Genomic DNA, 49545 nt, shown 5'->3' with positions numbered 1-49545 from the left:
CCAACACTCGAACAATAAAGCTGCTATAAAAAATATCGCGATCGCAGCCTTCGGCTGCTAGAAAAAATAAACCCCTCTGAAAAAAGAGGGGTTTATCATCAATCTGCCACCTTCTAAAGAAGGTGGCTTTGTGTTAACCCCCTAAAAGGGGGCCTTCTATTCAAGGGCGAGCTGAGCTTGCTCTTGTCTTTCAACTTTCTCTTGGTGACGAACATATCGTCTTATGATCTCTTCGTTTATCCCAACTGAATCAACGAAGTAACCTCTCTGCCAAAAATGATTGCCCCACATCTTATTCTTTCTCAAATGCGGATATTTACTAAATAGCTTCAGTGCTATTTTTCCCTTTAAAGCTCCCATTAAGTTCGATATGGATAGCTTCGGAGGGATTTTTACAACCAAATGTACATGGTCTATTTGCACATTCAACTCCATTACTATACAACCGAGTTGTTTACAATAAACGTGAATACATCTATAAACATCTTTGCCTAGTTTATTCTTCAATACCCTAAACCGATATTTCGGCGTCCAAACTATGTGATATTGACATCGCCAAAACACGTGCGATGCTTGCTCGTATCTACTCATGTTAATTTCCTTTTTGACTTCGCTAAAAATCAAAGGGAGATTTAACATGGGTAGGTATACGGGCAAAGCCCTACCACTAATGATAACCACCTACTGAAGTAGGTGGTTTAGGGCTGAAAACAAAAAAGCCCCGCACTTTCGTGCAGGGCTTTCGGAATAATGGTGCCTCGACCCGGGATCGAACCAGGGACACGCGGATTTTCAAAAGTAAAACTCACTAAAAATTCTTTAATATCATTAATTTATAATTACGATTTCAAACTTTGCAAAAACTTTGCAAATTTGCCCACCAAGTTTTACACTAATCCAATGACCAAACAAATAGATCGTCTAGATATCAGCGAACACTTATATATCTATTTGCAAGATAATAGTACTCGCTGGTACGCTCGCTACAGCGTTAAGCCAAGCAAATGGATCTCACAGTCCACTAAGCTTAGGGATAAGCAAAAAGCTGCGGAGAAAGCGCGGGAGCTTTATTTTGAAGCCAAATTAAAGCATAAGCACGGCATTCCTACAGAATCAAGAAAGTTCAGTCATGTTGCAGAGCTTGCAATTACACGAATGGAAGATGAACTTGCAGCTGGCACTGGTAAAGACAACTATAATCAATATATCTCTATCCTAAACAACTATTACATTCCCTTCTTCGAAAGATATAAAATCACTTCAATCAACAGAGAACTACTGTTAAGTTTTGATTCTTGGCGTCAGGAGAAGCTGGGACGGAGACCGAAAAAAAGTACAGTGACCCAGCATAATGTCGCACTGAATAGGGTATTTGAAGAGGCTTCACTAAGAGGCTGGATGTCGCCCTTAGAGATACCTAAGCTTGCCAACACAGGTGAAGACGGGAAAAGAGTCACCGCGTTTACACAAGATGAATTCTCTCAATTGATTTTGGCGATGTCTCAGTGGATACCAAGAGCCCATACAAAAAAGTCACGTTTAATAAGAGAGCTGCTCTATGAATATATTTTCTTCGCTGTATACACAGGCATGCGACCAGGCGAAGAAATTGATAATTTAACATGGGGTGACTTAAAAGAGGTCAGAAAAGGTAAGAATACATATCTTCTCGCGACAATAACCTCTGGTAAAACCATAAAACACACTGGTCCAAGAACTGTAGTATGTCAAGCCGGAGCAGTCCATGCCATCAATCGATTACGGAAAACTTTCCCAAACAGCAAGAAAAACGATCTGATATTTCGTTTACAGGATGGAACACAAACAAAGCAACTCAGCAAAGCTTTCACAAACCTATTGGAGTATGCAAAGCTTAAAAAAAGTAAATACGGTGAGCGCAGATTATATTCGCTGAGACACACTTATATAACGTGGCAATTGAGAGAAAAGCGCAATATACATGTGCTCGCAACACAATGTGGCAACAGCGCGGCTATCATCGAAAAAACGTACAAACACCTCGTACCAGAAATGCACATCGAAGAACTATCGGCTCAACCTGACAGCTCATTAAGCGATAGTTTACTAGAGATAGCCGACAGTCAGACACAGGCATCAGTAATAATAAAATAAACAGATATTCAAATACTTATATAACACCTCAACAAGCTTTCACTCCTTTGCTTAGTCTCTTCGCTAAATACGTTTAAACAACGATTTAGGAAGCTTATGAATAGCAATATTCGCGAGGTTGGGGCTGAGTGGTTTGAAAAGCTTGGGGTAGGAAAAGCTATGTTAGCGGTTACTTTGACCACTGATCCATCAAAGTTAGATTTCAAACGACTAGGCAAGTTTAAAACGGACAAAAAAGTCAAAGAAGATCTAAATTACTTGCACTGTAAACTGAACGATTTCGTCTACGGTAAAAACTGGTTTAGAAAAAAGCTCAGCACTGATATTTATGCCGTTAGAGAAGAAAAAAGTGGACACCCACATATCCACATGGCGGTTGCATTCGATGATCCAAAATATGCAGGTTTAGTTGGCAATTACCTTAAGGGCATATGGAAAGACACACGATGTGGAGGTGACTTTAACCATGTTACCTTAATTACCGAATCTGCAGGCTGGATAGATTATTGTTTTAAGCATGTTAAAAACACAGATACAGACGCCATTTATGCATGCAAGCGGGTTATCGACCTAAATATATGAGATAAGGGAATCTGCCGGACAGCTGAAAGGATTCAGCTGAAAATCGATTTCCGTAAGTTTGTTGTCATACAGCACTACTGAGATGGTTAAAAAGAGAGAATTTTAGACTGAAGGGATTCAGTACTTTAATAGGTTAGTAATGCTTAAAGAAAGGTAAACACTCAAGACAGTAGAGCATAATTAGCAATAAAAACATAATGATAAGGATATTGATATGTACTTCACAATGGATGAAATAATAAAACCGAACAAGAAATATGATGGGAAAAAAAAGCAGAAAAACAAAACGCCCCGATAGGGCAGGCCAATTGGTTTAGACCAAATCCTCACTTTCAATCAGGCCTGTTCTTAGGGCTAATTGGGTGAGCTCGAAGCTACTGGTGCAGTTGAGCTTTTCAAAGATATTACGACGGTGTGAATGCGCCGTTTTCGTCATAATATCCAGCTCTTTGGCGACTTCTTTAACCAGCTTGCCTTTCGCTAATAACAGGAATATTTCACGTTCACGGGTGGTAAGCGAATCTAAATTGGTGCTTTTTCGTCCCTTAATATTATTGCTTAGATTGATAAGTACATCAGGACTCAAAAACGAGTTGCCGTTTACCACTTCATTGATGGCTGTAGCAATATCGTCTGCCGCAGTGCGCTTTGAAAGATAACCATTTGCACCGGCATTAATTGCTTCTGATATATGGGGCTCGCGGTCATATATGCTAAACACAATAGATTTTGCTGCTAGCTCATGTAAGGATATAAAGCGTAATATATCTGAGCCGTTGCCGTCAGGGAGTGATAAGTCTGTGATTACTAAATCAAATTCTAATTCAGTTAACGTACTTTTTGCCTCAGATACAGTTGACGCCTCAGCGCAAACCTCTAAGTGTTCTTCTGCGTTAATTAAGGCTTTGAAGCCTCGTCGCACAATTTCATGATCATCAACCAGCAGAATTTTTATGTTGTTTCTATCCAAACTCACGCGTCCTAGTATGTCACCTTTCCGTAATGCGGGTAGCAATAATTCTTTGCTAATCGCTAGCTTAAAACAACTCGTTTGCTGTGTCATTTTTGGATTCGCGATTGTCGGAAGTTATTTTTTATCTCGCAACATGGAGGCGATTGATGACACGACGAGTTGGTACTTACCAGCTGGCGTTCGTTTACTTGCTTATTGGTATACAGACAAAAAGTATTGGCCCAGTCTTCTGTTAGGCGAATATACGATTCATCTATTCTTTACTATGTGGCTTCATCATGGTGTGTTCATAGACACTTTTGCCCTGTATCTGGATGAAGTACTCGACCCGCTCCGTATTATTCCCCCCCTGGTCACAATGAGCGGGGTGCTTTTTATTCGTGCCCGACACTTATCTCGCTATTCACTGCAAGATAACTGGTGGTTGATTGCCATCGTGCTTGCAACCACGTTTATGCAGAGCTTTTTAAGAGCCCTAATCTATTTCATCGAACCAGAATTTAGTAAGTTGCAGGTAGCGGAACTTACTATAGGGTATTGGATTGGCGATTTCATTGGCTGCTGTATCGTATTGTCTGTTGCGTTTATTCTTACTCATGTCAGTAGCACAAGGTCGCTTGTAGCCAGAGCGATTGCACTATTGATACTTATTAGCTTTTTGGTTAGTAGCTGTGAACTATTTAACTGGATCACCAATACGTCCAATCCATTCTACTTATTCAAGCTACTAACCTTACTCTCGGTTCCAGTCCTTATTTTAATTTACAACTTACAAGGGGCTATGCTGTCACTGCTTGGCGCATGTATTGCGCTGGTTATTTTGCAGCCGCAAGCCGTGGATTTTTGGGACTTGCAAATCTATGTATTAGCACTTGCCATTAGCGGTTTACTAACGGGAAGTGCTTTTGAAGCGATACAGGATAAAACAAAAAAGTTAGGTGAAAGTGTAGTAGCGCTGGAGCGCACCAACGCTGATATTAAGCGCTTAACACAACAATTATCCACTGCTACAGAGAAAGAACGCGACAGGCTTGCACAGGAGCTACACGATGACGTTGGACAGTCTATTATCGGCTTAAAAACCGAAGTCAAAATGGGCGAAAAGTTAGGCATTCCTAACGAATTTCTACAGTCGCTAAAAATACAGATAGATCAGATATATACCAGTGTGTATCAGATACTATTTCAATTAAAACCCAAGGAGCTTGAGGACGTGGGTATTGTTGACGTACTTAAAGGCGATAAGTTCTGTTCCCTGCTGAATAAAAACAGTATTGAATATATTCCTAACGTTAATCTATCCAACGAGCCAGACAAGGAAGTGGCAACAGAGTTGTTCCGCATAACACAGGAAGCCATAAACAACGTTATTAAACACAGTGCCGCTTCCAAATGTATTGTCGAGCTAAGAGAAAATGAACAGGCATGGCTGTTGTCAATTAAAGATAATGGTAAGGGCTTTAATCCAACAACAATCCAGTCTGGGCTTGGGCTGCAATCTATGCAGGACAGAACGAATATGCTAGGGGGACATTTCACGGCTCATTGCGAGGGAGATCGCACGGTCATCAATATTCAAATTCCCAAAGTATAGGGCAACTAAGAATTTTTCTTAGTTTTTATGCTACTAATCTGCATGATAGTTGTTGTGACTGGCAGTAGGCTTTTTAAAGTTATGTCCATTGCAAGGGACTGTAGTGAGCCTGTTCGTCAATACCAACACATCCAGCCTGAATGCTACAAGACAGCTGTTTAACTCAAATAGTAGCCTAGATAAATCATTTCAGCGCTTATCTTCCGGCTTTAGAATCAATAGTGCTGCCGACGACGCTGCGGGATTGCAGATCAGCGATCGCATGACTAGCCAAGTTATGGGCTTAAAGGAGGCGACAAAAAATGCTAATCATGGAATTTCTGTTGTTCAAACCGCTGAGAGTGCCCTTAAAGAAACCACACGAGCACTGCAACGTATACGCCAACTAGCTGTTCAATCTCAGAGCGGAATAAATTCAATTGCCGACAAAGAAGCGTTGGATGCTGAGGTGCAAGGTTTACTCTCTGAAATTAACCGTATAAACGAAACTACCCAGTTCGCGGGCATTAATTTATTGGATGGATCTTATAGCCGACAATTCTTAGTTGGGGCTAATGCTGGTCAAAATATCGCTGTGAGCTTTAATGATTTTATCGGATCTTCTTTAGGATTATCCAATATAGATTTAACAAAGTCCGGAATTATAGTCTCTAGTTTTGAACGTGAGCCTATTTCTATGGCTAATCTTGCACCCAGCCCCATATTAAATCTTTATGCAGGAAACCCTCTAACTAAGCCTGTCCATATATTAGTTTCTACCGATCATGGTAAAACATATAGTGCTATTGATGTCTCAGTCGGCACTTCTTTAACGGATGCAGCAGAACATGTCGCGGAAGAGTTGGGGCGGCTTTCGGGTGTAAATGCATTTCGAAGTTTGGGTAGTACCATATATGACGATAATGGTCCGAGTATTCCTGATAACGTGAGGATTTCTGTTGCTGATTATGGTACTAACTCGGGGGTGGGCACAATAGGCACATCAGCGATAGGCATACACTCATCGAAAAATGAATCTGATGTTTTAGGTGTTTTAGATGGCGCGTTATCTTCTGTTGCAGGCATTAGGGCAGAAATGGGGGCTTTAGAAAATAGATTTAGAGCCACATTGAGAAGCTTATCAAACATCGAAGAAAAAACATCTGCAGCCAGAAGCCAGATTACAGATACCGATTACGCCTTGGAAACGGCAAATCTCACCAAACATCAAATTATCCAACAAGCAGCAACATCTGTTTTAGCTCAAGCAAACACCCGCCCACAAATTGCATTAACATTACTGCAAAACTAAGTATTTAAATTACATTCTTTGCCAAGGTAATTGCTGATTGAAAGCGAGCTTAGCGCACAATACAAAGTCTTGCTCTTCTTCCAGCAAATGGGTAAAGCGACTAAGCAAGGCAAGACGTTTTTCGAAATCAACCTTTTCAGTTATGTGGCGTTGATTGTTCAAGCAATCCTCAAGCTGATCTAGTAGGTTCGCAAGCTTGCTCTGCTTCTTCATATAACATTCACCGCATCCACTAGTTGCTGCTGATTTACTTCTATATATCGCTGTGTCGTGCCAAGGTGCTTATGCCCAGCTAACGACATAATAACTTTTGCGTTGACTGAGCGGTTGGCTAGCTTAGTAATGAATGTACGCCTACCACTATGCGAACTAGCCCCTGCTATACCAGTACGTTGATATATTCGACCAAACAACTGGCATAAACTGTTAGCAGAGAAGTGCTTGCCGCTTTTTTGGGATGGTATTAGCGGCTTACCTGTATCAATATGTGTGATGCGTGAGCGGTATTGTTCAAGCAATCGCTTTAACCTATTGCTTAAAATGATCTGACGCCCCTGATTGCCTTTGGTTTGTTTGTTAGTAAGTGCAACGCAAGTGCGGGCTTTACCATCCTGTTCGTAGACGTCACCTATTGTTAGTGAGGCAATTTCACACACCCGTAATCCAGCCCAATAACTTAAACATAGGGCTACTTCATTTCGAGCAGCATGGTGTCCATTGCGGACAATAGCTATTACCCTTCTAAATTCACTCTCATTTAGTACCAATGCTTGTTTCATATCGTAACCACCAGAAAAATATAACCTTTTGTTACTGTTAAGTGTATTTCCTTATGATCTTCGCCGCTAGGAAAGGTTGAGTGATTTTTGAGCGCAGTAATGGCAAGGGGTAGAGCAAGAATATAATGTTTTATGTAAAAAGTTACATTTACAAGTGGTCTGACCTGCATATATGTATGGATTTTTTAGATTAGAAAAAAAATAAAGATTGATTTTGTTGATTTACTATTGTGCTTATGATAACTTGAACGTGTTACTTGAATATCGAGATGTGTAACCTGGCATGGCAATATCATGATTGAAGGTTACCTGCAGCAAAGTCCTCCCAACAAGTAACAAAATTTAGTGCAACTTTATCGTTGCTTAACTTAATTTTGCTCGCTATGCGAAAGCGAGCTTGGAGGCGTTTATGTCAAATGTGTTAACAAACCATCTGTTTTACGGACTTCGTCAAGAAGATCGTGTCGAAAATGTAATCCGTGATTCTCATCTTGTGAAAAGGCAACCAAGTGCACATGGTTTCTTAATGGGCTCAAAGACTAGACTCACTAAGTTAGATCCTATCAGAGAGCTAATGGATAGCAGCGTTTTCTCTGCTCAAAGACTCAGTATGAACGATTCTTATATAGGTGATGGGTTACTATTTTTAAAACCATCTAGAGATGTAGTCGACTCAGATTTGGTCGAGCTTGCATCTGCAATCTATCGCTGTGGCAATAAAAATGGTTTCTCCGTCATTGCCTGCCAAGGCTATAACGGAAATTATGAAAACCGAGCTTTATGTTTTTATCGACCCCAAAAATACGCGATTTTCAGTGATACTGGTGTTAGAAATGCACGACTGCAGTTTGAAGTTGGCAGTGAAATCAGCACACTGGATTATTGGTTAATACACCAACTAGATTACTACAAAACACTGCAAAAGAGAGAATTAGATAACCAAGCTTGATTGGCTAATTAGTTACTGCTGATAGCAGATCCAATATCAGCAGTACTTTTTCTTAAAAAAATTGTAGGAATTATCATGTCGCTGAAAAAAGTAAGAGAACATTTGTTCGCATCTGAAATGATACTGGATACATCAGGAATTAAAGTAATAAGAGAAGCTGTAAAAAGTCACACAGATAAACTAATTCGTAACCTTGAAGACGAATTAAATCCACTTGATTACACTGAGAACTCACTGTGTGATCAAATAGATTTTGAGGAATACCAATCACTTCTCAGCAAATATAAAGCCATTAGAGTCACTGTTAATGAGCTTTGTATAAGTTTTTTATACGTTGAAACTGAGTCTCTATTAAAAGATCATGTCTTGAAAAAAATTCCAAACGCTCTAGAAGGAAAGCGTTCGTCTATGGAAAAGTTACTTAGAAACCTTCCTTTTGATTTGGAACATGTAAGTGGGCACAAATATTTTACTGAGCTTCGTTTAATCAACAACTGTATAAAACACGATAATGGTATAGTTTCTAAACGACTCGCCAAAGTTCTACCTAATTACAAAGTGGGTCAAAAGCTAACCAAACTCGAAGAGAAGTATAATCAGCTAGAACCCAAAGTAAGGCATTTTGCTTCACAGTTCTTAGTTACTCTGAATAACTTAAAGTAATATATACAGCGTAGAAGAAATTGCCTATGCTTTAATTTATTTTCGCATAGGCAAAACTCTGTAGAAATAGCATTGTAGATGAGAAAAACTGAATATTAACTAAACACTTTTCTATGATTGCTACATTGAATATTCATTGCGCATATTTATTGCTTCAATACTTACATAACTTGGAATTTCTATCTTGGTAGGGATAGAATTTTTATAGTAACCGTCTCGCGCAAGATAAGCGGAAAGCCTAACACTACCATCAGCAAAAATACGAATGTGGCCTTTGTCAAAAAGTGTATGTAAATCAGCTCGGAGTACAATACCATTAGATACTACGTCTGTTCCCTTACTTTTTACAGGTATAATATGGCATGCCTGCAAAGCCTCTTTGACTTTTGTTTTCGAAAGGACACAAGTGAAATTTCCAGCCTCAAGAACTTGCTTTCGGAATTTAGCTTGATTTGGTCTTGATAATACCTCTACAAATTTTCGCTCTCGCGCAGCATCTATTACTTGAGTACTTTCATCAATGAATATAGCTTTTTCTATTTCAGTTGTATCATCGTTAGTTGCAACTGAAGGTGCAGATATGTCCAAGTCAATTAAAGACTCTATCTCGACAGCTTGCTCTTCATAAATGAAGAATTCTTGATTTGAATTTGTCTCTCTGACACCAGTATCTTGAGTAGGTCGTCTACCTAAAAAGTCATAGAAGTGCAAGAAAAGTAAAAATTCTCTGGCAATCCTATGATCGTTTTCACCATCGGTTGCAACCCATGAGCCCGAGAACTGACTTTTATTTTGTCTATAACTCTGGACTCCATTTGTAATTTCTTCAACATTGAACTTATTTCCTGTCATAGGAATCACAACGTGCAGAAGTTCTTCAGTAGTAATATAACCGCTTGAACGAGAATGGCGATAAAGGGAAAGTATTACGCTTAGTATTATCTCAAGCGGTTTAAAATTTAACCCCCTCGCTACCCAACTTGATACTTCAGTGGATGTTTGAGTATTAACATTAGGTAATTCAAAGTTTTTAACAACATAAGAAGCGAATTCACTACGAGTAATTTGACCCGAAGCGTATCCTTTTCCGAGTTCAGTTAAAACGATCTCTGGTGAAGTAGATTCAAGTAGCCCAGTTAACTTCCAGTACTGCCCAGAATTTCTAAAGAGATTTCGCTCCCTTCCTCTTGCTAAGTTTAAAGGTCGCGTTCCTTCCCTTAACTCATTAAGATCTTCTTGAACGACTTGAAGAGCATCTTCAACTTCTTGGCTATTTGCTGGTAATCCTTGGTTTTGATATAAAACGTTTAGACATCCAAAGTAAATCTCTGGGACATTTAAACTTTCAGTTAGAGTCTGTGCGCCCCACTTCCATTTGTAACTGGGGAACGGCTTAGCGATACGATTGTAGTCCATTTCATCTCTGCAAGTTTGTATACTCGCAGAAATGATATCAAGCACATAACTTATTGTAAATTAAGCTAAAGCCAATTTCTTCTCAATAGGTAAATGACTGCATTGCTCTGCCTCCAACAACATATCGCCTAAAGCTCTGCCTAGTAGAGGCGGAACCGCATTCGCAATTTGTCTATACCCAGAAGTCTTCGCTCCAAAAAATTCAAAATCATCTGGAAAGGTTTGTACTGCAGCAGTTTCTCTTACTGTCATTCTTCGATTATTGCTGGGGTGATGTAACACAACGACCCCCCCTTTTTCATCCCCTCTTGCAGTAATTGTTGGAGAAGGCTTGTTAGGGTTTATTTCTCTATGGCCCAAGTGACCATTGAAGCGAAGTTTATATTGAGAATATACATGATTAGGAACAGTATTCACTTCATCAGGGTCTGGGAAGTGCGCTAGAGCCTCTCCTACAGTAACCCAAGGAGGCAAAAATTCGCTTTCCTTAGAATGAGTTTTGCGTGGAGGAAATTCTATATTTATATCCAGATCAGCTCTGACTCCGAGTATTATCACTCTCATTCTAGTTTGCGGTACACCATAATCTGCGCAATTTAAAAGCTTGTATTGGACTTTATACCCCAAAGATTCGAAGTCTTGCGCTATTTTCTTAATTACCTCTCCCTTATCCAACGACAATATTCCTTTCACATTCTCTGCAATAAAATACTTAGGTTTTTTGTCTTTGATTACCCTCACCATTTCCAAATACAACTTATTCCGCGGATCTTCTGATTTCCTTGACATATTTGCTACAGAAAAACCTTGGCAGGGGAATCCGCCAACAATGACGTCAGCATCGGGAATTTCAGAAGATGGTATGTTAGCAATATCATCTAACACCACGTGATCGCCAATATTTTGTTTGTACGTTTCTACTGCATCTGCATAGAGGTCATTTGCCCAGATAACTTTTAGACCCGCATTTATGAGACCAAGATCTAATCCGCCTGCACCGGAAAAAAGAGAGACTACTTTCATACTTCTAGCTACACTGCTTCAGTTGTTTTGCAACATGATACGCAAATTCCGAAGGAACCGCATTCCCAACTTGTCGGTAGCATGATGTCATACTCCCGATAAACTCATAATCTATGGGAAAAGACTGGACGATTGCAGATTCTCTAATTGACATTCTTCTATGGTTTCTGGGGTGTTGAATAGCACAAACCCCTCCTTTACCATTACCTCTTGCCAATATTGTAGGGGAAGGTTTATCTGGATTTGTTGTACGGTGCCCTGTGAAATTTCTATTCGTCACTTTATACTGAGAATAAACGTGATTGACGAGGTTGTGATTTTCTTCTGGCTCAGGAATTTCTTCTAATGCTTGTCCGATAGTGGTCCACGGTTTAAGGCCTTCTTTTAAGCACTTACTTGGTGATGCGTGTGACGCTTTTGGATATTCGTATTCAAAGTCTACATCATTACGGGTACCCACGAGAATAACCCGCCATCTAGCCTGTGGTACACCGTAGTCCGCCGTATTAAAAAGTCTTTTTTGCATTCTATATCCAGCTGACTCAAAATCACTTTCAATTTTCTTTATAGCCGCCCCTTTACCTAAACTCAGTATACCTCTTACATTTTCAGCAAAGAAAAATTTAGGTTGCTTATCATTAACAACCCTAAGAAATTCAAGATAAAGTTTGTTACGCTCATCCTCTTCAAAACGCAGCATATTTGCTTGTGAAAATCCTTGGCATGGAAACCCACCTATTACGACATCGCAGTCAGGTATCGAATCTGTAGGGATATCTTCTATTTTGCCGTGAACAATATGATCACCGATATTACGTTTATAGGTTGCAACTGCATCCTCATCAAAATCATTTGCCCAAACTATTCTAAAACCAGCCTTTATAAATCCTAAATCTAAACCACCAGCACCGGAAAATAACGAAACTACTTTCATAAGTCGACCATATCATCACTGTATATAAAACCATATAAAAATAACAAACCTAACCCCGATAATAAATAGACTTTTGCACGCCGAATCACAACTGAACCATAGGACGTTTTGCTTCGGCAAGCTTAATAATATAAGGCTCTATTATCGCTAATATGGCAATCGAGCTTACACCAAGCCTTTCAATAGAATAGAAACGAGTACAATGTAGTAGTTTGCTTTAAATAAAATGTAAGGCTAAAAACAAAAAAACCCCGACCATTTCTGATCAGGGCTTTTGTATGAATGGTGCCTCGACCCGGGATCGAACCAGGGACACGCGGATTTTCAATCCGCTGCTCTACCAACTGAGCTATCGAGGCACATAAACTGTGCTCATTAAGCTTCGAATTTCTTTGCAAAACTTTGCAAGTCATTTCTAAGTGCTTAGCAACTTACTTCTCATTATATCTCAGTTACTTGCGTGAATGAAAGCAAAAGACACTTTGCATTTTCAATCCGCTGCTCTACCAACTGAGCTATCGAGGCACATAAACTGTGCTCATTAAGCTTCGAATTTCTTTGCAAAACTTTGCAAGTAATTTCTAAGTGCTTAGCAACTTACTTCTCATTATATCTCAGTAACTTGCGTGAATGAAAGCAAAAGACACTTTGCATTTTCAATCCGCTGCTCTACCAACTGAGCTATCGAGGCAAAATCTTTTGCGCGTTAGGTTTGTTACAACCCGTTGCGTCGTGGGTGCGTATTTAACGGTTTTCTCGAAGCCAAGTCAACCGCTTTTTTCAAAAAAATCACCAACTGCGCACTCTTTAAGCAAATCGATTAAATAATCACTTTTTAGGCGGTGGCACATAGCCTTCGATGGTGGGTTCTTTGCCTTCAAACAAAAATGCTTCCATCTGCTCTTCTAGGAATTTGCGGTCAGTCGGCTCCATCATGTTCAACTTTTTCTCGTTGATCAGCATGGTTTGCTTTTTTTGCCATTCTGAAAAAGCTTGCTTCGAAATATTATCGAAAATACGTTTGCCCAATTCTCCTGGGTATAACTGAAAATCTAAACCGTCGGCCTCTTGATTGAGATGCTGACAAAATACTGTTCTACTCATGTTTCCTCTCTTCGCTTATAAGCGAGATTTAAGCTCTTCAATAATTCGTTTTACTGGCGCAGCTAAGCCTACCGGTATAGTTTCGTGAATATCAAACCATCGCGCATCACTGTCATTCACTTCAGGCCGAGGAGGCTTGGCTAAAAACAAAACCGCGGGCGTTATATCCAAATGAAAATGACTAAATGTATGCCGAAATGGCGTTAAGGCCGAATGGTCGTAGTCTAGCACACCTAATTGCTGCACGGCGGCTTCTGCTTGAGCGTGATCTTCTCCGTCGATCAACCCCCATAATCCACCCCATATGCCTGCTGAAGGGCGTGGAGCCAAGCGTATTTTGCCGTTATAGAACAACACCCACATTGTTGATTGCTTCACCGGAATTGCCTTCTTGGGCTTTTTACCCGGAAATTCACTTTGTCGGCCTTGTGCATAAGCTAAACAATCACTTTGCAGTGGACAATGGTCACAATCAGGTTTTGACCGTGTACACGTCATGGCCCCTAGGTCCATCATCGCTTGGGTATAGTTGTTCGCGCGCTCAACGGGAGTGTGCTTGGCAGCATATTCCCACAGCGTATTTTCCACCTTTTTTTGCCCCGGCCACCCTTCTACGGCATAAAACCGAGCCAATACACGCTTTACATTACCATCTAAAATCGGGTGTGATTGCCCGCCAGCTATCGACAAAATAGCCCCCGCCGTAGAACGCCCAATCCCCGGTAACGCAATAACATCGTCAATGTAGGTAGGAAATTCTCCTTCATATTGGGCCACCATCATTTGTGCGGCTTTATGCAGGTTACGCGCTCTGGCGTAGTAACCTAGCCCAGTCCAATGATGCAGTACGTCATCCTGCGGCGCATCAGCTAATGCCTTTATCGACGGGAAACGCTGCATAAAAGCATTAAAGTAGGGGATCACGGTCGTCACTTGTGTTTGCTGCAACATGATTTCCGAAATCCATACGCGGTAAGGCGATATTGATTGTTGCCACGGCAAATGCTTTCGGCCGTGCTGATCAAACCAGGTTAAAACCCGCTTTGAAAAACTGTCTTGCATGCTATGTTTATTCTGCACTATGAGTTTGCACGAAGTGTATCAATGTTTCGCTGAACACCGTATAGTTTGGCCGCAAAAATCCATCAAAGATCGAAAAGATAAGAGCAATATTACATGACCGCGACTGTTTTCTTACCCGGCACCTTATGTGATGAACGTGTTTGGTTGCCTGTTTGGCGCAAGTTAAATCTCTATCAACGTCGCTATGTACCATTGCAGTGGGCCACCAGCTTTGACGATATGATGGCATTGACCAGTGACAGAGTATTACCCGACGAAAAGGTTCATATGGTAGGGTTTTCGATGGGAGGCTATGTTGCTACTGAATGGGCCAAGCGAAATCCTGATTCACTCGCATCACTCACTTTAGTGGGTTATGCCGCCCAAGGCTTTGACGAGAGTGAAGTAAAGCGCAGAAAGCAGTTAGTGCACATATTGGAGAAGGGGCAATTTAAAGCCGATGAAATGAGCTATATCGAAAGTTTGGTGCATCCTAGCTTTCACTCAGACTCTATGTTCATGAATTACATAAAAGAAATGTCTGCAGATTTAGGTGGGAAAACCTTACTTGCTCACGTTAAAAGCACAACGCCACGACAAAACCGCATTAGTGAACTTAACACCTTATCTTGCCCAATACATATTGTTGCCGGTGACAACGACCCACTCACGCCACGGCCTAAACTAGAAGAAATGGAAACAATGATAAAAGGCGCGTCTTTGCATTTACTCAAAGACACCTCGCACATGTCATTGCTTGAAAGGCCTCAAGCGGTAGCAAATTTATTGCAAAGCTGGCTTGCTTAGTCTTTTTTATTTTGTCACTTAAGTCACTGTGATCACACTAATATTGAGTTAAATAGTGGCTCAAGGCATACTGACAGTGATAAAAAATCATACAATTAAGTGAGGCTAAGCGTTGCAATCAGGCGCGTAGCCTGCATAATGCGCGACAATTTTTAACTAGCAGAGCTGTGAGTAATGGGACAGTTTAAATCAGAAGCTGAAGCAGAAGCCGCTGGCGTATACGTTAGCAAAGTCAAAAGTTATGTAAAACGCGAAGGCCGTCTCACCAATGGTCAAGCTCGCGCACTAGAAACTTATTGGCCCACCATGGGTGTTGATTACCAAGACACCCCGATCAATTTTACCGAACTATTTGGTCGCGACGCGCCCGTTGTATTGGAAATTGGCTTTGGCATGGGTAAGTCTTTGGTTGAAATGGCCGCTGCAGCCCCTGAGTTAAACTTTTTAGGCATAGAAGTACATCGCCCCGGTGTTGGCTCTTGTTTGTCTGATGCTGGTGAAGCTGGACTAACAAACTTAAGAGTGATGGAGCACGATGCCGTTGAAGTGCTGAAGAACATGATCCCAGAAGGCAGCTTAAGTCGTCTACAGCTTTACTTCCCTGATCCGTGGCATAAAAAGCGTCACCACAAGCGCCGTATTGTTCAAGCTGAATTTGCTGAAGTGATCCGCTCTCGCCTAACTATTGGTGGTAAATTCCACATGGCGACAGATTGGGAACAGTACGCCGAGCATATGGCTGAAGTGATGAATGTAGCGCCGGGCTACAAAAATACTGCGTCATCAGGTGATTATGTTGAACGTCCTGATTATCGCCCTACAACAAAGTTTGAAGTACGCGGCCAAAAGCTTGGTCACGGCGTATGGGACCTAATTTACGAGCGTACTGAATAATGCTAGCGCCACAAAGCCAACTGTTAATAAGAAACATCGAGTTATTTGACGAAGGCGACTGGTTGGTCATCAACCCAGCTGATGCCTATATCGGTAACGATATTGAAGCCCAACCGATAACTTTTTTGCACCAATACTTTGATATCTTTTCGCAAAGTGTATCGGGTATAAATAACGTGCAGTTTGACAGTCGCGATGTGGCATCTAAAGCTTATGGCTTTAATGTGCAGGCAGAATCTGGCCTGCACACTCATCATTTTTGTCCGTTTTTACCCAATGACAAAGTCTATACCGACATTTTAATTCACATGCCGAAAGCCAAAGCACAACTTTCTTTGTTGTTAGCCATGGCTATTCCGTCGTTAAGTTTAGATGGGCGTATTCACCTAGTCGGTGAAAACAAAGGCGGCATTAAAAGCGCAAATAAGATATTGACCGAATTTGGCGATGTCGAAAAGGTTGATTCAGCACGCCACTGCAGCTTGTTAACCTGCCATGTCAACGCCGCAGTAAAACGCTTTTTACCAGATAATTGGCATCAGGAAATTGACTATCAACTCAATGATGTCACTTGGCCTGTTTACTCCTTACCTGGCGTATTCAGTCATGGCGAGCTCGACAAGGGTACCAAGCTATTATTAGAAAAAATGCCGCAAAGGTTTACTGGCTCGCTACTCGACTTTGCTTGCGGCGCAGGGGTAATTGGCAGCTATTTGGTGAAGCAATCTCCCCAACTAAAAGCAACGTTGAGTGATATTAGCGCCTTGGGCTTGTATTGTGCCGCGCGTACGGCCGAGCTCAACAATCAGACTTTTACCTTAACCGCTTCGGATGGATTAAAAGGGATTTCTGGGCAATTCAACCACATTGTTACCAATCCCCCCTTCCATACAGGTATAAAAACTGACTATAGTATTACCCATGATTTTATTGTGGGCGTGGGTCAACACCTATCACCCAAAGGGTCACTTTATTTGGTAGCAAACCGTTTTCTACCCTACCCGGGGCTTTTGGAAGCACAATTTTCTCCCGTGCATACCTTAGCTCAGGACACACAATTTTCGGTTTACTACGCCACTAAATAGTTGAGCTTCTACGCGAAAAAACACGCTGAAAAACATCAAGCGTCAGAAGCTGAGCACGGTATAACGAAAGAGGTTGTTCGTGAAAGTTGTTTTCGCTATCTCAGAAGTAGAAGAACTGGTTAAAACTGGCGGCCTAGCTGATGTCGGCAAGGCCCTACCTATTGCGCTGAAAGCACTGGGTCATGAAGTCACTATTGTGATGCCCTACTACCAAGCTATTGCGCAGCAATATCAATTAAACAATGTGGGCGAAGAACAAACCCTGTTTACTGGCGGTAAAGTTTATCACTTCACTGTTAAACAGTTGGAATGGCACAACATTAATGTTTACTTTGTTGACTACCCTGAATATTTCGACCGCAATGGGCTATACAGCAGTGAATACGACGCTTATGCCGACAATGGCGAGCGCTTTAGTTTTTTCAGTGGCGCGGTATTACACACATTACAAGCGCTGCAAATTGAAACCGACATCATTCATTGCCACGACTGGCATACTGCTATGCTGCCGTTTTTACTCAAGCATGATCGCAGTGCATTTTTTGCCAATACAAAAACGGTATTTACCATTCACAATGCCGCCTTCCAAGGCGTGAATAAACTTAACGACATTCCTTTTTTACGCCACCACCCTGCGGTATTAAGCCAAGTTCACGGTGGCTACATCAATATGTTGCAATCTGGCATTGAGTACGCAGATAAAATTACCACGGTTAGTCCTAATTACGCTGATGAACTACTCACCGACTTAGGTAGCCACGGCTTACACGAACGTCTGGTACTTCGAAAGCAAGATTTGAGCGGTATTCTAAACGGCTGTGACTATACCCAATGGAATCCTGAAACAGATGCGTATTTACCCGTTCATTATTCGGTAGACAACTTTGGCGGTAAACGCGATTGCAAAACTAAGTTACAAAGTGCGTCAGGCTTACCTGCTCACCCCGATGTTCCGCTTATTGGTATGGTGTGTCGTCTCACTGAGCAAAAAGGTTTTGGCTATATCGTGCCGATACTAGACCGCCTAATACAACACAACGTGCAAATGGTTATCGTGGGTACTGGAGACCCCAAAGTGTGCATGGATTTGGGTGAATTTGCCCACCAACACCCAGAGCAATTTGCTTTTATCAATGGGTTTAGTTCTGAACACGCCCACTTAGTAGAGGCCGGAGCAGATTTCTTCTTAATGCCGTCTCAGTTTGAACCTTGTGGTCTAAACCAAATGTACAGTTTGGCCTATGGCACCTTACCCATTGTACGAGCGGTTGGCGGCTTGAAAGACACCGTCGTCGATTATGAAGCCAATCCTGATGCAGCAACAGGTTTTGTGTTCGACATTCCCTCACCGCAAGCTCTGCTTGATTGTATTAGAAGAGCCTTGTTGTGTTACCACGAATCACCTGCGGTGTTCCGCGACATTCAAATAAGAGGGATGAAAACACGGTTTACCTGGGAAGCGGCGGCCTTACAGTATGCCGACCTTTATTCCGCCACTTTCGTATAAACCGAGTTAAGCCACAATTACGTCAAATCGTCGCCAAAAAATGGCGATTTGGCGTAAAAACGCGGTTGTCATAAAAATAACCCGGTAATACCTAAAATGTTCCCTTTTCTTTTCACTAATATTGGGCCAATATTAGTGATAAATATCTGTAATTAGTCATGTTCATAACCTTATGACCCAACCGAAAATTAAGTTCTCTATACAGAGTATTTTTCTGTGGGCCGTGATGATTGTGGCCAGCACAACTCTCCTCATTTCTTCTGTTGTCTCTATTCGCACTCAGATAAAAGGCTATCAACAAGAGCAGATTGAAGATGCCAGTATGTTGGCTGAGATGATCGCCATTAACACAGCGAATACAGTGGACGAAAAAGCACTAGGCGATACAAACAACGAGCTAAATAGTTTATACGCCGCCGATTTCGTAACGCATGTTCACTTGTACAAGTTCGATGAAACAGGCGAATTAGCGCGTTTTACTACTTTCAACCAGTCTGGCAATAGTTCGATACCCGACCAAATCGACCGGCTTTCGCGTTTTTATACGCCACAAATCACAGATGACGCTATTGAGGTAGCTCGCCCAATTAACGTGGGAGAGCGAACCATTGGTTACGTATACTTGAGAGCCAGTGCAGAAAGCATCGACGAGATGTTTAGCTCTTTGATCATGCACCAGTTACTATTCAGTGTGATCATCCTTGCTGCTTGCCTGTTAGTCGCATTTAGAACAGTACATTACGTAAACTCGCCGATTAACGCACTAACGGGTTTGTTGCAGCGCATTGCTCGCTCGCGTGATTATTCACCTCGGGCAGAGCCGTCGAATATACGCGACGTCAACGCGCTATCTGATGCAATTAATTCAATGCTGTCTAGAATGCAAGACTACATGCTCAGACAACAACGAGCGGAAGAGCAACATCGCAACCTCAATGCCAGTTTGGAAGACATGGTAAATCAGCGAACTATTGCCCTCAAAGACGCCAACCAAGAGCTGATTCAAACACTCGAAAAACTCCACCAATTTCAGCGCCAGATTGTTCAAAATGAAAAAATGGCCTCTTTAGGCGACATGGTGGCTGGTGTGGCTCATGAAGTTAACACCCCAATTGGCTTAGGGGTTACGGCATCGACTATGATGCTCGACCGACTCGCAACAATTAAAGAGCAATTTGAGAACAAAACACTCAAAGCCAGTGCGATGGCCAAGTTTATGGCTGAAAGCGAGGAAAACCTCAATATTATTTATCGCAACCTCAATCGCGCAGCCGAGTTAATCTCGAGTTTCAAACAGGTCGCTGTCGACCAGTCGAATGAAAACGCGCGGGTGCTCGATTTAGCTCAACTGATCAGTGAAATTCTTTTATCTTTACGCCCAAGGTTGAAGAAAGTTAACCACAAAATTGATGTACAATGTGAATCAGGGTTAATTATTGAAACTAAAGCCGGCCCGATTAATCAAATCCTTATCAATTTGATTATGAATTCAATTATTCATGGATTTGAAGGCATTGAAAATGGCAACATAGAAATCGTTGCTGAAATAATGAATTCCAGTAAACTGAAATTAATTTACAGGGATAATGGTAAGGGAATTCCAAGCGCAATACGCAAGCGTATCTTTGATCCTTTTGTTACCACAAAACGGGGGCAAGGCGGCTCAGGGCTTGGGATGCACTTGGTTTATAATCTCGTCACTCAAGGTCTTAATGGCTCAATATCACTCACAAGTGAAGAAGGCCAAGGTGTCGAATTTATGATTATTTTCCCGGTAAAAGTAAAAAATTCGGCATAAATCTGTAATTTAGGTACAATAAGTGCTTGAATTTCGGTCTATGACCCCAATACCAGAGGTAACTGGTGCAATTAATTGCAAACAAACCGCTGAAGTGTTAAATAAATTAACAAATCTACCTTTTTAGAATGTAATAGAGTGTGAGCAGATGCAGACGCCAAATATACTAATAGTCGAAGATGAAGTGGTAACGCGTACCACATTGAAGAGTTTGTTTGAAGCTGAAGGATACAATGTATTCGAAGCGGAGAACGGCGAGCAGATGCACGACTTTTTTGAAAATCATGCCATCAACCTAGTGATTATGGATATTAATCTACCAGGCAAAAACGGCTTGATTTTGGCACGTGAAGTACGTGACCGTAAGAACGTCGGCCTTATTTTCCTAACTGGCCGCGACAACGATGTAGACCGTATCCTAGGTTTAGAAATTGGTGCTGATGATTACCTAACGAAGCCATTTAACCCGCGTGAACTGACTATCCGTGCACGTAACCTATTGGCTCGTACTACCAGCACAGCGGAAGACGACGATTTACCAAGCCGTGTAAGCTTTAACGGATGGACATTAGACGGCGACAGCCGCTCACTTATCGCACCAAGTGGTAATGAATTCCGCCTACCTCGCAGTGAGTTCCGTGCACTTCACTTGTTCTTGAGCAACCCAGGTAAAATCTTGACGCGTGAGCAATTGATCATGGAAATGACAGGCCGTGAACTACGCCCGAATGACCGAACTGTAGACGTTACGATCCGTCGTATCCGTAAACACTTCGAGTCTGAGCCTAACGAAGAAGAATTGATCGTGACTATTCACGGTGAAGGTTACCGTTTCTGCGGTACCGTTGACGCTTAATTAGCATCAACACCGAAATAGGTAGATAACAAAAACGCAGTCCAGAGACTGCGTTTTTTATTTGTGTCTGTTACCAAAAAGCAACAGCAGGGCGACTATTCACCCGCCACTTGCATTTTGTTTAGTAAGACCGAGCCGGTTTGCACACCACCACGTACGTCTTGGTCGGCACCTATCGCAATGATATTGGCGTACATATCTTGCAAACTGCCTGCAATAGTCACTTCGTGCACGGGATATTGAATTTCACCGTTTTCCACCCAGAACCCTGCTGCTCCACGAGAGTAGTCTCCGGTGACGATATTCACGCCCTGCCCCATCATTTCGGTAACCAGCAAGCCAGTGCCCATCTCTTTCAACAAATCGTCGTCAGAGTGCCCTGAGTTCCCTATTATCCAGTTGTGAATACCACCCGCATGACCGGTAGATACAGTATTGAGTTTACGCGCCGAATAAGTGGTATAAAGATAAGTAGAAAGCTGGCCTTTATCGACTATCGTCATGTCTTTGGTAGCTACCCCTTCGCTGTCGAAGTTGCAGCTCGCCAATGCCCCTTTCAGGTGTGGTCGTTCAATAATGTTTAACCACTCAGGAAAAATTTGCTGCCCGAGTTTATCGAGCAAGAACGAAGAACGTCGATATAAGCTACCGCCGCTGATAGCACTGACATAATGACCGAATAAACTGGCGGCAATTTCTTTGTGCATTAGCACAGGCACACTGCCCGTTTTTATTTTGCGACCGCCCAAGCGAGAAACTGTCGATTCAGCTGCTTTTTTACCCACCCACTCTGGGGTCTCCAGTAAGTCGGGGCGACGATTCACCGTATACGCATAATCTCGTTGCATTTGGCTGCCTTCGCCAGCAATTACCATGCAGCTGAGGCTATAACGCGTGCTGGGGTATCCGGTATTTATACCATGGGTATTGCCGTAAACTCGCATGCCCATATTAGCGTTATACGAAGCACCGTCTGAATTTGAAATACGTGGGTCTGCATCAAGCGCTGCGGTCTCAGCCGTGATCGCTTTTTCAATTGCCGCTTCTGGGTCAAGAGGCTCTGGGTGATACAAGTCCAAATCTGGGAATGAGGTGGCCATAAGCTCTGCATCGGCCAAGCCGGTGCATGGGTCTTCGCTTGTGTATTTAGCAATATCAATGGCTTTCTCAACGGCCTTTGTCAGTGCTTCTTTGCTCAGGTCGGCTGTTGAAGCGCTACCTTTGTGCTTGCCTACATACACGCTAATGCCCAAGCCACCATCATTGGTAAACTCTACATTCTCAACTTCTTTTAAGCGAGATGAGACCGCAATGCCTTCTACCTTCGACATGCTGGCTTCAGCTTGGGTTGCACCTTTCTGTTTGGCAAGGTTTAACACGTCTTCGACCTTGCTTTGAATTTCAGCCAGTTGTTGCTCTATTTGCATATCAGTTTCGCTATTCCAGTCAGTCTGTCATAATTAGCAGCTAGACACAGTGTAACACCTATGAGTATCCAATGAGTGATCGATCTACCCATCAAGGCGACGAGCCTTTGCACGATGATGAAGGCCAGTTTGAATCAGACGAATACGTAAGTAAGTCTGAACTCAAACGGTTATCTGCTGAGCGTCAAAAGCTCGGAGAAACGATTGTTGGCCTGTCTGCAGCGCACCTAGACACCATCCCGTTAGATGATGATCTATCTGACGCTATCGCGATTGCCCGTAGAATTAACCGTAAAAAAGACGGTTACCGTCGTCAGCTACAATTTATCGGTAAATTAATGCGCCAGCGTGATGTTACTGACATTGAGCAAGCGCTAGACAAGCTCGTCAATAAACACAACTCCGAAAACGCCGCCTTTCACCGATTAGAAAAAGCGCGTGAATCTATTATTGATGGCGGCGATAAGGCAATTCAATCTCTGATTGAATCTCACCCTGATCTAGACCGCCAAAAATTGCGTCAATACCAGCGCGCTATCAAACGTGAACGTGAGAAGAACGCGCCACCCAAAGCGTTTCGTGAGCTATTTCAATACCTCAAAGAAACAGTGGGAGAGGACATCTAACAAACAAGGTTTGTTAAGACGTTCCACCGACGGTTAGTTCGTCAATTTTGAGTGTCGGTTGGCCTACGCCAACTGGCACGCTTTGCCCGTCTTTTCCGCATACGCCAACCCCTCTATCTAGGGCTAGGTCGTTGCCGATCATGGAGATTTTTTGCATTACCTCTGGGCCATTTCCTATCAATGTTGCCCCTTTTATCGGCGCAGTAATTTTCCCGTTTTCAATAAGATACGCTTCTGCACTTGAGAACACGAACTTGCCAGACGTAATGTCTACCTGACCACCAGCAAAGTTAGGCGCGTAAATACCTTTATCGATAGAAGCAATAATCTCTTGTGGATCGTGTTGGCCCGCCAACATATACGTGTTCGTCATGCGTGGCATTGGCAAGTGAGCATAAGACTCACGACGTCCATTACCCGTGGGATTAACCCCCATCAAACGCGCGTTCATCTTATCCTGCATATAGCCTTTCAGTATGCCGTCTTCAATTAGCACGTTGTATGCTGAAGGTGTGCCTTCATCGTCGATCGACAACGAACCCCGACGGTTCTCCATCGTGCCATCGTCTACCACTGTCACGCCTTTTGCCGCCACCTGCTCACCAATACGGCCACTAAAGGTTGATGCGCCTTTACGGTTAAAGTCGCCCTCTAATCCATGGCCCACTGCTTCGTGAAGTAACACACCAGGCCAACCGCTACCCAATACCACTGGCATAGTGCCCGCAGGTGATGCCACCGCTTCCATATTCACGCGGGCCATGTGCAAAGCTTCATCGGCCAAATGTTCGTACATAGGGCGACCATCGTCTTTATTGCTTTGGAAAAAGCTATAGCTATGACGCCCACCAGCTCCCGCCGAGCCTCGTTCACGACGCCCGTCTTTTTCAATGAGAGCCGAACAGTTCAAACGCACTAAGGGGCGAATATCGGTTGCAAAAGTACCGTCGCTGGCCGCGACTAAGACTTCTTCATACACGCCGCTCAAACTCACTACCACTTGATTGGCGAGCGACTCGTGCTTGCGAATGTATGCATCAACAGCCCGTAAAAGGGCAATTTTTTCTGCGTCTTCTAACGCTTGAATAGGGTTATCCGCCTGATAGCGTTGTGCTGGCTCAACCTTACCCAAGCTCGACACCTTTTGCTTACCCTCGGCAGGCGCAATACTCCGAGCAGCAAGACTCGCTTTTTTAATCGCTTCTGGGCTGATATCGTCAGAATAGGCAAAACCGGTTTTTTCGCCGCTGATGGCACGCACACCAACACCGCGTTCAATATTGTAGCTACCTTCTTTGATAATACCGTCTTCCAACACCCAACTTTCGTGTTGGCTAGATTGAAAGTAAAGGTCGGCATAATCGTTCTGGTGCGAATGAATGGAAGCCAAAGCGGCTTCAAGTTGCTGACGGTCTAAACCCGAATCAGTCAACAAATGTGTTTCAACTTGATCTAACAAAATCACTCCTAAATCGATTGTGTTGCTGAACAGGCATCGACTGCTTATATTTCTTTCTTGATGCAACGTCTATACGCGCCTGAATCAGGCCGGGCGCAGTTTCTCGTTCTGCCAACATGTCGCCCCATGGCGAATAAATAATGCTATGACCATACGTTGTGCGTCCGTTTGCATGAACGCCTGTTTGGCCTGCAGCAACAACAAAACATTGTTTTTCAATTGCTCTGGCACGTAACAAAGTATGCCAATGGGCTGCACCTGTGTGTTGCGTAAATGCGGCAGGTAACACCAGTATGTCGATATCGCCCATCGCTTCGAATAACCCCGGAAAGCGCACATCATAGCACACTGCCATACCCACTCGCCCTAACGGCGTGTCTACAACAACCACTTGCTTACCAGGCTCGGTATACCGAGACTCTTTATATGAGCCTGTACTGTCGTCAACAAGTACGTCAAACAAATGAATTTTTTGATACTCCGCAATACTGCCCCCTGTGGGATCAAAAACGAATGACGACGCGGTAAACTTGCCTGCCGTATCTGCCAGTATTGGCATAGTGCCAGATACAAGATAGCACCCATGCTGTTTGGCTAACTGGCTAAGCCGCGCTTGAATCGGCCCGTCTCCACGTGTTTCTGCATTCGCCAGTTGCGCTTTGTCGCTGCCACCAAATAACGCAAAGCACTCCGGTAATACCACCAGTTTGTCACCTATTGCATTTAATTTGGAGAGCGATTTGGCCACACTGTTTAAGTTTTCATCGACGTTCGGTGACGATGTCATTTGTATTGCAACCAAATGGGTCATTCTATGCCTCCCACAACCACGTTCACGCGTTCTAGATCAGAGTCAGTTAATGGCGGCACATCAGTTTTGCTCGTCTCAGGGCTAGCCTCTGGACCAGAAATAGGTACATCTTTGCTGTCTCGCCCTAACTCTTCAAACACAGGTGCATCTAAGGTCCCTGTGACTGAATAATTCACATTAGAAATGACCTTTGCCGATGTTAGCACCTGATCAAGCGCCAATGCTGCAATAGCAGTGGGCGGATTCACCATGAAATACACCAGAACAGGTAAATTACCGGTCACATTTGGCGCAAATGATACGTGATAGTTTAATTCCCGACTGGCTAAATTAGTATAGCCATTGATGGTGATTTCTCCTGCACCACCGTCAATCACAGTATCTTGCGTATTTGCGACCCCTTTCTCTATTTGCATGCTGCCGTGCATATCATCGTAAAAGAAGCCTTTTGCAAATACATCTCTAAAATCTAAGCTCAGTTTACGCACAAGAGAATTCAAACTGAATAACGTAAGAATACGCGACCCCTTGTCGCTGATTTCTGTTAAATAACCGTCGGTGAGTTTCCAATTGATATCACCATCAACTCGCCCAAATTCAAAACCAAACGGTGAGTCAGCCCAATTTAGATCGAACTTCATACTGGCTTGAGAATCTTTAATGCCTGAGTTCACACCATATTCGTCTAGCATGCGGCCAACATCTTGGCTGTTTACCGAGCCTAATAAGCGCGTGTGGTTTTGCCCCGACTGTATTGTCCAATCGCCTGTCGCTTGAAGCTTGCCGTGGTTAGCCTTAGCATCAAAGCGTTTAATATGCAGACCATTGTCGACTTTCACCACTTCCAAGTCGATTTCCCCCATGCGTTTTTCAAGCACTACGCAATCACCGCAATGAAACCGAATGGGCGGCAATGTTGTTGGGTCCCAGTGGTGTTCCACTTTGTCTTCAGACGCTTTCCAGCGATTAAAGCGAATAAAATCGGCGTCGATATCAATGCCCTTTTCTAACCATTGGTCGTACAGGTTCACTACCGCTTTAGCTTGTGCAGAGCTGATGTCCAGTTGCCAATTGTTACTGTGCTGTTTGGCGGTAATATCAACATTGGTCATGGTTTGGCCGGCAATGACCAAGTTTTCTGCCTCGATGAAAATACGCTCAGGCACACTGAATAAGCCAGGCTTTCCTTTGTTGTTCGACGATGTGCTGTTAACCACTAACTCTATGGCTTTATACCAGTCAGTCACATTCACTACATCTAGGTCTGCCGAGATACTAAACCCCACGCCAAGGCCAACAAAATCACTTTCGCCTAGGGCGAGATGCGCACGAGAAAAGTGTTTCTCTTTATGGGGAATAATGCCGTTAAAACGCACTTCGTTACCTAATGACGCAGTAACCGTAGATGCCTGCTGGTCGCCTTCACTTGTGAGCATAAAGGGCATTTCTGTTTCTTTGCGCTTAGCAAACGGATAAGGCAAATCTGACTTCAAACCGGTTAAATCGGTTTGCAATGTGGCGGTGTATGTAAAACCCGAAGAAGGCAATCGCACCCAGATATCAGCTAGCCAATCAGATGTACCTTCAACGTACTCGGCAAATGCCGGACGATAACGCTTTATCATTGGCGTTAGATCCCAACCGCCTTTCACATGAAAGTCTAACAAATACGCTTGGGTATCTTTTTGGCCTTCGAAATTGGTGACAATGGGCTGACCAATGAGGTTAGCTTCTAACCCGTCGGCTTTAAGGTTGTCATTGTCAAAGTGCAATGCCCCCTTTACATCTTCGAGCAGCATATCGAGGCTGGCGACATAAATTTGGTTACCGGCGAAATACGTTGTACCTTCAACCGCCACTTCGCGGCTATTAAGGGGAATAGACAACTTGATATCGGCGTTAACCTTGCCATGAACATTAACTTCCTGCGACAGCACCCTACCCAGTGTTTTCTTGATGCCACTGTTCTGGATAAGTGCGGTCACTGCTTCTCCCGCCCCTTCGCTGTTCGCTTCCAACGTTAATGTAGACGACCCCTTTAACTCAGGAATATGCCCTCTTACATTGGTGAGTTTAACGTCCATTAACTGGCTAGATGGGCTAAACAAACTAAGGCCGTTGTTTTCAAACAGTAACGAGATATTTGCATGGGTTAAACTTGGCCAATCTTGGGCGAATAAAAACGTGGTGTCTTTGAGGTTCACTTCAGATTGGAACACCCCTTCGTGATCGTCGAACGGGAAAGCATTAACGGGGCCTTGCCACAATACGGTAGCGCCAGTTATTTCACCATCACCGACAAATGCACGCTTGAGGAAAGCCGCTGTGTTTTGCCCCATCAGAGGTGCAGGCATCAAACTGACAACCTGATCGTTCTGTATCGCACCTATGCGCGTTGCAACCGACAGCTCTTTGTTACTAAAATCATAACGAAGCCCCTGCGTCACAGAGAACTTTTCACTGTTCAATTGCATGTCATCAATTAACAAAACCCAATGAGGTGCGCCGTCAATTTGAGGCTGCTCAAATACTCGGAGATCTGCGCTCAGCGCTTTTATAGGGAGGTTTTGAGTGAGTAAGTTGTTAATGGCTAACTCGGTATTATCGGCTTCAACTGACAATACGCCTTGTTTGTCATGCCAAAAAAAATCGGCATCCATCGATTGTAAACCAGGAATGTTCCCGCTTTGTTGCCAATGCATATCAAAGACCTTGGCTGCGATGCCTAATTTGCCATCGATAACCCCCATTTGAAGGGTTGCCAACTCAGCTTCAGGGCGCATTTTGTTGAGCACTCGCGTAGTTTCACGTGAGGCAAACAAAGGCGACAAGGCCACCAACGGAGACAGCGCCATAGGTTTTACTGTGTTCACGACAATACGTCCGCGCTTGTCTACGCTGCCAACGAAATCTGTCACCATATGACTGGTTCCAGCTTCAAACACTAACTGGTCAACGCGGAAGGCCCAACCGGTATTGGCAGGTACCGCTTGGATCATACCGCCGCGAATACGGGCTTCGAGTTCAATTTGATTATCAGTACCCAATGCGAGAGCGGTATCATCAAAATCGAGCTGCACTGCACTAAAGGCGTTGTCTGAAATTTCAGCCCATAAACTAAAATTACCTCGGCTTTCCAACAAAGGTTGCTCGGCGGTCAGCCACGTATTCACCCAAGGCGAAATATCGAGGTCTTCCCCTTTGGCGTAAAATAGACCATCGAGATTGCGCTTGTCGCCGTGTAAATCGAGTACAAACGATGACGAGTTGGCGGCGAGTTCTTTAACGCGAATTTCCCCGCGTCCTTGGTGGTGCTCGCCTTGGTTTACCCACACCAATTGTGTGAGTTCAAAGGTTTGATGCTCGTCGCCTTTTTGTAAGGTCACTTCGCCATCGTGAAGGGAAAAGCTTTGTAATTGATCGAGGAAAAGGCTGCGCAAAGCGTCAACCACGGGAAAGTCATTGTCGCCTCCTGCTTGAAGGCGGTCGGTATCAACGTCGAGAGACAGGCCCACCAAATCGAAGCGCTTGGAAGACAACATTCGTTGCGCAAGAGTCTGCCAAAAATCAACTTCAACGTACACTTCATCAATTTTAAGTGCCACAGGGGAGGACTGGTTTTGCGCCAACTCTACTTTATTCAGGACGATGCTAGGCCCTGTACCCTGCCAAACGGCATGCACACTGTCGATGGTTAGCGCTACACCATATTGACTGCTAACGTAATCTTCTAGAAGGTGCTTCTTGTCTTCTAGGTGTGGAAGCGCATAGCGCAACACACTCAGCAATACAGCAAATAAAACTAGAAAAACTGCCAGCGCTAGCCATAGCTTTTTGACAATAAAAGCGGCCAGATTAGCAAAGGTATTCACATCATTACCACGTCGTACTTATCTTGATTATACAAAGGCTCCGTTTGTACTTTAATCTGTCTTGAAACAAACACCTCTAGCTCAGCTAGTACGTGCGACTCTTCACCGAGTAATGCCTCGGCAACTTTAGGTGAGGCATACACCACAAACTTATCGGCGTCGTATGCGCGATTAACACGCACGACTTCACGCATAATCTCGAAACAAATTGTTTCGATGGTTTTCACCGTGCCACGCCCTTTACACACAGGGCATTCTCCACACAATGTGTGTTCTAGGCTTTCACGCGTGCGTTTACGCGTCATTTCAATTAAGCCTAACGCCGTAAAACCGTGAATATTGATTTTTGCACGGTCTTTCGCTGTTGCTACCTCTAGACTATGTAAGACACGTCTTTTATGGTCTGGTTCAACCATATCGATGAAGTCAATTAATATCATGCCTCCAAGGTTGCGCAATCTGAGTTGTCGGGCAATGGCTTGGGTTGCTTCAATGTTGGTATTGAAAATCGTTTCTTCGAGATTACGGTGTCCAACAAAAGCACCAGTATTGATATCGATCGTCGTCATGGCTTCGGTTTGATCGATAATCAAGTATCCACCTGATTTCAAATCGACCCGTCGCTCTAACGAACGCTGCATTTCGTTTTCTACGTCGTAGAGATCGAAAATGGGTCGCTCCCCCGGATAGTACTCAAGCTTGCGATGCATCTCGGGCACATATTCACGGGTAAAGTGTTGTAGCTCTTGATAGGACAGCTTAGAGTCAATGCGGATACGGTCGAGTTCAGTGCCCACAAAATCGCGTAAAACACGGCGTGCAAGGGGTAAATCCTCATACAGCACATGTGACTTTTTATTCTTCATACGCGACTGAATTTTGCTCCACAGTCGGCGTAAAAACGCAGCGTCTTGTTGTAGTTCGTTTTGGTTAACACCTTCGGCAGCTGTACGTAAAATAAAGCCACCATTATCATCACAAAACTCTTGCACCAAAGACTTGAGGCGCTCGCGTTCTTTTTCATCTTCAATGCGCTGCGACACACCTACATGAGTCACACTTGGCATAAACACCAAGTACCGCGACGGAATAGTAATATCTGTCGTTAGGCGTGCACCTTTGGTGCCGATTGGGTCTTTCACCACTTGCACCACGATATCCTGCCCGTCGCGCACCAACTCGCGAATGTCTTGTTTTTCGATATGACTGGTCGATACTTCTCCCACCACTTCATTGTGAATGGCGATATCTGACGCGTGTAAAAACGCCGCTTTATCTAGACCAATATCAACAAATGCGGCTTGCATACCGGGCAACACACGACTCACTTTACCTCGGTAGATATTTCCCACCAGACCACGCTTAGTGTGACGTTCAACGTGCACCTCTTGCAAGATACCATTTTCGATCAGTGCAACCCGTGATTCAGACGGGGTAACATTAATTAGTAGCTCCGCACTCATTTTATTACCTCAAATTCTTTCAACATCTGACGCACTTCAAACAAAGGCAACCCAACAACAGCACTGTAACTGCCATTAATACGTTTTACGAATTGCGCTCCTACCCCCTGAATGCCATAACTTCCAGCTTTGTCCTGAGGTTCACCTGTTTGCCAGTATGCCTGAATATCTTCGTCTGTCATCGGCCCAAATTCCACATCTGTTGCGATACATTGGGTGCGTTGTCGATACGTGTTTTTTATACTAACCGCCGTCAATACTTGATGGGTTCGGTTCGCCAAGGCTGTCAGCATGGCCTTGCAATCGTTTTGATCTGCCGGTTTACCCAAGGGCTTACCGTCGAGGGAAATGAGTGTATCAGCGGCCAATACAACCACATCATCACCATTTCGCTCGCATGCAACTTGATATCCAACCGCGGCTTTTTCACTGGCCAAGCGGGTGACTAATGTTTGTGCATCTTCACCTTTGTTAGGTGACTCATCGATATCAACAGGCATCACCTGATGCACAATACCCAATTGCGTGAGCAATTGGGTACGTCGAGGAGAAGCGGAGGCGAGGATAAACGGCATGTCATGTGATCCTAAGTTGTCGTCGCGCTTTGCGTAACAGCCAAAAAACCCACGGCCATAATGCCATTGATGTGACAACTGGCCACATATAGGCAACCCTGAATTCTACGTCGTCTATCATGTACATCAGCCAGAATGAAATCATATGAAACTGGGCGCTTAGCAAGCCAATGATGCCAGCTTGTTGCCACACCGAGTAATTGCGCAAGCGCTGATAATTAGCCGCCAACACATACACAGACAAGCTAATAGAAAAACTGTGAACGCCGAGAGTCGTTCCCATCAAAATGTCTAAGGCAAGGCCCGAAATAAAAGCCACGCCTACGTTCACGCGATGAGGGAGTGCCATCGCCCAGTACGACAAAACAATCAACACCCAGTCAGGACGATATTTATCGACTTGTATCGGCACCGGCATAATTTGTAAAACCAGTGCGATAAGAATGCTCAAGAGAATAAAGTAATTGCGCTTTTTCATCACCACACCTAGGCCCCATCATCTTTGATATCGGCGCCTGTCGCTGCGTCAGGCGCTAACTCGTGCTCTGATGGCCACAGTAATAACAGGTACTTCATGCGGTTCAGTCTTGCCATGGGCTCTACCGTAACTTGCGCAAAGGGACGACTTTCATCGCGTACTACGCGCGTGATTTTCCCTACCGGATATCCTTCGGGAAACACATTGCCTAACCCAGAAGACACCAACATATCCCCTTCAACAATATCAGCAGAGTGAGGAACATGTTGCAACGACAGTTCATCGAGAGAGCCGGTTCCAGCGGCAATAAAACGCACATTATTACGCACAATTCGCACGGGAATAGAGTGAGTGACATCGGTAATTAACAGCACCCGACTGTTAGTGGTACCCACTTCCATTACCTGCCCCACAATGCCGCGTTCATCCAGCACTGATTGACTCAGATACACATCATCAATGGCGCCTTTATTAATGAGCACTTGTTGGCTATACGGGTTTTGGTCAACGGCCATTAGCTCAGCAACGCGTTTACGCATTTCGGTTTTCACCGGCGCTTCAAGTAATTTACGCAGTTGATTATTTTCATTTTGTAAGGTGTCAAAGCGCTGGAGCTTTTCACTCATCAACAAAATACGGTTGGTTAGCTGCTTGTTCTCTTTAATTAACGATTGTTGCGATGCCAAACGCTCGGCACTGAGATTGAGCATTTCACTGGGTAAGTTAGCCATGTATTGCAGAGGGCTCATCAGTGAATTGAGGTAAACGCGGCTAGATTTAAAACCGTCGAATTTATGGTCTATTACGATCAACACAACCGACAGCAATAACGCAATTGCTAGTCGGTTGTGAAGTGAAGGACCGCGGGTAAATATGGTATCCATAAAACTATCAAGGCAACCCGAGGTTGCCTTGCTTGGTTATTCGTAGCTAAACAGGTCGCCGCCGTGCATGTCAATCATGTCGAAGGCTTTACCACCACCACGCGCTACACACGTTAGCGGGTCGTCTGCGATAACAACAGGAATACCGGTTTCTTCCATGAGTAAACGGTCGAGATCTTTCAGCAAAGCACCACCACCGGTGAGTACCATACCACGCTCTGAAATATCTGAAGCCAGTTCTGGTGGAGATTGCTCTAGCGCTACCATAACAGCCGAAACAATACCCGTTAGCGGCTCTTGCAAGGCTTCAAGAATTTCGTTGCTGTTAAGAATAAAACCACGAGGTACACCTTCAGCCAAGTTACGACCACGTACTTCGATTTCTCGCACTTCTTCGCCTGGGTAGGCAGCACCAATTTCATGTTTGATGCGCTCGGCTGTTGCTTCACCAATCAGTGAGCCGAAGTTACGGCGGATGTAGTTGATAATGGCTTCATCGAACTTGTCACCACCAATACGCACCGAAGATGAATACACCACACCGTTCAATGAAATGATAGCCACTTCAGTAGTACCACCACCAATATCGACCACCATAGAGCCGGTTGCTTCTGACACAGGTAAACCTGCGCCAATAGCCGCTGCCATAGGTTCGTCAATCAAGTACACTTCACGTGCACCCGCGCCCAACGCAGATTCTTTAATGGCGCGGCGTTCTACTTGGGTTGAACCACAAGGTACACACACCAAAACACGAGGGCTTGGACGTAAAAAGTTGTTGTCGTGCACTTGCTTAATAAAATGCTGTAGCATTTTTTCTGTCACGTAAAAGTCAGCGATTACGCCGTCTTTCATCGGACGAATGGCACGGATGTTACCAGGGGTACGACCTAGCATACGCTTTGCTTCCGCACCCACTGCAGCCACACTCTTTGGTCCACTTGCTCGCTCTTGACGAATCGCCACTACAGATGGCTCGTTAAGTACGATACCTTGGTCTTTAACGTAAATCAGTGTGTTGGCTGTTCCGAGGTCGATGGACAGATCATTGGAAAACATGCCCCGAAGCTTTTTAAACATGAAATGCTGGTTCCTGTAACATTAGGTTAGTTGGCGGCCGAATGAGGAGTGAAGTCTAGCCACGAACACAAATAAATTATACTGCGCACACTTTATCAACGGGGGCTAGCTAGAGCAAGTCGCGATAGCGTGACGCCTGATATTTTCCGATTAATCACCGATATTTACCAGCGACCGCACGTATTTTCCTGTCGTTGAGACAAACGGCTGCCCAAATTGTGCGTTTTACACGCTGCTCAACTCATATCAGTACACGCGGCAATGATCATCCATCACCGAGATAAGTCACATCACCAGTGCCAATGACGTAGTCAAAAGCAGACCCTGAACTTAATCGATACCGACAAAAAGCCTGTTTATCCTCACGGCGCGACTCGTCTTCCGAGTAATAATCACCAATCACTCTGAAGCCATCTACCATGGGCGACATGTTCATCAACTTGCGCCACACTTTGACACAACCTTCTCGGTTTGGTTCCACCAAAGGCCAACCGGTGTGGTTCATAGGAACAGGCGTACGTCCTCGCTCCCGACCCGCTTCATCATAATGCACCAACAACACCATACTGGGCTTATCATTCGCCTGCCAACGCCAATGGGTATTGGTAACACTCGACCCAAACTGCATGGCATATTCTTCTAATGTTGCCTTTTCACGCCCGGTATTGCCTGCGTTCAAATACAAGATCCCCCAAAGTAATGCTCCGGAAAAAGCAACAATAACTACTAAATTAACTAGGGCTTTTCCAACCGAAAATTTGGGTTTACGTTTCATGGTCATGACTCTGATGTTGTTTTATTTTGTCTGTTGCATTACGTGTGCGGTCATAGACTTAACAGTATTCATTAACAAATTAGCAACAATCAAGTGATAATTCATCGTGTTACTGTTTAACCAACCGCGTAATTCCCCAATACACGTAGTCTTTATTTGCACATTGCCAACCTAGGCGCTGTAGTTCCTTGCAGAGAAATCGATTCATCATCGCATGAGCAAATACCGCTATTGCCTGCTGCTCATTTATTTTATCGGCCAAATACTCAGCAGCCTGAATCGAACGCGCCTTAGCCTGACCAAAGCTTTCAAAGGGCCCTGTTTTTCCCAACAACCAAATTAGGCGATTCAAATACACCCAATTCCACGCTTTGGCCTTAATGGGTATTGGATACCAAGGAATATCCATTTCACGAAACAGCGGCAAACTAATATCAGGTGTTTTTTGCGTATAAATTTCTGCTGAATGAATGGCTCGCTTTAAATCACTACTGATCACGTAATGTTCCGACAAATCAAGCTTGTGCTTTGGCCGACTGGTATCGCACACATATGACTTGTCGTACTGCCTAACCCAGTTAGCAAAGCCAGCGGCAGACACTTTGTGGTTCTGCGCCGCTTTCGGTTTACCGTGGCGTATTAGTAATATTTCCTTATTCATTCCCGCTCTGTAAGTGTTCGTGCTCATTTATGCTATTTATAGCAGTAGAGGCCTTACTTGACCATTTTCCATGCCTGCGAGAACATATCTATATCACTGTAAACAAGATAAAATCCCACGTGTTAGCTGACCAAGTACATCCTCTGTGCAACCAACTTAACGCCATACCACCGCAACAAGTAAAAAAGCGCAAGTCCCTCGTTAGCACGCTGCTTCAAACTCAGGTGCAGGTCTTTTTAGAATCCCCATTTTCCTGTATTCACGGCACCAATATTCACACCGACCATGGTTTGTATGCTAATCATCACGTTGCGATAGAAGACTTTGCCACGGTGACATTTGGCCGCAACGTGCTTATCGGGCCTCATTGTGTGATCACCACACAGCAGCAAAATAGCGACGCGTTTGTACCCGTGACAATTGGCCACGGTGTATGGATTGGCGCCCATTGTGTTATTCACGCGGGCGTAAACATTGGCGAAAACACCGTAATTGGAGCAGGGAGTACCGTAACCACATCGTTGCCCGCCAACGCCGTCGCCTTCGGCAACCCTGCTAAAGTAATACGCTTCCTCGACAAGCCCGACACAGATTCATAGCTCGCCTTTATTCACTCAACTCTAACAGAAGCGATAACAGTTACACGATCAAAAAGGCCCCGTTGTTATCGGGGCCTTATGGCATTAGTTTGAGATGACGGGTCTTTTAGAACGGAATGTCATCATCAAAATCAAAATCAGGCTCTGCCATAGGAGGCTGAGATTGGTTATTTGGCTGCTGACCGCCTTGTGGGCGACCTTGTGGTGCTTGCTGATAACCACCACCTTGCTGATTATTGCCGTAACCGCCTTGGTTACCTTGCATATTGTTGCCTTGTGGGCGCGACTGATAACCACCACCTTGTTGACCGCCACCTTGCTGCTCGCGGCCGCCTAACATTTGCATTTGGTCTACGATGATTTCTGTCGTGTAACGATCTTGGCCTTGTTGATCCTGCCATTTGCGGGTTTGCAATTTACCTTCAACATAAATTTGCGAACCTTTGCGCAGATACTCACCGGCAATTTCGGCAAGACGACGATACATGGTTAAGCGGTGCCATTCTGTACGCTCTTGCATCTGACCTTGTTGGTCTTTCCAGCTCTCACTGGTTGCCAAACTCAAATTCGCCACTGCATTTCCGTTAGGCATGTATCTCACTTCAGGATCATTACCTAAATTACCTACTAAAATGACCTTGTTCACGCCTCTGGTTGCCATCGATATCTCCTGTAATTTCTGTCTAGTCTGTGGCTTATCGCTTTCGTCATTATTTCACTCAGGCCACAGTACCTTTGTGTTTCGTGTGGAACTCGGTGAAAGTGGGCAAGTATACCCTATTTTCTCAAATCACTAAGGGTTAATTTACGCCAAAGCCAGCCACCTGACTCTTTCACAAAGCGTGAGGTGTTTCATTCGCGCATGTGAACACCACATTAACGGGTTCTCGTTATCAATGTAACTCGTTATAAGATCAGGTCGAAACGCGATTTTGAGAAGTCAAATTAACAAGTCGTTGGGCGAAAAATGAAAATGATTAACAAAATCACACAATTCCAACAAGCTTTATGTAATCGTTTTCTCGTTATAACCAGCTAATTTAAAGCGTCTCTAATTAAATTATAAAAATATATTAACTTTTTATGGTAAACGTTTACCCAATCATGTTATAAAGTTGTTATTGTTTGAGGCGGTCATAGTTAGCCCTACGCTTACCTGCCTTGAAAGATGGATATTCACGCACTCAAACACGACTTAGGACACTCTTAGAAAACGTTTACCTTGGGGGTAATAGGATGAAGACACAGTTTAAGCTAAGCCTAACCGCGCTTGCACTAGCGCAGTGCTTAAGTTTGTCAGCTGCACACGCACAAGAAGCTGAAAAAACAGAAACCAAAGCCGATGCAATTGATGCCGAAATTATCACTGTACGTGGATTCGGTAGTACACTGACTCGCTCTCTTCAACACAAGAAGCTAGCAGATTCCACTGTAGAAATTATCTCTACTGATGACCTTGGTCAGCTACCCGACGTAACTATTACTGATGCGCTAGCGCGTCTACCAGGTATCGCAGCAGATCGTGACCGTGGTAACGCCAGCCAGATCTCTATTCGCGGTATGGGCCCTCGCCTAAACCTTGCAACGATGAATGGCCGCGAGATCGTAAGTGGTGAGCCTAGCCGTAGCGTACGTTATGAGCAATTTCCTGCTGAATTGATCAGCTCGGTAGAAGTATATAAAAGCCCTGTCGCCAGCAATGTAGAAGGCGGTATTTCAGGCTTAGTTGACATGCAATTCGTTGACCCGCTTGATAAGAGTGAGCGCGTGATTAACGTTAGCGGTCATATGATGGAATACCCATTAGCTGATGATATCCCCACTGCTGATAACCGCGGTTATCGTGCCAACTTCAGCTACATCGACCCTATTTCAGATACCTTTGGTTTTGCCTTCGGTATTGCTGTACAAGACCAACCGTCTATCCAAAAAGATGTCACATCTTGGGAATACAATAACGTTGCCGCTGAACAAGGTGACGTAGATGGTAACGGCGTAACAGAAGCCGCGCCTTGGGGCGCTCAAACTGCAACAAAAGGTGGCGACAATCAACGTGTTGGCGCAATGACCGTATTACAATGGCTACCCACTGAAAGCCTGGAATTAAAATACGACCTGTTCTACTCCAAGTTTGACATTGAAGAACGTGAAGACCAGATGTGGTTTGATGGTTGGGGTAACTGGGGCGGTTTGAATGACTGGAACGTTGCCAATGCCAGCAACGCACCACAAATCATCACCAAAGAAGATGGCTCAGAGCAAATCGTCGCTGGCGGTATGCTATGGGGTGGTAGCCACACAGCGAACAACTCTACTTGGTTCCAGAAAAACGAACTTATCAGTACGGGGTTGAATGCTGAATGGATAGGCGATGATTGGAAAATCAACGCTGACATCGGTTATTCAGAAGCCTCTATCGAATCGCGTTGGGTAAACATTCAGTCTTGGTACTGGGATGCAGACGCCGATGCTAATGGTATGGACTACAGCTGGGATACCACTGGTGAGCGCTTAGCTATTGGTGCCGGTTACGACATTGGTGATGTATCAGATTACGGTCTCGACTACATGCAGGTTGATAACGACCGCGTACTTGAAGATGAAATGATTACTGCGAAGCTAGACTTCTCTCGCCCAGTTGAGTGGGGCGTTATTGATGCAGTGAGCTTTGGTGGCCGTTGGACAGACCGCGAAAAAGACAACGATGTGGTTAGCTGGGAACAGAGCGTAGTTGATTCAAGCGCAACTGTAGATGCTTACACATATGAACTTGGTGATGGCTACGATGTGCCTGCACTTTACACCATTGGTAACTGGGCGGATGTTGCTGAAACAGCATTTGGCGGTATTGATAATCGCTCACAGCACGAAAAAACCGACGCCGACAAATTCAACAGCTGGAACGTACAAGAAACCAATACTGCACTGTATTTCCAATTTAACCTAAACGGTGAAATTGCGGGTATTTCTTATACCGGTAACGCTGGTGTACGTTACGTACGCACTGAATCAACGTCTAGTGGTTTCCAACAGTCTGATGGCGGTGAACTTACTCACGTGTCGATTGACCACGATTATGATGAAATCTTGCCGGCCTTAAACTTGCGTTTCAACGTTACAGACGATTCGCAAATTCGCTTTGGTTTGTCTCGTGCGATGTCACGTGCACCACTAATCGAAATGCGTACTGGTCTGCAAATTAACACAACGTCTACCGTGAAAACGGCGTCAGGTGGTAACCCACAACTCGACCCATTTGTGGCTGACCAAGTTGACCTAGGTTATGAGTACTTCTTCGCAGAAGACGCGGCACTTACCTTGTCATTGTTCTTCAAAGACGTTAAGAGTCACGTAGGCTCTTCAACAGAAACCTTGAACATTAACGGCGAGGACTACCAGTTTAGCGGCCCAATCAACGGTGATGGCGGTCAAATTCGTGGTTTCGAAGTCATGTATCAGCAAGCGTTCTCTATGTTACCGGAACCATTTGATGGCCTAGGTATCTACACAAACTACAGCTATACAGACAGCAATATCACCGAGTTCGAGCCAGTCGACAACCCACTTCCAATGGGCGGTTTGTCGAAGAACGTAGGCAGCTTGACACTGTGGTACTACAAAGCCGGTGTGGATGCGAAAGTGTCTTACAACTACCGTAGTGCGTACACCAGTGTAGGTAGCTGGGATCCAGGTGCTATCTTCACCATTGATGATGAGGCAACTGTTGACGCAAGCATCTCTTATGAATTTACTGAAAACTTCAAAGTGATGTTGCAAGGTCAAAACCTGACTAACGAAGCGTCAACGTCTTACTTCGATAACGATCCTTCTCGCCCTCGTCAGTATGCCGAGTGGGGACGCCGTTATCTATTAGGCTTCCAATATTCAATGTAAGCTCTTCAAATCAGCACTGCTCTCCTTCCGAGAGCGGTGCTTTTTTGCGTTTATAGCCCACGCGGCTTGATATTTCTCATTTCAACAAGGCTAGTGCAATGACTTCTATTTTCCGATTTGCCCTTATACTCTGTACGCTAATAGGTTTAGGCGCATGCCAACCTTCAAACACCTCTTCGCAAACACCGTTTACCAGCCAAACCATCTCTTTTAATCAAGATTGGCAATTTAAAAAGGCAAACGAAGAATTAACACCCGCACAAATCGATAGCCCTTGGCAAAATGTCGCTTTGCCCCACACGCCGCAACTCGAACCTGAGATTGTCAACGACCAATGGCAAGGTATTGCGTGGTATCAAAAATCTTTTACTGTGCCAGAGGCATGGTTAAACCAAGCCGTATTCGTTCGCTTTGAAGGTGCGATGAATGCAGCAGAAGTTTGGCTTAATGATAAAAAAGTGGGCAGTCATCTAGGCGGCTATTTACCCTTCACACTCGACTTAAGCCCATACTTACAAGCTGGTACGAACAACATTCGCGTGCGCTTAGACAACCGCGATAACGACATTACTGGCCCGAAACCCCTTTCTTTGCTCGATTTTAATATGTATGGCGGGTTATATCGCGATGTGAACTTGTTGGTAAAAAACAAGCTGATGATCACCGATGAAATGTATGCCAACGAAGTAGCTGGCGGTGGCGTATTCGTCACTTTCCCTACGGTCGACAAAGCCCAATCTAGCGTCAATGTGAAAACTCAGGTCGCCAATACCACACAGAGCGAACAAACCTTCACGCTTACACAAACACTGAACTTCGACGGCCAACAAGTACAACAAGCCGCTGTTGAGCACACCTTAAAAGCAGGTGAATCTACCCACCTTGAGCAGCTGCTAGACGTGGCAAAACCAGCTCTGTGGTCACCTAAACACCCTAACCTCTATACGCTAGAAACCGTGTTGTCTAACGGCAACAATGTGATTGAAAAACAAACGCGTAAAATAGGTATTCGTTCTTTCGTGTTTAACGACAAACACGAATTGTTAATCAATGACGAGAAAACCTTCTTGCGCGGCGTCAACCGCCATCAAGAATACCCATTTGTGGGCTACGCAACATCAGCCCAAGCAGACTACCGCGATGCGGTTAAAATAAAGAGTGCAGGTTTCGACTATGTACGCTTGTCTCACTACCCTCATTCAAAGGCCTTTATGGAAGCGGCAGACGAGTTAGGTTTAGTCCTACTCGACGCTATTTTGGGCTGGCAGTACTACAACCCAACACCGGCATTCGAAGCGCACACCATAAAAGCCTGTGCCGATTTGCTTCGCCGCGACCGAAACCACGCCAGCGTGATTGCTTGGGAATGCTCGCTAAACGAGTCGGATATGCCGGATGAGTTTATTGCAGCACTGTCAGACACCGTACATAAAGAATACCCAGGCGCGTATTCTGCGGGTTGGGAAAAAGGCTACGATATTTACGTACAAGCTCGTCAACACAGACTACAGCACTATGAAACGCCTGAAGAACCTTACATTGTCTCTGAATACGGTGATTGGGAATACTACGCGCAAAACGCAGGGTTAAATCAGGATAGCTGGCAAGACCTACAAGAAGACGAACGCACCAGTCGCCAATTGTTAAACAGCGGCGAAAAGCGTTTGTTGCAACAAGCCAAGAACTTGCAAGAAGCACACAACGACAATTTCACCGTACCCGCTTTTGCTGACGGCTATTGGGTGATGTTTGACTATAACCGCGGCTATGCTGACGATATTGAATCGTCGGGTATTGCGAGTATTTATCGCCAACCTAAATTCAGCTATTACTTGTTCCAAAGTCAACGCGACATCAGCGAACAAGACAGTCGTTTCGACAGTGGCGCCATGGTTTATATTGCCAGTGATTGGCAACAAGGTTCGAGTAGCGATGTTCGAGTATTCTCTAACGCAGAGCAAGTGTCGTTGTATTTGAACGACACGCTAGTTGCCACACAGCAACCAGACCAAGATGCACTAAGCTCACACCTCGCTCACCCTCCATTTACCTTTGCTTTAGGTAAATTTACTCCAGGTACGCTGCGCGCCGACGCAGTGGTCGATGGCAAGGTAGTATCAAGCCATACCGTTACCACAGCTGGTGACGCTAGCGGCATTGTGTTGCGAGTAGACGCATCAGGTAAAGCTCCTGCAACGGGCGTAAAAGACAAAGTATTCGTATATGCTCAAGTTGTCGATGCAAACGGCAATCCAGTACGTGTGAATGATTTGACCCTTACTGCCAGCGTCAATGGCGACATTAAGCTGTTGAATCAGAGTCCCATCACAACAGCTCGTGGTGAAGGTGGCGTGTTGATTCAAGTGGGTAATGATTTATCAGATGCGAGTGTTACGGTTTCAGGTGAAGGCCTGACACCCGCTACTATCGCGCTTAAGTAATTAGGATTTCATCATGCATATTTTAGTTACCGGCGGCGCCGGCTACATTGGCAGTCATACCTGTATTGCTTTGATAGAAGCAGGGCACACTGTAGTAGTGGTTGATAACTTTTCTAACAGCCACCCGGAAGCACTCAAGCGTGTTGAAGCAATATGTGATAGCCGCATTCCCCTGTATCAAGGGGATGTAGGCACCCCTGCATTGCTGCAGCAAATTTTTACTGAACACGACATAGATGGCGTTATCCATTTTGCAGGCTCAAAAGCAGTGGGTGAGTCGGTAGAAAAGCCAATGCTTTATTACCGCAACAATGTTACCGCCAGCCAAACGTTGATCGAAACGATGCAACAAGCTGGCGTTGATACCTTGGTATTTAGCTCATCTGCCACTGTTTATGGTGACCCACATACCGTACCTATTTTAGAAGACTTCCCTGTTGGTGCCACTAACCCTTATGGCCGCAGTAAGTTGATGGTTGAGCAAATCATGCAAGACCAAGCGGTAGCAAATAGTGCATTTAACGGCATTATTTTGCGCTATTTCAATCCAGTGGGCGCACACCCCAGCGGTAATATTGGTGAAGATCCAAACGGCATACCGAATAATCTAATGCCATTTATTGCCCAAGTTGCAGTGGGAAAACGCCCGCAGCTAGCCGTTTTTGGCGACGACTACCCCACCAGCGACGGCACTGGCGTACGTGACTATATTCACGTTTGTGACCTCGCAGAAGGCCATGTTAAAGCTCTTGAAACTCTGCATGGACAAGCTGGAAGTCATATTTTCAACTTGGGGACAGGTAGCGGCGTGTCGGTACTCGATATGGTTGAAGCCTACGCGCAAGCCAGCCAGCGCCCTATTCCGTATCAAGTGGTCGCACGACGACCCGGCGATGTTGCCCAGTGTTATGCCGACCCTAGCCACGCAAAAGCCGTACTGGGATGGCAGGCAACACGTACTTTAGAGGACATGGTTGCAAGTAGTTGGCATTGGCAGTCTTCTAATCCAAACGGTTACCGTGAAGCATAATTACAGGAGAGTATAGATGTTATCCAAGCAATTAATGTCGTCGTTGCTCGTCACAACATTAGGTTTGAGCGCGCACACCGCATTCGCCAGCAATGAGTCTCACCCAACACCCGTACGTGTGGAAGAGGGCAAATTATTATGGGCCAACGGCGAGCCAGTGTATTTATTTGGTGCCAATTACAGCGCGCCTTTCGCCTATGGTTTTCGCGCGATAGAGCGCCGTGGCATTGACCACAAAGCAGCCATTGATATGGATGTTGACCATATGGCTCGCCTAAAACTCAACGCTTATCGCATCCACGTATGGGACAAGGTCATCAGCGATAAAGATGGCAATATCATTGACAACGAATACCTCGAATTATTCGACTACTTGATGATGCGACTGCAAGAGCGAGGCATTCGTGCCATCATCACGCCGATTGCCTGGTGGGGTTCGGGTTATCCTGAGCCAGATCCATCAGAGCCCGGATTTGCAGTGGGCTACAGCAAGAACGACATGAATGAAAAACCTGAGTTGATTGCAGCCCAACAGCGCTATTTAACTCAATTTATGGCGCATAAAAACCGTTATACCGGTAAAGCTATCGGCCAAGATCCAGACATCATTGCGTTTGAACTGTTTAATGAGCCAAAGCACCGTCAAGCGCCAGAAAAAAGTGCCGCTTACGTCGAAACCTTGCTTGCCACTGTGCGTGGAACGGGTATCACAAAGCCACTGTTTTACAACACGAGTGAACAAGGTGATCAACCCAAATTCGCACAAGCCTTATGTGAATCATCACTAGACGGTGTCGCATACCAGTGGTATCCCACAGGCTTGCTCAAGTACAGTACGTTGAACACAAATGTGTTACCTGCGGTGTCTACCTACACTGATCCGTTTGACGGTATTTCTGCGTGTAAAGATAAAGCGCGTATGGTGTATGAATTTGACGCTGCAGATATTACCAATAGTGTGACTTATCCAGCGATGGCTCGCAGCTTCAGAGATGCAGGCTTTCAATGGGCGACGCAATTTGCCTACGACCCTGCGGTAATTGCCGATACGAACTCTGATTACAACACCCACTACATGAACTTGTTGTATACACCGTCGAAAGCGGTGAGCTTGATGATTGCTGGTGAAGAGTTCAGAACTCTACCCGACGGCTACAAAGCCCCTGCGTACCCAGCAAGTAATCAGTTCCATCACACAACACTTGACTACGTAAACAACGTATCTGTGTTTGATGACGGCACTCAGTTTTATCACTCCAACACAACGCAAACATCACCGAAGCAAACCTCATCACTCACGCACATTGCCGGTGTTGGTTCGTCGCCAGTGGTGCAATACACAGGCTCTGGTGCTTACTTCTTAGATAAGGTTAGCAGCGACGGCTGGCGTTTAGAGGTATTCCCCGACCTGATTCAGCGTCAAGACCCACACAAGAACTCCAGTTTGGAACGTGAAGTAGGCCGGTTGTCTCTGCAAGCCAATACAATGACAGTCACACTGCCTGGGCTTGGCGAACAGTTTTCAGTAACTGGGGTGAACCAAGACAATGACTATGCGGCAAAAGCCTCGTCTGGGCGCTTCAGTGTTAAGCCCGGCGTATACTGGCTGTCTGCGTCAAACAGTCAGCCTGCAAAGGCTCTGGATACAACTTATTTGCTACCCGAGATAAAGCCAGCGCAAACCATTGTAACCCATCAGCCGCAGCGACAGCGCAACGTTAATGACCCACTAACGTTTACCGCCACGGTGCAAAGTCAATCGCCTAATCCGAGCGTGACCCTACAGTTGCGTTATGAAGGTTACAACGACTTTGTGAGCCTGCCCATGCAGCGCCAGGACAAAGGCCAGTACAGTGTAGCGTTGCCGACAGACAAAGCCCTGCGTATCCCAGGAAAGCTAGAATACGCATTTACTGTTGTTGATGGCGACACCACGGTTACCTTCCCTCACGCGCAACCAGGAAAACCTCAAAACTGGGATTTTCTCAACCTTGGTTACTACCACACGGTATTGCAACCTGAAGGCACACCAGTGGTGTTGTTAAACCCAGCACAAGCACGTGGCACCTTTGTCGCCCCACAAAATACGGTTAGCTGGCCTGCGTCTTCCGCCACCATGGAAGGCGAAACCGTGAAACTCGAAGTGTTTAAAGACAATATTCAAACTGGCGGACCATTGCTGCGTACCGATTTACCTAAAAACGCAACGTTAATAGACCGCAAACTTGATAACTACAACGCCATCGCCCTGCGTGTGCGTGGGTTGGGAGGCAGCGACAGGTTGCAATTTGGTGTGATAGCCAACGATGGATTGGCCTATGGCACCGATTTCGCGGTGACTGATGAATGGAAAACACTGGTGATCCCAGTGTCCGCTTTAAAACCAACAGCAACCCTGCTTACACGTGCATATCCTACTTTTATGCCAGTAACTACAGGGCCGTTTGAAGGTCAAGCTACATTAGATATTCACCAGATAACAGGTCTACAATTCTTGCTACCACCATTGAAACGCGAGCGTAAAAACGGTTGGCGCGGTATTGAACTAGGTGATATTGCGTTAATTCAGCTCAATTAAGCTGCAATTTAATGTGATTCCAAAAGCCGCTTTGCTCTGATGAGGACAAAGCGGCTTTTTAGTACTTATTAAATTATTCACAAAGGTATAAAAATACATACACCATAAACTATACAGATATAGGTTATTGTAAATACAACAATATATAATAACGACGGTAAGAGGTTGTCCTAACTCAGGTAAATTGGCTGAGCTTTAGTGGCAGAAACTCCATTATTACACCTGAAGTCTGCCAGAGTATCTGTTCATGGATGATAAAGCGGTTCATCAATTCACTAAACGTAGGTACTTCCTATTTTTCTGCGTTGCCATTGCTTGTTTGGCAACCTTACTCATTGTTGCGTCTCATGTTTTACTCGTTAACTTTCAAACGGCGAAAATGCGTGATGCGCTTGCCTACGTCGACAACGCCACCCAGCAAATACGCGACGAAATTACACAACACCTCAGACCGATCAACGATGACAAAAAATGCACAAAACAAGACTTGCGGCGCTTAAGAATAATTGTCAGTCGTAGCAAAACGCTGAAAAATATTGGGCGGGTACAAAACAACACCATACTGTGTTCTGCAAATTGGGGGGTGCTGGACACTCCCATACCACTTAGCCCACCTGACTTTACGCTCTCGCGCTCTCAATTTTGGCGGGCTCTGCCCACTACTCGGTTCACCACTCAACCTACTGCAGCGGTTGCCAATGAAGACACACTTCTCGTCATTTCTCATGATATTTATAACGACTATTACGTCGAAGAAGCCCTCGATGCCATCACAGTAACAACCTACGACAGCCAACATACGTACTTATACTGGGAAGCATTTCGATACACTCAACATAAAATGATGATAGATACGCGTCATCCTCTTTCTATTATCGAGGCATCAACTTGTCGCAGTGATGCGCGCTATTGTATTCACACCGTCAGGCACGAAGCAGGGCTGTATGGAGTACCTCTGTCCATTTTCGCGCTTGTTATTGTGTTCTCGTTGCTCACTAGCTATGTGATATGCAAGCAATTTCACTATCACTGGGTGAAAAGTAATACTCTGCCCTATCGACTCAAAAAAGCGATTGAAAATGGCAGCTTACACGTAGTGTTTCAGCCTAAGTTAGAAATGGAAAGCGGGCGCTGTGTAGGGGTGGAAGCCTTAGCAAGGTGGCACGACGACAAACTGGGGCAAGTCTCACCGGCTGAGTTTATAGCGGTGGCAGAACAGCACGGCTATATTGTTGATCTCACACTGTCGATTTTACGCAAAACCTTTCACGCTCTCATCCCTATTATTCGCGCACGCCCCGACTTTAGTGTCAGCGTTAATTTAACCATGGAAGACATTGTTGATGTGCGTGTGTACAACGAAGTCAAACGACTAATGCAAAGGTATCAATTACAGCAAAAAACCGTGGTGATTGAGATTACCGAACGCACCACCCATGAGTTTTGCACCGTGCGTCATTGGATTAACCTTTATCGTGAACTAGGCTGCCGTATCTCAATAGACGACTTTGGTACTGGCTATGCAAACCTCAATGCCATTGCTTCATTGCAGGCTGACGAGATTAAAGTCGACCGCTTCTTTACTCAGTCAATTGGGTCGGGGTCGTTAAACCAAAATACACTAGACGCCATTATCACCTTCCTCAATCAGCTGGATAAAGACGTTGTATTCGAAGGCATAGAGTCGGAAGAACAAGCCGCCTATATTATTAATAAACGCAAAAACCCCATCGCTCAGGGCTGGTTGTATTCTCACCCTCTCTGCCCCGAATCACTGGCGAAATTTTTAGACATAGATACAAAAACGCCCTGAGGATATTCAGGGCGTTCACGAAACAATTCAATATGGATTAAAGCACAGCGAGTGCTGCGTCGTAATCTGGCTCGTCCACTGTTTCAGCAACTTGCTGGGTGTAAAGTACTGAACCGTCAGTATCAATAACAACCACTGAGCGCGACAACAAACCCGCTAGAGGACCAGTAGTGAATGTTACGCCGTAGTCTTTTCCAAAATCAGCGCGGAAAGTTGAGCCTGTCGCCACGTTTTCAATGCCTTCAGCGCCACAGAAGCGACCTAATGCAAATGGCAAATCAGCAGACACACACACTACTTTGGTGTTGTCGAGAGACGCTGCTTTTTCGTTAAATTGACGTACTGATGTTGCACATGTACCAGTATCAACAGATGGGAATATGTTAAGTACTACACGCTGACCTTTTAAGTCGGCCAATGTTAATGGCGATAAATCTGCTTGTACAAGCTCAAAACCAGGAGCTTGTGTACCAACTGCGGGTAACTCACCAATAGTTTCAAGTGCATTACCTTGTAGTGTTACTGTAGCCATGTTGCTTTCCTTTTATGTGTGTATAAACAATGAGGCACTCACTGAATGTTCAGTCAATGCTGAGCCTTGTTCTTCATATTGCAGCGTATTGCTCACAATTCAAGAGGCAGAATACGATTGTTGCTAAAAAGTATGACAAATAAAAATAAACCCCTCACTAGGAGGGGTTTAACAAGACTTTACACGACGACTGTGTGATTACCACCACACAGTGTAGAACGCGACGAGTAATACAATGACCGCCAAAGATGCAACGTTAAAGCCTGAGGTGGTCTTAAATGCCACTTCTTTCAGCTCAATTGCATTGGCGTGATTACCTTTATTCTCGATAAGTGAAACAATGACAGCCACTGCCACACACAACAAGAACACAATACCGACGCGGTCGATAAACGGCAGCTCTGGCCAGAATTGGAAGAACGCCAAACTCAATAGGAAAGAACCCAGCGCGGCAAGCAGGCCACCATTCGCGGTGGTTTTCTTCCAGAACATGCCCAATACGAACAAGGCAACAATACCCGGCGTAAAGAAGCCAGTAAATTCCTGAATGTACTGGAACGCTTGGTCAAATTTGCCCAATAGCGGTTGTGCAGTAACCATTGCAATGATCAACGCTACAAAGCTCACTACTCGACCAACTTTTACGTAATGTGCTTGGCTTTCATTAGGACGGCTACCTTTGTAGATATCCATCGTAAAGATCGTTGATACACTGTTTGTCATCGACGCAAGAGAAGACACAATCGCAGCAACCAATGCAGCAAAAATAACACCTTTAAGGCCAACAGGCATCAAGGTCATTAATGATGGATATGCTTGGTCAGCCTTTTCCAAATCAGGCACCAGTAGCACTGCAGCAATACCTGGTAACACAACGATAAGTGGCATCAAAAGCTTAAGGAAAGCAGCAAATACAATACCTTTTTGCGCTTCTTGAACGTTTTTAGCTGCTAGCGTACGTTGAATAATGTATTGGTTGAAACCCCAGTACGACAAATTCATGATCCACATACCACCGATCAACACAGAAATACCCGGAAGATCTTTGTAGAATGGGCTGTCAGGAGCCAAAATCATATCGAATTTTTCAGGTAGCT

At 44.7% G+C, this 49545-nt stretch carries 42 protein-coding genes and 1 tRNA gene (1 of these 43 cut by a window edge); 19 read left to right on the top strand and 24 right to left on the bottom strand.

Annotated features, from left to right (window positions below; genetic code table 11):
* Positions 1-156: 156 nt before the first annotated feature.
* A complete protein-coding gene (tnpA, locus tag ACXAH6_RS13590) occupies positions 157-591 on the bottom strand; it encodes an IS200/IS605 family transposase (RefSeq protein WP_474877639.1) in 435 nt (144 codons plus the stop codon).
* Between the two features lie 159 nt (positions 592-750).
* Between tnpA and ACXAH6_RS13585 the strand changes: the two genes are divergently transcribed.
* Positions 751-2133, top strand: a complete 1383-nt coding sequence (locus tag ACXAH6_RS13585; protein ID WP_474877638.1) for a tyrosine-type recombinase/integrase — start codon at positions 751-753, stop codon at positions 2131-2133.
* A gap of 96 nt (positions 2134-2229) precedes the next feature.
* Positions 2230-2715 (top strand): hypothetical protein, encoded by a 486-nt coding sequence (locus tag ACXAH6_RS13580; protein WP_474877636.1) that lies wholly within the window; start codon positions 2230-2232, stop codon positions 2713-2715.
* Between the two features lie 313 nt (positions 2716-3028).
* Here the strand turns inward: ACXAH6_RS13580 and ACXAH6_RS13575 are convergent, their stop codons facing one another.
* Complete coding sequence (locus ACXAH6_RS13575) at positions 3029-3685, bottom strand: response regulator (RefSeq protein ID WP_474877635.1); 657 nt, start codon at positions 3683-3685, stop codon at positions 3029-3031.
* Here ACXAH6_RS13575 and ACXAH6_RS13570 point away from each other — a divergent pair.
* Positions 3669-5282, top strand: coding sequence for an ATP-binding protein (locus tag ACXAH6_RS13570; RefSeq protein ID WP_474877633.1), 1614 nt, complete (start codon positions 3669-3671; stop codon positions 5280-5282). The genes ACXAH6_RS13575 and ACXAH6_RS13570 overlap by 17 nt on opposite strands.
* A gap of 103 nt (positions 5283-5385) precedes the next feature.
* Positions 5386-6573, top strand: coding sequence for a flagellin N-terminal helical domain-containing protein (locus tag ACXAH6_RS13565; protein WP_474877631.1), 1188 nt, complete (start codon positions 5386-5388; stop codon positions 6571-6573).
* A 9-nt stretch (positions 6574-6582) separates the two neighbouring features.
* On the opposite strand, the gene ACXAH6_RS13560 is transcribed toward ACXAH6_RS13565, so the two are convergent.
* Entirely contained in the window at positions 6583-6786 is a 204-nt protein-coding gene (locus tag ACXAH6_RS13560; protein WP_474877630.1) for a hypothetical protein, read from the bottom strand.
* The gene (locus ACXAH6_RS13555) at positions 6783-7352 is read right to left on the bottom strand and encodes a tyrosine-type recombinase/integrase (protein WP_474877628.1); all 570 of its coding nucleotides are present in this window, start codon (positions 7350-7352) and stop codon (positions 6783-6785) included. Before ACXAH6_RS13555 ends, ACXAH6_RS13560 begins: the two co-directional genes overlap by 4 nt.
* 409 nt (positions 7353-7761) lie before the next feature.
* Here ACXAH6_RS13555 and ACXAH6_RS13550 point away from each other — a divergent pair, with 409 nt between their 5' ends.
* Both ACXAH6_RS13550 and ACXAH6_RS13545 read left to right on the top strand, forming a co-directional pair.
* Positions 7762-8301, top strand: coding sequence for a hypothetical protein (locus ACXAH6_RS13550; RefSeq protein WP_474877626.1), 540 nt, complete (start codon positions 7762-7764; stop codon positions 8299-8301).
* A 75-nt stretch (positions 8302-8376) separates the two neighbouring features.
* On the top strand, positions 8377-8964 hold the full coding sequence (locus tag ACXAH6_RS13545) for a hypothetical protein (protein ID WP_474877625.1): 588 nt from the start codon (positions 8377-8379) through the stop codon (positions 8962-8964).
* A 120-nt stretch (positions 8965-9084) separates the two neighbouring features.
* Here the strand turns inward: ACXAH6_RS13545 and ACXAH6_RS13540 are convergent, their stop codons facing one another.
* The 6 genes from ACXAH6_RS13540 to mutY form a co-directional block, all read right to left on the bottom strand.
* Entirely contained in the window at positions 9085-10380 is a 1296-nt protein-coding gene (locus ACXAH6_RS13540) for an HNH endonuclease (protein ID WP_474877623.1), read from the bottom strand.
* Between the two features lie 60 nt (positions 10381-10440).
* Positions 10441-11403 (bottom strand): DNA cytosine methyltransferase, encoded by a 963-nt coding sequence (locus ACXAH6_RS13535; protein ID WP_474877622.1) that lies wholly within the window; start codon positions 11401-11403, stop codon positions 10441-10443.
* A 4-nt stretch (positions 11404-11407) separates the two neighbouring features.
* Complete coding sequence (locus tag ACXAH6_RS13530) at positions 11408-12337, bottom strand: DNA cytosine methyltransferase (RefSeq protein WP_474877621.1); 930 nt, start codon at positions 12335-12337, stop codon at positions 11408-11410.
* Positions 12338-12620: 283 nt separating this feature from the next.
* Positions 12621-12696, bottom strand: a tRNA-Phe gene (locus ACXAH6_RS13525).
* A 469-nt stretch (positions 12697-13165) separates the two neighbouring features.
* Positions 13166-13441 carry an oxidative damage protection protein gene (locus tag ACXAH6_RS13520; RefSeq protein WP_474877619.1) on the bottom strand — a complete coding sequence of 92 codons (276 nt, stop codon included), beginning with the start codon at positions 13439-13441 and terminating at the stop codon, positions 13166-13168.
* A 15-nt stretch (positions 13442-13456) separates the two neighbouring features.
* Positions 13457-14521 carry an A/G-specific adenine glycosylase gene (gene mutY / locus ACXAH6_RS13515; protein WP_474877617.1) on the bottom strand — a complete coding sequence of 355 codons (1065 nt, stop codon included), beginning with the start codon at positions 14519-14521 and terminating at the stop codon, positions 13457-13459.
* A 96-nt stretch (positions 14522-14617) separates the two neighbouring features.
* On the opposite strand from mutY, the gene ACXAH6_RS13510 reads away from it, so the two are divergent.
* The 6 genes from ACXAH6_RS13510 (at position 14618) to arcA (ending at position 21450) form a co-directional block, all read left to right on the top strand.
* The gene (locus ACXAH6_RS13510) at positions 14618-15310 is read left to right on the top strand and encodes an alpha/beta fold hydrolase (RefSeq protein ID WP_474877615.1); all 693 of its coding nucleotides are present in this window, start codon (positions 14618-14620) and stop codon (positions 15308-15310) included.
* Positions 15311-15484: 174 nt separating this feature from the next.
* On the top strand, positions 15485-16204 hold the full coding sequence (gene trmB, locus ACXAH6_RS13505; RefSeq protein WP_474877613.1) for a tRNA (guanosine(46)-N7)-methyltransferase TrmB: 720 nt from the start codon (positions 15485-15487) through the stop codon (positions 16202-16204).
* The gene (locus ACXAH6_RS13500) at positions 16204-17289 is read left to right on the top strand and encodes a methyltransferase (protein WP_474877611.1); all 1086 of its coding nucleotides are present in this window, start codon (positions 16204-16206) and stop codon (positions 17287-17289) included. Before trmB ends, ACXAH6_RS13500 begins: the two co-directional genes overlap by 1 nt.
* A gap of 79 nt (positions 17290-17368) precedes the next feature.
* Positions 17369-18796: a glycogen synthase GlgA gene (gene glgA / locus ACXAH6_RS13495; protein WP_474877610.1), complete on the top strand. Its 1428-nt coding sequence runs from the start codon at positions 17369-17371 to the stop codon at positions 18794-18796.
* 226 nt (positions 18797-19022) lie between these two features.
* Positions 19023-20594 (top strand): sensor histidine kinase, encoded by a 1572-nt coding sequence (locus ACXAH6_RS13490; RefSeq protein WP_474877642.1) that lies wholly within the window; start codon positions 19023-19025, stop codon positions 20592-20594.
* 148 nt (positions 20595-20742) lie between these two features.
* Positions 20743-21450, top strand: coding sequence for a two-component system response regulator ArcA (gene arcA / locus ACXAH6_RS13485; RefSeq protein ID WP_474877609.1), 708 nt, complete (start codon positions 20743-20745; stop codon positions 21448-21450).
* Positions 21451-21545: 95 nt separating this feature from the next.
* Here the strand turns inward: arcA and pmbA are convergent, their stop codons facing one another.
* The gene (gene pmbA / locus ACXAH6_RS13480; protein ID WP_474877608.1) at positions 21546-22877 is read right to left on the bottom strand and encodes a metalloprotease PmbA; all 1332 of its coding nucleotides are present in this window, start codon (positions 22875-22877) and stop codon (positions 21546-21548) included.
* A gap of 71 nt (positions 22878-22948) precedes the next feature.
* Between pmbA and yjgA the strand changes: the two genes are divergently transcribed.
* The gene (gene yjgA, locus ACXAH6_RS13475) at positions 22949-23503 is read left to right on the top strand and encodes a ribosome biogenesis factor YjgA (protein WP_474877606.1); all 555 of its coding nucleotides are present in this window, start codon (positions 22949-22951) and stop codon (positions 23501-23503) included.
* A gap of 13 nt (positions 23504-23516) precedes the next feature.
* Here the strand turns inward: yjgA and tldD are convergent, their stop codons facing one another.
* The 10 genes from tldD to ACXAH6_RS13425 all read right to left on the bottom strand — a co-directional run bounded on the left by tldD (position 23517) and on the right by ACXAH6_RS13425 (position 35561).
* Positions 23517-24962, bottom strand: a complete 1446-nt coding sequence (gene tldD / locus ACXAH6_RS13470; RefSeq protein WP_474877605.1) for a metalloprotease TldD — start codon at positions 24960-24962, stop codon at positions 23517-23519.
* Positions 24946-25773 carry a carbon-nitrogen hydrolase family protein gene (locus ACXAH6_RS13465; protein WP_474877604.1) on the bottom strand — a complete coding sequence of 276 codons (828 nt, stop codon included), beginning with the start codon at positions 25771-25773 and terminating at the stop codon, positions 24946-24948. The genes tldD and ACXAH6_RS13465 overlap by 17 nt, the downstream gene beginning before the upstream one ends.
* Positions 25770-29645, bottom strand: a complete 3876-nt coding sequence (locus ACXAH6_RS13460) for a YhdP family protein (protein ID WP_474877602.1) — start codon at positions 29643-29645, stop codon at positions 25770-25772. Before ACXAH6_RS13460 ends, ACXAH6_RS13465 begins: the two co-directional genes overlap by 4 nt.
* On the bottom strand, positions 29642-31108 hold the full coding sequence (gene rng, locus ACXAH6_RS13455) for a ribonuclease G (protein WP_474877600.1): 1467 nt from the start codon (positions 31106-31108) through the stop codon (positions 29642-29644). Before rng ends, ACXAH6_RS13460 begins: the two co-directional genes overlap by 4 nt.
* Positions 31105-31683 (bottom strand): Maf family protein, encoded by a 579-nt coding sequence (locus tag ACXAH6_RS13450; RefSeq protein ID WP_474877598.1) that lies wholly within the window; start codon positions 31681-31683, stop codon positions 31105-31107. The genes rng and ACXAH6_RS13450 overlap by 4 nt, the downstream gene beginning before the upstream one ends.
* Position 31684: 1 nt before the next feature.
* A complete protein-coding gene (gene mreD / locus ACXAH6_RS13445) occupies positions 31685-32161 on the bottom strand; it encodes a rod shape-determining protein MreD (RefSeq protein WP_474877596.1) in 477 nt (158 codons plus the stop codon).
* A gap of 8 nt (positions 32162-32169) precedes the next feature.
* On the bottom strand, positions 32170-33045 hold the full coding sequence (mreC, locus tag ACXAH6_RS13440; RefSeq protein ID WP_474877595.1) for a rod shape-determining protein MreC: 876 nt from the start codon (positions 33043-33045) through the stop codon (positions 32170-32172).
* A 36-nt stretch (positions 33046-33081) separates the two neighbouring features.
* Complete coding sequence (locus tag ACXAH6_RS13435; RefSeq protein WP_474877593.1) at positions 33082-34125, bottom strand: rod shape-determining protein; 1044 nt, start codon at positions 34123-34125, stop codon at positions 33082-33084.
* Between the two features lie 265 nt (positions 34126-34390).
* Entirely contained in the window at positions 34391-34900 is a 510-nt protein-coding gene (locus tag ACXAH6_RS13430) for a hypothetical protein (protein WP_474877591.1), read from the bottom strand.
* 109 nt (positions 34901-35009) lie between these two features.
* A complete protein-coding gene (locus ACXAH6_RS13425) occupies positions 35010-35561 on the bottom strand; it encodes a histidine phosphatase family protein (protein ID WP_474877589.1) in 552 nt (183 codons plus the stop codon).
* Positions 35562-35590: 29 nt separating this feature from the next.
* Here ACXAH6_RS13425 and ACXAH6_RS13420 point away from each other — a divergent pair, with 29 nt between their 5' ends.
* A complete protein-coding gene (locus ACXAH6_RS13420) occupies positions 35591-36160 on the top strand; it encodes a DapH/DapD/GlmU-related protein (RefSeq protein ID WP_474877587.1) in 570 nt (189 codons plus the stop codon).
* Between the two features lie 106 nt (positions 36161-36266).
* Here the strand turns inward: ACXAH6_RS13420 and ACXAH6_RS13415 are convergent, their stop codons facing one another.
* A complete protein-coding gene (locus tag ACXAH6_RS13415) occupies positions 36267-36821 on the bottom strand; it encodes a single-stranded DNA-binding protein (RefSeq protein ID WP_474877586.1) in 555 nt (184 codons plus the stop codon).
* Positions 36822-37396: 575 nt separating this feature from the next.
* Here ACXAH6_RS13415 and ACXAH6_RS13410 point away from each other — a divergent pair.
* The 5 genes from ACXAH6_RS13410 (at position 37397) to ACXAH6_RS13390 (ending at position 47916) form a co-directional block, all read left to right on the top strand.
* Positions 37397-40054: a TonB-dependent receptor gene (locus ACXAH6_RS13410; RefSeq protein WP_474877584.1), complete on the top strand. Its 2658-nt coding sequence runs from the start codon at positions 37397-37399 to the stop codon at positions 40052-40054.
* A gap of 98 nt (positions 40055-40152) precedes the next feature.
* The gene (locus tag ACXAH6_RS13405) at positions 40153-42495 is read left to right on the top strand and encodes a glycoside hydrolase family 2 protein (protein WP_474877582.1); all 2343 of its coding nucleotides are present in this window, start codon (positions 40153-40155) and stop codon (positions 42493-42495) included.
* A 13-nt stretch (positions 42496-42508) separates the two neighbouring features.
* Complete coding sequence (galE, locus tag ACXAH6_RS13400) at positions 42509-43525, top strand: UDP-glucose 4-epimerase GalE (RefSeq protein WP_474877581.1); 1017 nt, start codon at positions 42509-42511, stop codon at positions 43523-43525.
* A gap of 16 nt (positions 43526-43541) precedes the next feature.
* Positions 43542-46103: a cellulase family glycosylhydrolase gene (locus ACXAH6_RS13395; RefSeq protein WP_474877579.1), complete on the top strand. Its 2562-nt coding sequence runs from the start codon at positions 43542-43544 to the stop codon at positions 46101-46103.
* A gap of 247 nt (positions 46104-46350) precedes the next feature.
* Positions 46351-47916 (top strand): EAL domain-containing protein, encoded by a 1566-nt coding sequence (locus tag ACXAH6_RS13390; protein WP_474877577.1) that lies wholly within the window; start codon positions 46351-46353, stop codon positions 47914-47916.
* Positions 47917-47953: 37 nt separating this feature from the next.
* Here ACXAH6_RS13390 and tpx read toward each other — a convergent pair whose 3' ends face one another.
* Together tpx and ACXAH6_RS13380 are read right to left on the bottom strand one after the other, a co-directional pair.
* Entirely contained in the window at positions 47954-48448 is a 495-nt protein-coding gene (gene tpx, locus ACXAH6_RS13385; RefSeq protein ID WP_474877575.1) for a thiol peroxidase, read from the bottom strand.
* A 198-nt stretch (positions 48449-48646) separates the two neighbouring features.
* Positions 48647-49545 carry the 3' portion of a sodium/sugar symporter gene (locus tag ACXAH6_RS13380; protein WP_474877573.1) on the bottom strand. It continues 664 nt past the right edge of the window, so 899 of the gene's 1563 nt are visible here — the last part of the coding sequence; its start codon lies off the right edge, out of view — the gene reads right to left on this strand; its stop codon occupies positions 48647-48649.

The sequence above is a fragment of the Alteromonas sp. ABE4_545 genome (genome assembly GCF_056161325.1).
The sequence above is the reverse complement of the archived record's forward strand: the minus strand, read 5'-3'. Positions and strand labels throughout refer to the sequence as shown.

Excerpts from the sequence above, each read along its gene's own strand:
- tnpA (WP_474877639.1), bottom strand. The coding sequence starts at position 591 with ATGAGTAGATACGAGCAAGCATCGCACGTGTTTTGGCGATGTCAATAT.
- ACXAH6_RS13585 (WP_474877638.1), top strand. The coding sequence starts at position 751 with ATGGTGCCTCGACCCGGGATCGAACCAGGGACACGCGGATTTTCAAAA.
- ACXAH6_RS13580 (WP_474877636.1), top strand. The coding sequence starts at position 2,230 with ATGAATAGCAATATTCGCGAGGTTGGGGCTGAGTGGTTTGAAAAGCTT.
- ACXAH6_RS13570 (WP_474877633.1), top strand. The coding sequence starts at position 3,669 with ATGTTGTTTCTATCCAAACTCACGCGTCCTAGTATGTCACCTTTCCGT.
- ACXAH6_RS13560 (WP_474877630.1), bottom strand. The coding sequence starts at position 6,786 with ATGAAGAAGCAGAGCAAGCTTGCGAACCTACTAGATCAGCTTGAGGAT.
- ACXAH6_RS13555 (WP_474877628.1), bottom strand. The coding sequence starts at position 7,352 with ATGAAACAAGCATTGGTACTAAATGAGAGTGAATTTAGAAGGGTAATA.
- ACXAH6_RS13550 (WP_474877626.1), top strand. The coding sequence starts at position 7,762 with ATGTCAAATGTGTTAACAAACCATCTGTTTTACGGACTTCGTCAAGAA.
- ACXAH6_RS13545 (WP_474877625.1), top strand. The coding sequence starts at position 8,377 with ATGTCGCTGAAAAAAGTAAGAGAACATTTGTTCGCATCTGAAATGATA.
- ACXAH6_RS13540 (WP_474877623.1), bottom strand. The coding sequence starts at position 10,380 with ATGGACTACAATCGTATCGCTAAGCCGTTCCCCAGTTACAAATGGAAG.
- ACXAH6_RS13535 (WP_474877622.1), bottom strand. The coding sequence starts at position 11,403 with ATGAAAGTAGTCTCTCTTTTTTCCGGTGCAGGCGGATTAGATCTTGGT.
- ACXAH6_RS13530 (WP_474877621.1), bottom strand. The coding sequence starts at position 12,337 with ATGAAAGTAGTTTCGTTATTTTCCGGTGCTGGTGGTTTAGATTTAGGA.
- ACXAH6_RS13520 (WP_474877619.1), bottom strand. The coding sequence starts at position 13,441 with ATGAGTAGAACAGTATTTTGTCAGCATCTCAATCAAGAGGCCGACGGT.
- ACXAH6_RS13510 (WP_474877615.1), top strand. The coding sequence starts at position 14,618 with ATGACCGCGACTGTTTTCTTACCCGGCACCTTATGTGATGAACGTGTT.
- trmB (WP_474877613.1), top strand. The coding sequence starts at position 15,485 with ATGGGACAGTTTAAATCAGAAGCTGAAGCAGAAGCCGCTGGCGTATAC.
- ACXAH6_RS13500 (WP_474877611.1), top strand. The coding sequence starts at position 16,204 with ATGCTAGCGCCACAAAGCCAACTGTTAATAAGAAACATCGAGTTATTT.
- ACXAH6_RS13490 (WP_474877642.1), top strand. The coding sequence starts at position 19,023 with ATGATTGTGGCCAGCACAACTCTCCTCATTTCTTCTGTTGTCTCTATT.
- arcA (WP_474877609.1), top strand. The coding sequence starts at position 20,743 with ATGCAGACGCCAAATATACTAATAGTCGAAGATGAAGTGGTAACGCGT.
- pmbA (WP_474877608.1), bottom strand. The coding sequence starts at position 22,877 with ATGCAAATAGAGCAACAACTGGCTGAAATTCAAAGCAAGGTCGAAGAC.
- yjgA (WP_474877606.1), top strand. The coding sequence starts at position 22,949 with ATGAGTGATCGATCTACCCATCAAGGCGACGAGCCTTTGCACGATGAT.
- ACXAH6_RS13465 (WP_474877604.1), bottom strand. The coding sequence starts at position 25,773 with ATGACCCATTTGGTTGCAATACAAATGACATCGTCACCGAACGTCGAT.
- rng (WP_474877600.1), bottom strand. The coding sequence starts at position 31,108 with ATGAGTGCGGAGCTACTAATTAATGTTACCCCGTCTGAATCACGGGTT.
- ACXAH6_RS13450 (WP_474877598.1), bottom strand. The coding sequence starts at position 31,683 with ATGCCGTTTATCCTCGCCTCCGCTTCTCCTCGACGTACCCAATTGCTC.
- mreD (WP_474877596.1), bottom strand. The coding sequence starts at position 32,161 with ATGAAAAAGCGCAATTACTTTATTCTCTTGAGCATTCTTATCGCACTG.
- mreC (WP_474877595.1), bottom strand. The coding sequence starts at position 33,045 with ATGGATACCATATTTACCCGCGGTCCTTCACTTCACAACCGACTAGCA.
- ACXAH6_RS13435 (WP_474877593.1), bottom strand. The coding sequence starts at position 34,125 with ATGTTTAAAAAGCTTCGGGGCATGTTTTCCAATGATCTGTCCATCGAC.
- ACXAH6_RS13430 (WP_474877591.1), bottom strand. The coding sequence starts at position 34,900 with ATGAAACGTAAACCCAAATTTTCGGTTGGAAAAGCCCTAGTTAATTTA.
- ACXAH6_RS13425 (WP_474877589.1), bottom strand. The coding sequence starts at position 35,561 with ATGAATAAGGAAATATTACTAATACGCCACGGTAAACCGAAAGCGGCG.
- ACXAH6_RS13420 (WP_474877587.1), top strand. The coding sequence starts at position 35,591 with ATGCTATTTATAGCAGTAGAGGCCTTACTTGACCATTTTCCATGCCTG.
- ACXAH6_RS13415 (WP_474877586.1), bottom strand. The coding sequence starts at position 36,821 with ATGGCAACCAGAGGCGTGAACAAGGTCATTTTAGTAGGTAATTTAGGT.
- ACXAH6_RS13410 (WP_474877584.1), top strand. The coding sequence starts at position 37,397 with ATGAAGACACAGTTTAAGCTAAGCCTAACCGCGCTTGCACTAGCGCAG.
- ACXAH6_RS13405 (WP_474877582.1), top strand. The coding sequence starts at position 40,153 with ATGACTTCTATTTTCCGATTTGCCCTTATACTCTGTACGCTAATAGGT.
- galE (WP_474877581.1), top strand. The coding sequence starts at position 42,509 with ATGCATATTTTAGTTACCGGCGGCGCCGGCTACATTGGCAGTCATACC.
- ACXAH6_RS13395 (WP_474877579.1), top strand. The coding sequence starts at position 43,542 with ATGTTATCCAAGCAATTAATGTCGTCGTTGCTCGTCACAACATTAGGT.
- ACXAH6_RS13390 (WP_474877577.1), top strand. The coding sequence starts at position 46,351 with ATGGATGATAAAGCGGTTCATCAATTCACTAAACGTAGGTACTTCCTA.
- tpx (WP_474877575.1), bottom strand. The coding sequence starts at position 48,448 with ATGGCTACAGTAACACTACAAGGTAATGCACTTGAAACTATTGGTGAG.